A 57156-nucleotide genomic window follows, 5' to 3' on the forward strand; every position below is an offset into this window, starting at 1 on the left:
GCGGCTGGCCGGGTACCGTTGCGGTCGGCAGCGGCGCAACCGTATTGCGCAGATACCAGTTGTCCGTCGTGCCGCTGCTCACACCGCCCTTGGCCAGATAGTAGGAATACGCGCCGGCCTTCACCGGTGCAGCCAGCGTAAAGGCGCTCGAGGCGGTGGTGGCGCCATTGGTCGCCTGAATCACCTGAATGCCGTCCGCTACTGTTTGTGCGCCCTGGCCGCCGACGTTCGTGACTTGCAAGTGCGTCGAACCAGTGGCCGTTCCGCCGCTCAGCACGAGGCGATCGGACGCCGCGCCGTCGCCGGCGACGACGGTGTTCAGGCCGATGGTGCCGTCCTGTCCGGTGTAGTTGCCCGCCACATTCAAGCGGTTGCCCACGCCGCCGGCGGCAGGACCGCCGATCTGCACGAGTCCGGCATTGACCAGCGAGCCGTTGATCGAGAACGCGCCGTTGCCTTCGCTGGCAAACGACGGCACTGCATTCGCCACCGCGAGCGTGCCGTTGTTCGTGACCGCGCCCGTCACGCTGCCATAGCCGCCGAGCGTCGCACCTGAGGCCACCGTGGTGGCGCCGCCGCCCGTCAGCGCGGCGCTGGCATGGGTGGCGTCGCCGATCGCGAGGGTGCCCGCTGCGACCGTGGTTGCGCCGCTATAGGTGCTCACGCCGGTCATCAGCAAGCTGCCGCTGCCGGCTTTCGTCAACGCGCCGGTTCCGCTCACCGCCTGGGAGAGCGTGGTATCGAAGGATTGCGTATCGATCGTGCCGCCGCCCGCGGCCAACGTGATGGCACGTGTGGCGGCGAGGTCGAAACTTGTAGTCAATTGCAGCGTGCCGCTGTTGAACGTGAGGCCGCCCGTGTTCGCGCCGAGCGCGTTGTCCGCGCCGACGGCAATCGTGCCTTGATCGATCGTCGTGCCGCCCGAATAGGTGTTGCCGCTCGCCGCAGCCGGTGCAAGCGTCAACACGCCGGCACCGGTTTTATCCACTGCGCCGGTGCCGCTAATCGATCCCGTGTAGGTGCCCGCGCTATCCTGGGCAAACCGCACGAGTCCATTGTCGGTCACGGTGGAGGGCAGGTTCTGCGCAGTCGCCTGCAAGGTCGCGCCACTATCGACGAGCGCCGTTGCGCTCGCGCCTAACGTGCCGGTGAGATTCAGCGTGCCGGTTTGCACATGTGCGAGCGTGAAGGTCCCGCTACCGGTCCAGTTCCACAGCGTGCCTTGCATCAGCAAGGTCTGAAAGTTGGTGAACGCATTCGACGCCGTGCCCGAGCCTTGCAAGGTCACCGTATTCGATCCTGCGCCACCATCGGCTGCGCCGTTGATCACCGATCCGGTTTGCAGAATCAGCGAATCGTTGCCGTTGCCCATCGTGATGGCCGTGCCGATACCGCTTTGCACAAGCCCCGCATTGATGATGGTGCTGTTGCCGTTGAGCGTGCGGATGCCGGAGCCGTTCTGGCTGATGATGCTGCCGCCCGCGAGGTTCTGGATCGTCGCCACGAAGCTCGATCCCGCGGTGTTGGAAAACACCGCATCCGAACCGCTGCCGCTCGCGCTGATCGTGCCGCTGTTGATCAACTGGTCGTTATTGCCTTGCAGATAAGCGGTTGGACTGGCCGAGCCCGTGGTAGTCAACGTGCCGCTGTTGTTGATGGTGCCGCTGCCGCCCAGAATAGATGCCGCGCGCGCGTTGCTGCCCGAGATTGTCACGCTGCCGCTGTTGATCAACGTGTTGTTCAACTGGCCGACGTTCGTTTGTCCCCACGCGGCCGTCATGCCGTAAGCGTTGGGACCGCTGGTGGTGATCGATCCGCGATTGGTCAGCGTGTTGCCGCTGCCGTTGGCGGCCATGCCGTCGTTGAAGGCGCCGGTCGTGGTGATGACGGCGCCGCTCGCGTTGGTAATCTGATTGCCATTGCCCACGCCGAGCAATACCGCGCCGCGCACGGTGCCCGTGCCGCCGCCTCCCGTCAGTGTGAAGTTGCCGCTGCTGTTGATCGTGCTGTTGGTGTCGACGCTGAAGACAACCGGATTGGCGCTGCGCACGAAGCTGCCCGAGGCGGTGCTATCGGCATTGATCGTCACACCGGTGCTGCCGGTTTGCGCAATGACGGCGGCGATGCCGCTGCCCGTGCAGGTGACTGTGGTGTTGCTCGGCGGCGCGGTATTGCTGCACGCGGCCATGGCTGAGGGGGTGAATGCCTTTGTGAGCAGCACGACGCTGCCGAGGCCGATTCCAAACGTTTTCTTCTTCTTCATACGCACGGTCCTTGTTAAAGGCACTGCACCATACGAGCGGAATGGTCTGACTTATACACGCCTTACCAAAACTTTCCAAACGTCCCCGACATAACATTACGGATATGTTGCGAATCGCCGACGCTTGACCGAGACCCGCATGGCGCCTCGTTCTTCGCAGGAGAAGGCATTTTTTCCGGGCCGAAAAAGCGCTGCGGTAACTCCTGCGCGAACCGTAAGTGGTTTGAAACATTCGTTCGTCGGGCGGCGGATCAGGACGCGCGCCGGGTCCTGCCGAAATTTGCCGGGTGCAGTACTCTGTACGGCTCACCGTTCCACGAATCCACGATGGAGTCTCGACGATGCGATACAACCAGTTAGGCCGTACCGGTGTGTTTGTTTCGGAGCTGTGCCTGGGCACGATGACCTTCGGCGGTGGCGGGGGCATCTGGAAGCAGATCGGCGATCTGCAGCAGGGGGACGCGGAGCGGCTGGTCGGCCGGGCGCTCGATGCGGGCATCAATTTCATCGACACGGCCGACGTTTATGCTGATGGCCTATCCGAAGAGATCACCGGTCAGGCGTTGAAGAACCTGAAAGTGCCGCGCGACAAGGTTGTGGTCGCAACCAAAGTGTTCGGCCAGACGGCGGAGTTCCCGAATGCGCGTGGCGCCTCGCGTTATCACATCATCGACGGGATCAAGGCGAGCCTGAAACGCCTGCAACTCGATCACGTCGACCTGTATCAGATCCACGGTTTCGATCCAGCCACGCCGATCGAAGAAACCGTGCGCGCGCTCGATACGCTGGTCCAGCATGGCCATGTGCGCTATGTCGGGGTGTCGAATTGGGCCGCATGGCAGATCGTGAAGGCGCTGGGCATTGCGGAGCGCCTCGGCCTCGCGCGCTTTGAATCGCTACAGGCGTATTACACGCTGGCGGGCCGCGACCTCGAACGCGAACTCGTGCCGATGCTGCACAGCGAAGGGCTTGGACTGATGGTGTGGAGTCCGCTCGCGGGCGGCTTGCTGAGCGGCAAATATGGGCGCGAACAGCAGGGCGAGGCGGGCAGCCGTCGCACGACATTCGATTTCCCGCCGGTCAATCGCGAGCGCGCTTATGACTGTATCGACGTGATGCGCGATATCGCGGAGACGAAGAAAGTGTCGGTGGCGCAGATCGCGCTTGCGTGGCTGCTGCATCAACGCGTGGTGAGCTCGGTGATCGTCGGGGCGAAGAAAATCGAGCAACTCGACGACAACATCGCTGCCACGGAGGTCACGCTGACCGCCGATGACCTTGCGAAACTCGATAAGGTCAGCACGCTGCCCGCTGAGTACCCGGGCTGGATGCTGGAACGTCAAGGCGAGGTGCGCCGCAAGCAGCTTGAAGAGGCGCGTCATCCGGCGTAGCGCCAGCTGCAAGCCGCGGCGTGCGCGGCTCGCGTTGCACGCCGGATAGCTCGTGGGTGAGCGGTGCAGCGGCGTGCCATCACGTCGCTACACCGCGTGCCTCACGCTGCCGGCTTGCTATCCGCCTGATAAGCGGCGACGGCGTCCATCGTGCGTGCCGAGTACACCATGGTGGCGCCCGCGTTCACCGCGACCGCCACGCCGAGCGCTTCGGCGATCTCTTCACGTGTCGCGCCGTGTTTCAGCGCTTCCGCCGTATGCACGGTGATACAGCCGTCGCATCGCAAGCTGACGGCCACCGCGAGCGAAATCAGCTCGCGCGTCTTCGCGCCGAGAAGATCGGCCTTCTGGCCCGCGCTCGACATCGTTTGATAGGCCTTCACCGTATCCGGCGACAGTTTGGCGATCTCGCCGATGCGGCCGAACAGTTCCTTGCGGTAATCGATCCAGTTCAACATGACAGTGCTCCTTTGTTTGCCAGGCTCCGGCGGGTGCCGGTGTCGTTAGGCAAAGTATTGCGCTGTGCCGCGATATCCTGAATACTCGATTCGCTCAACTTTTAGCGCGACCGTCTCATGGATACGCTCAGCCGACTGATCGACCTCGCCCGGCCGCAAGCCAGCCTCGATCTGCGTTGCCTGCTCACGGGGGGCTTCGACATCGATCACACGCCAATGGAGGCGGGCATTGCACCGTTTCATCTGGTGCTGGACGGCGAATGCGTCGTCGAGACTGCGGGTGACGCGCAGGTTGTGCTGCAGGCGGGCGATTTCATGCTGTTCCCGCGTGGCGCCGCGCATCGGGTGCGTGATATCGGGCGGACAGTTGCCACCGCGCCGCTGACGTTGAGTCATGACGGCATGCTGCCGTTGCGCCGCAATGACGAGCACGAGGGCGGCGCCGATCTCGATCTGCTATGCGGCCGGTTCGTCTACGCGCCCGGTTCCTCGGCGTTGCTGCTCAACGCGTTGCCCGACCCATTTCATGTGTCGCTCGGCAGCGTGCAAACGCTCGGCGCGTTGCAGACGGTGATTGCATTGATGCGAACCGAAGCGGAGCAACGTCAGCCCGGCGCGCTCGCGATCGTCACCGCATTGAGCCACGCGCTATTCGCAATGGCCTTGCGCGTGCACGGCGAACAGAATGCATCGACTGCAGGCGTGTTGGCACTGTTGGCCGATGCGCGTCTGGGCGCGTCCGTACAGAGCATGTTGAGCGCCCCCGAACGGGCCTGGACGATTGCCGAACTGGGCGAACGCGCGGCGATGTCCCGCGCGACTTACGCACGCCATTTCAACGAGCGTGCGGGTATGACGGTGATGGATTTCCTCACGCAGATTCGTATGACGATCGCGTGCGATCTGCTGCTGCGCACGCAGCGCAGCGCCGCGGAGATCGGTGAGGCCGTGGGGTATCAATCGGAAGCCGCCTTCGGCAAGGCGTTTCAGCAGAGCGTCGGCGCGACGCCGGGACGTTACCGGCGTCAGCCGCAAGAGAACGATCAGAAGTCCGGCTAGGCTTTGTCGGGTCGGCCGAACCAGTGCTTCTCTATCCTTGACATGATCAAGGTCACGAGCAGTGCGCAGACGGTGCCTAACGTGACCTCGCCGAGGCGCAGCAAGGCCCTGTCCCACGGCGAACCGACGCCCGGCACCAGCAGCATGATCGTCGCCGTAATGCCACCCAGACGCGCGGCGCTGCCCACGTTCACGACCCAGCAAATCAGAATCGCCGCGCCAACGGTGGCCGCGTAAGCGGCGAGATAGCCGCCGCCGAGGGTTGCGCCGATGAGCCCGCAGACGGCCCCGACCATCGCGCCGATGAACTGATCGCGCGACAGATTGCGCGTGTCGATATAACTGTGCTGGCTGACCGCAATCGCCGTAATCGCGGCCCAGAAGGCTTGCTCTGTGTGCAGCCAACGGCCGATTACGAAGGCGAGGCTGCCGCCGGCCACCGCCTGCGTGGCCATCACACTGCCTTCGGCCAGCCGGTCGCCCAGCGGCAGCGCCTTGAGAAAAGCGAACAGCGAATTGGCGGCGTTCGTCCGCGCTTCACGTCTTGATTCGTCGGGAGCGGTCATCGAATGGGGAGGAGCTTGTTGCAGCACGAGGGACTCGTATTCTAGCGAGGTCCACGGCGGACATCGTGGTTTTCGCTGCTGCGCAGGCTGTGGTACCAGCTCATCAGAGGCGTAGCCGAGACGCCGTGAATCACGACCGAAGCCGCAACGACCGCCAGCGTGAGCGGCACCAGCGGCACGACGTCGGATGCCGCGCCGTGTTCAAGTGCATACGCCAGGTAGTAAAACGAACCGATTCCGCGGATGCCGAACCAGCTCATCAAACGCCGCTGCGCTGGCGTCGCGCTCGACCCCAGCAGCGACAATTCCACCGACGCCGGCCGCACGAGCACGAACAGCGCAACCGTGAGCGCGACCGTCTGCCAGGTGAGAAGCGGTGCTTGCAGCGTGGCGAGCACATTGCCCACCATCGCCATCACCGCCACCTCCGCGATGCGTTCTAGTTCGATCGTGAAGCCCATCACCGACTCCGTCATATACGCATGGGCTTTGCTCGGATTTGCCGCGGTTGCTTCGACGTCTTCAGAATCGACCGTACCGATCGCCTCGCGAGGTGACGCGCCGCCGCTCGCGCGATGCTCGGCGCGGCGCATCGCGACGCCCGCGGCAAACACCGCCAGAAAGCCATACGTATGCGCGAGTTGCGCGGCGCCAAACGAGAGTTCGATCAGGCCCAACGCGAAGAAGCCCTCGAGACCGAGGGCCTGCGCATGGCGCGTACGCAGCCAGGTGACCGCATGTGTTGTCACCCAGCCGAGCAGGCCGCCGATCGCGATTGCGCCGGCCACGCCCCAAACGATGCTGCCGGCGAGCCGGAAACTCAGCACGTCGGTGACTGGAGCGGCAGGCGCCGCGCATATCGCGAGGCCGAGCATGACGAAGGGGAGCGCGACGCCGTCGTTCAGGCCGCCTTCGCCGGAGAGCGCGAAGCGCAGCAGGTCGTGGTCGCCGGGATTGTGCACCTGGACGTCATGAGCGAGTACCGGATCGGTCGGGGCGAGGATCGCCGCGAGCAGCAGGGACGGGCCCCAGCCAAGATGCAATACGTAGACGCCGAACAGCGTGAGTAGCGGAATGGTCGCCAGCATGGCGAGGAAGCCGAGGCGCAGCGGTACGGTCCAGAGCTTCTCGAATACGCCGAGCCGCAAACGCAGCCCGATGGCGAACAGCGACACCAGCAGCGCGACTTCGGTGACGGCTCGCAGCAAATGTGCATCGGCGACGATATCGAGGCGCAACAGGTCGATGCCGGACGGCCCGAGGGCGTAGCCGATCGCGAGGTAGAACATGGCGGCGCTAACGGGAAGGCGCCGCAGCGTCGTCGCTGCCACGCCCATAAACACGAGCACGGCGCCGACGATGAGAAACACACAGTGTTTCGTGCATGAGGATCCGGTTGGGGCCGGCATGCAGGTGACGCATGCGCGGCCGGCACATCAAGGCAGGTGCGGCTCGAAGCAACGAGCCGCACCTGCCCGCAACCTGTGTGCGAACGACAGGATTTACAACGGGATCTACAGTTTCAACCCGCCGGCCTCCGGTGCATCAGACGACCCCGCCGGAATGTCACCGGCACCCAGATCGTCGCGCCGGTCATACGGATCGCGTCCCCAGTAGGGCTCGCTGCCGTAGTACTGATGTACCGACGTGGCCCATGTCTGGTCCGCCATGGCCGGCCAGTGGTCCTTGTCGAACCCCGGTGCGTTTTTCACGCGCTCGGCGGTCATGTCGAGGACGAAGCACTTCTCTTGTGTATCGAGCGTGAGGGCGCGCCACGGAATCGCCAGCAGTTTGTCGCCGATGCCGAGAAAGCCGCCGCTTGATAGCACCGCATAGGCGATACGACCCGAGCCGACGTCGAGCATGATGTCCTTGACCTTGCCGATGTCTTCGCCATCGCTGCTAATCACCTTGTTGCCATCCAGGGTGGCTGCGGCCATGACTTCCGGGCCGGGACCGTCTGCAGTCGCGCTGCCTTTGCCGACGATACGTGCGCCTTGGCCCTGCCGCGTGCCGCCTTGGGTCTGTGTCTGGTTGAGCATGATGTTTCTCCTTACCGGTTCGATGTGTGGAGAGAACTGAGCAATCGGCGTTCCTTCGATTCGCAGCAGCGCGGCATAGCCCTTGCTGCGGCTTTGGCCAACAGCATGAGTGCCAGTGCCCAGCTCGAGCGGCAGAAGCACGGATTGGACAAGCTCGCGCTGCAAGCGGCAAACGCGGTCCATTCACTTAGGGAGACTTCGATGAACTATTCAAAAGCATTGCTGGTGTCGGCATTGGTCGCGATGTCGAGCGTCGCTTTCGCGCAAGCGGGCGGCAACGGTAACGGCGGCGCGGGCGGAGGCGGATCCGCTGGCTCGAGCAACAACGCCGCACATGATGCGGCATCCGCAGGGTCGACTTCGGGGGCAATGAGTGCCAGTGGCTCGAAAACGCATCACATGTCGAAGTCGAAGGCGAAGACCAAGAAGCCGATGAGCGATTCGACCAATACGCCGGGTGCGGACGCGGGCAGCGGCACGAACGGCCAATAACGCAGGCGATGAACATCAATGATGGCGGTGAATCCGCGCTCGCGTCATGCAGTCGCGGATTCACCGGACCGATGACGGAGGAGAAAGATGAAACAGCTATCCAGACAAAGCGCGGGCAAGCAGGTGCTGATCGTGGCAGCGGTGGTGTTATTGACCGCGGCCGCAGGCTGCAAACGGTCCGATAACGGCAGCGCGGATACGTCCACTGCCGCCAGTTCCGCGCTGGCCAGCAGCGGCGTGATGAACGGCAACGCGGCCACCGGCAGTACTGCAGATACGAGCAGCGGCGCGGCGGCCGCTGCCGCCACCGAAGCGGCGAGTAGGTCGGGCACAGCCTCAGCGGCCTCCGGCGCCAGTCAATAAGAGGTTGGTCGGAGATCCGAACCTCAGTTTTGCTCAGCGAGCCGCCTGCTTGGCGTCACGCGATGCCGCGATCTCCTCTCGTGACGCAGCCGACCGCCGCGCGGTTTGCGTGCCGGTCTTCGCCTCGGCGTTTTTACGCGCCACCACGCGAGATTTTTTCAACAGACTGGTCAAGGAGCCGTTGATGCTGTCCGTCATCGCCGTCTCCCGCATCTTGCGGCCCTTGGCGCCGGCCGTGCGTGCCAGCTTTGCCGCACGTTTCTCCGCATGGGCAAGCAGCGTGGCAAATGCCACTTCGTCCACTCTCAATCCACGGCGTGCCTGGCCAGGTGGCAAGCTCTGCAATTCGGCCGCCTCGAACGCGCTGATCACCACAGGGTGGATGTAGCAGCGCCGGCAAACCGCGGGCGTATTGCGCAATAGCGCCGCCACATCCTTGACCGTCGCAACGATATGGCGGCGCGCCTCCGTAGCGCTGCTGCACACCAGCCGCCGTAGCGCGGCCAAGGCATAGACGCTGCCGGCCCACGTTCGATAGTCCTTCGCGGTGAAGTCGGCATCGCTCGCGCGGCGCAGGTAGTCGTTGATGTCGGCCGACCCTATCGTGCGGCGCGTGCCGTCTTCGTCGAGGTACTGAAACAGGTCGTGGCCCGGCAGTTCGGCGCAGCGGCGCACGATGCGTTTGATGCGCGGATTGTCCACCGTCACGTCATGCTCGATGCCGCTTTTGCCACGAAATTTGAAGCGCAATTGGCCCGCTTCGATCTTCACATGCTTCTTGCGCAGCGTCGTCAAACCGTACGACTGATTCTCGCGCGCGTATTCCACACTGCCGATGCGGATCAGCGTCGTGTCGAGCAACTGCACGATCGCCGCGATGACTTTGTCGCACGGCATGCCCGGCAGCTTCAGGTCGCGAGCGACGCGTGCGCGGATTTTCGGTAACGCGCGGCCGAACTCGGCCATGCGTTCGTACTTGTCGGCGTCGCGTGTCTCGCGCCAGCGTGGGTGATAGCGGTATTGCTTGCGGCCGCGTGCATCGCGGCCCGTCGCCTGGATATGGCCGCGCGCGTCGGGGCAGATCCAGACGTCTTCGTAAGCGGGCGGAATGGCGAGGGCATTGATGCGTTTGATTTCCTCTTCGTCGTCGATGCGCTTGCCGCTCAGGTCGATGTAGATGAAGCCGTCTTTTTCACGCTTGCGTGTGTAGCCGGGCTTGCTGTCGTCGGCATGGCGCAGGCCCGGCGGCAGGTCGGCGGGAGCGGCTCGTTGCGCGGCGGTTTCGTCCGCGCGTCCGGCGCGTTCCGTGCGGCGTTGCATCGGTTGGGTCGTGGCAGCCATGGTTGCAGGTAGAAGTTTCAAGCATGAAGCGCGTATGCGCCGATGACTGGCCGCGAGCAAAAGCGATGCCCGCCGCGCGCTTTGCGCATGGTGGCGTGCGTGGGCGGAACAGTCCTTACGCACCTTGCTACCGGTGCTGACGGCGGCGGTCAGGCATGGGCACGTCTTTTGCTGACTAGGGGACGTAACGAACGGACAGAGACAAGGGACGCAGAAGCGGTTCTGAAATACCGCGATCTCATCGCTCAGCCCGCTTCGGTAGACAGGTCGACCAGGGAGAAAACGTATGAAATTCCGATATTCCGTACAAGTGATGGCTTTTGCGCTGGGGCTTGGCGCAGCGTCGATCGGGCCTGCATACGCACAAGCCAGTGACGCCCCCGCTAGCGCTGCGCCGGTGAGCGGCACAAAGCTCTCGCCTGCAGACCAGCAGTTCGTGCAGGATGCCTCACAGGCCGACGCCACCGAAATCGCGGCAAGCAGAATCGCACTCAAGAATTCGAGCGATCCGCACGTCAAGAAATTCGCGCAGCAAATGATCGCCGACCATACGAAACTCTCGCACGGCATGGCCGCAATCGTCGCGAAGAAGGGGCTTGCCACGACGCCGTCCGCCGATTCGGCGCTGGTCGGAAAACTGCAGACGCTCAAGGGCAACGAATTCGATCAGGCCTACGTCGAGCAGATCGGTGTGGAAGCGCATCAGCGAGCGGTCGACCTGTTCCAGCAGGAGAGCCAGAGCGGCACCGACTCACAACTGAAGGCCGCCGCCGCGCACGCGCTGCCGACGATCAAACATCACCTCGCGATGGCGCAGCAACTGGCCGGTTCAATGAAGGGTTCGTCATGAACGCGATCCTGCCCCGGCCGGCCTATGAGGACTCCCTTATGCAGATCACTTTTCCCGACGACAAGCCGCTCTTCGACGGAGCGAATCTGACTGTGCGCTTCATGGCGCGCGTCGACGGCGAAGCGGTTGTGTGTGCGATTACGGCCGAGGCGCTGGAAGATCATTTCGGCGCCGATTCCGCGCTCGAATCCGCCCTGATGGCCGCTTTCGACAAGGGGCGCAATCGTATCCGCTCGGTTTGCGCAGAAGCACTCGACCAGAACGCCGGTGAAGGCGTAGTGTTGCATAGTGGACTGTTCAGAGTGGAAGGCATGGAGCCCGATCGCGGCACCGCCGCGTAGTCCGGGCACACGCCTACCTCCCGCGTGTATTTTTGCAGCGCAGCGCGATGCCGTGTGGCGGCAGGGTCCGCAAAACGCGTTTCAACGATGTAAGGAGGCCTTATGTCACTCATCGTCGCAGCACGGTTTACGACTTTCCCCGCCGCCGAAGATGCGGCGCAAAAGCTCTTCAACGCAGGTTTCGTCGAAGAAGACGTCACGCTGTTTTTTGTCAATCCGCGTGGCCAGCACGCGCGTTATCCGATCGGCGGCGATACCGGCACCGATCCGGGCGCGAGAGAAGCCCCGAAGGGCGCCGGCATGGGCGTGACGATCGGCGCGGTAGTGGGCGCTGTGGTCGGCGTCGGGATCTTCGCGGCGTTTTCGGCGCCGATTCTCGTCTCGCTGATCGCGGCCGGCGTCGGCGCATACATAGGCTCCCTCGCCGGGGCGATGGCGCGCACGCGCGAAGGCGGCGAGGCCGGCCACCACCATTTGCGCTTCCATCAGGAAATGCGCGACTCCGGCGTACTGGTTGCCGTGCATGTATCGCCCGACAATCAGTTCGACGCGGCTAAGGTATTGCGCGAAGCAGGGGGCCTCGCGATCGAACGCGCGAGCGGGCGCTGGCAGCAAGGGCGCTGGGCCGACTTCGATCCGCTCAAAACGCCCGAACCACTCAACGAGTTCGGCGAATTCAGCGAACGGCATGCCTGAGTGAAGCAATAAATGAGGCAATAAATGAGGCAATGAGTAAGGCGATCGCTTTCGTTTGAGTGGAGACGCTGCAAACAACAGAACGGCCCGGCAAATGTCGGGCCGTTTTGCATTCATGCCGGGGTATTCGCGAGCCGGGCACGCCTCATGCGCATAGACATGCGAACCCCGCGGCTACATGGAAGTGCGTAGCGGCGGATTCCTCGATTAACGAAACCCCTGGAGGTATTGAATGGCTACGAACGTTGTTTCCGTGTTGAACGATCTGGTCGAAACGTCGAAGGACGGCGAGAAGGGCTTTCGCAAGGCGGCAGAAGACGCGCATGACGCGCAGCTGAAATCGCTGTTTCTGTCGCGCGCCGAAGACTGCACGCGTGGTGCGCGTGAATTGCAGGATGCGGTTCAGGCGCTGGGCGGCAAGCCCGAAACAGGCGGCAGTATGAGCGGTGCGCTGCATCGCGGCTGGGTCGACGTGAAGTCGGCTGTGTCGGATCGCAGTGATCACGAGATCCTCGCCGAATGCGAAAAGGGCGAAGACGTTGCGAAAAAGCGCTATCACGACGCGCTTGAAAAGGAGTTGCCGCTGGACGTCCGGGCGCTGGTTGAGCGTCAGTACCAGGGCGTACTGCAAAACCATGATCGCGTGCGTGACTTACGCGATCAGTACGCTGCGGCCAGGCCGTAATTGCAGATAGAAAACTGCAGGTAGAAAAGGAAACCGGCGCTCACAAGAACGCCGGTTTTTTGAAGCTGGACAACAACAGCAGCGAAGACGCTGCTGTTGTTCCGCGCAGTTATTCCGCTACGACCTTCAGATGGTTCCTCACGCTCGAGACGCCATCTACGCCCTTCACGACTTCCCCTGCTGCGGCCTTGTCGTCAGACGAAGGCACTGAACCCGTGAGCCACACCACGCCCTTGCGGGTCTTCACGTGGATGTGAGTCGATTTGACGTTCTTCGCGCTGAGCAGTTCGGCCTTGGCCTTGGTGGTGATGGTGCCGTCGTCGACGTGCTGACCGATAGTTTCGGATGCTGCCGACGGGGCCGAGCCGCTGGTTTGCGCCGTAGCGTTCAGAGCGAATGCGACACAAGCGATGCTGCCTGCGGTCTTCAGAAGTTGGATGGTCTTCATGGTTTCTCCTTCGGGTGTTGATAAAAAATGCGGTCTTGTTACCTGCGGTCGATCGCGGCCGAAACCGTTGATGACTCGCGTGGGGTCGTTGCCGCTACGGTTCCGTCAGGGCCCGTTATCGACACCGGACGATGGTCTATGCATGTGTTTCGTTTGCGTGGCTACGTTGCTGCTTGCGCTACCTCGCGATCGACTCGCGTGCAAAGACCCACGTCCGTCCACACCGTGTTGATTCGCAAGCTGTGTGCCCGGTACACCGCACGAATGCCCGATGCCGGGACAAGCCGTTGCTGCACCTGCGTTTAGGCTGAGGAATAGAGGGGCGGCCACGTGCGGCGGGCTGTTCGACGGTCCGTAAGGCCGGCGACCGGAAATTGCCGGGTCCTTGTAAAAAGGGCGCGCGCCCACTGCGCAATTGGCGGGCCTGAAAAGGCAAAACTTAGAAAAAACAGTGTGTTGGGCGAGCTGGTATGACAGTTGCTCTACTGAGGCCAGATACCTTTTCCAAGCTATTAACGGGACCTCACTACAATGCCGTCAATCGAACTACGCGCAAGGCAGTCCCTCGCACTCACGCCGCGTCTGCAGCAATCGGTGCGTCTGTTGCAGTTGTCGTCTCTCGAGTTCCAGCAGGAGTTGCGCACCGCGCTCGACACCAATCCGTTCCTCGAGTACGACTCGACCGACACGGAAGACGTCGCGCTCGCCACTGCAACGCCAGGCGATGACGTCGGTGGGACGCCCGCCACGGACACGGTCGCCGCGGCCGAACCTGAATCGTCACCGGTCGACAACAGCGCTGGCGACACAATGGAAAGCGCAGGGCAGGACGACATACCCGGCGACTTTTCGGGCGACTACAGCACCCGTAGTTCGACGCGCCAGAACGGCGACTCCGACAGTAGCGATCCCGCTGAATGGGCGCGTTCCCAACCGACCTTGCGCGAGCAGTTGCACGACTCGCTGCGTCTCTATCGACTCGACGACCGTGACCGCGCGGTGGCCCGTTTTATCATCGAGGCGCTCGATGACGACGGCTATCTGCGTCAGGAACTCTCCGAGCTCGCCGACAGCGTCGACCTCGAACCCGAACTGACTGAAGAAGAATTGCTGGTGGCGCTGCGCCTCGTGCAATCGCTCGATCGTCCCGGTCTTGGCGCCCGCTCGTTATCCGAATGTCTGTCGCTGCAGGTCAACGCGTTGCCCGCTGACACGCCTGGACGCGATGTGGCGCGGCAAATCGTCGACCATCACCTGGAGCGCCTCGCGCGTCGCGAACAGGCTGAACTGCAAAAGCAGATCGGCTGCAGCGCCGAGGAACTGCGGGTGGCCTGCGCGCTGGTGCGCAAGCTCGATCCGAAGCCGGGCAACAACTACGGCCGTACCGAAGACAACTACGTGGTGCCGGACGTGATCGTGCGTCAGGTGCGCAACAAATGGGCGGTGACGATCAACCCGGCCGTGCAGCCGCGCGCCCGCATCCATCGCATGTATGCCGAGCTGTTCGCGCAGTCGGCCGGTGCCAGCCGCTCGCCGCTCGCGCAGCAATTGCAGGAAGCGCGCTGGCTGATCCGCAATGCGCAGCAGCGCTTCGATACGATTCAACGCGTGGCCGAGTGCATCGTCGCGCATCAACGAGCCTTCTTCCAGTACGGTGAAATCGCGCTCAAGCCGATGGTGCTGCGCGATGTGGCCGAGGAACTCGGTTTGCACGAATCCACCATCTCGCGTGCGACCGGCAACAAATATATGGCCACGCCGCGCGGTATTTTCGAGTTCAAGCACTTCTTCCCGCGTGAACTCGGCACAGAAAGCGGCGGTACCTGTTCGGCCGCGGCCGTGCGCGCGTTGCTCAAGGAAATGATCGCCGCGGAGAACACGCACGATCCGCTGTCGGACGTGACGCTTGCGAAGATGCTCGCGGATCAGGGTGTACTGGTGGCGCGGCGTACCGTGGCGAAATATCGCCACTTGATGAAAGTGCCGCCGGCGGAATTGCGCCGCCAGGTTTAAACGCGTTGCCCTTCGGGGCCAGGGCTTCAGCGAAGCGCCACGCGAGTCTCAGTGCTCGCGTGGCGCTTTTTCGTATCTGGACGTTTCGCACGCGCCCCATTACATTGGCGGCTCAAGTCGAAACGGGGTGAGTTCCATGAAGTATTCGAATCTGGTTGAGCGTTTGCAGGGCAGGCGTACCTCGGCGTGGGAAATCCATCGTGTCGCTCAGCAGGCGCTCGCCAATGGCGAAGATGTGATCGTGCTGAGCGTCGGCGACCCCGATTTCGCGACGCCCGCGCCGATCGTCGAGCGCGCCATCGAAGCGTTGCGTAGCGGCGATACGCATTACAGCGCCGTGTCCGGGCGTGAGCCGGCGCGCGCGGCGATTGCCGAAGACCATGCGCGCACCACGGGTTGCGCCGTAAGCGCGGCCAACGTGATCCTGACTGCGGGGGCGCAGAACGGCGTGTTCGCCACCTCGTTGTGCCTGCTGGAAGCGGGCGACGAAGTGATCGTCCCCGAGCCGATGTACCTCACATACGAAGCCTGCGTGCGCGCCGCGGGCGCCACGCTTGTGCCGGTGCCGGTCGATCCGGCGCGGGCGTTTCACCTCGACTGCGACGCGCTCGAAGCGGCCATCACACCGCGCACCCAAGCCATTTTCTTCGCGACACCGTGTAATCCGACCGGCGTGGTGATGCCACGCGCCGATCTGGAACGCATCGCGCGGATCGCGTGCGAGCACGATCTGTGGGTGCTCTCCGACGAGGTCTATGCCGATCTCACGTTCGAGCGTGAGCACGTGAGCATCGCGGCGTTGCCAGGTATGGCGGAGCGCACGGTGACGCTCGGCAGTCTGTCGAAATCGCATGCCATGGCGGGCTGGCGCGTGGGTTGGGCGATCGGGCCCGCCACGCTGATCGAGCATATGGGGCGGCTCGCCTTGGCGATGCTGTATGGCTTGCCAGGTTTCATCCAGCAGGCTGCATTGACCGCGCTGCAGAACAAGGCGCCGATCGTCGCCGAGATGCGCGAGATTTACCGGCGCCGCCGCGATGTCGTGTTCGAGCGCCTGCACCGCGTGCCGGGCTTGCGTTGCCTGTTGCCGGAAGCCGGCATGTTCATGATGGTCGACGTCAGCGGCACGGGCCTCGATACAGTCGATTTCACCTGGCAACTGTTTCGCGCGCAAGGTGTGTCGTTGCTCGACGCTAGCGCCTTCGGCGAGACCGCGAATGGTTTCGTGCGGTTGGGTTTTGTGGTCGACGAGGCAAGCCTGATGGATGCTTGCGAACGGATTGCTGCGTTCGTCGGTGGATTGCCGGTGCGCACGAACGTGTAGGCTGTGAATAGGAAAGCCGCTGCTGTATGCGGCGGGCGCGGGCTAGCCTGGCAGGCAGCGGCAAGTCGTTGAACGGTATAATTCCTGCACTTTGACGCACCCGTTCGAAGGTGCGCTCATGCCGTCGTCCACGGCTTCGCCAACCAGGCTTCATCAATCAGGCTCCATTAACCAGGCTTCAACCCGCGCCGCCCATGCCATTTCTCCCGATCCAGTCCTTCACGCGCAAACGACTTTCCGACGTGGTGTCCGACCAGATCAAGCAACTGATCTCGGACGGCGCGCTAATGCCCGGTGACCGCTTGCCGGCCGAACGCGATCTGGCCACGCAGCTCGGGGTGTCGCGGCCGTCGTTGCGGGAAGCGTTGATCAGGCTGGAAGCGGACGGGTATATTGAAACGTCGGGGCGGGGCGGCTTCACGGTCGTCGACGTCACCGCGCCGATCATCTCCAAGCCGCTCGCCGAACTGTTGCTGCAAAATCCGCGCACCAGTGCCGATATTCTCGAACTGCGCCAGGGTCTCGAATCGATTTCGACGGTGTATGCCGCCGAGCGCGCCACGCCAGCCGATCTGCAGAAGATCACCGAGGCGTTCGAAGCATTGAAGGCCGGTTCGCAGTCGCAAGACCGTGTGAATCTCGCGGAACTGGATGCCGCGTTTCATCTCGCCATCGCGGACTCCACACATAACATCGCGCTCGCGCATGTGATGCACGGCATCCATACGCTGATTCGCGAAGGCATGCGCCAGTACCATCGTCTGATCGACTACGACGACGCGATGGAAAAGCAGTTGATGAGCCAGCATCAGGCCATCTACGACGCAGTCATCGCCCGCGACGCACAAAAGGCGCGCAAGGCCGCCGAGCGTCATCTGACCTATGTGCGCGAGATGTACAAGGACGACGCGGCGAGACCGTCGCCGAGCGTGATTTCCTGAGTTGCCGGCCTCTGGCCGACGCCTCATTTCCTGATTTGCTGACCTCCTGACCACCGCTTTTGCCCACGCGCGGGCAGCGGGTTGCGTGCGCCCATAACCGCGCTGAGGCCTGTCCAGTCTGCTTCACCAACGTTCTCGCGGTTGACACCGCCCGGCGACTTCCTTATATTTATTGGTCAGACCAACAATACCAGTCTTACTGACCGGCCGCGAACACGCTGTCGGCAGGAAACGCGTGCGCCGCCATGATTCCGCACTAAAGTAAGTGAATCAGCGGCCGCCGCATTTCATTCAAATGAGCCTATGAAAGTCGCCCTGTTTATCCCGTGCTTCATCGACGCGTTCTATCCCGAAGTAGGGATCGCCACGCTCGAGCTGCTTGAACGCTTCGGCATCGAGGTCGACTATCCGCAGGAGCAAACCTGCTGCGGCCAGCCGATGGCCAACAGCGGCGCGCACACCGAGGCAGCCGGCGCCGAGCGCGTGTTTGCGCGCAACTTCGCCGGCTACGACTACATCGTCGGACCGTCGGCGAGTTGCATTCATCACGTGCGCGAGCATCTGACCGCGCTCGAGCAGACTGATGAAGTCAGAAAGGTTCGCGCCAACGCCTACGAACTCGTCGAGTTTCTGCACGACGTGGTCGGTGCGCGTGAGTTTCCGTGGGCCGAGTTTCCGCATCGCGTGGGTCTGCATAACAGTTGCAGCGCGCTACGGCATCTGAAGGAAGCGTCGGTCTCGGAGATCTCCGCGCTGCCGTTTTCGAAACCGCGCACCTTGCTTGAAGGCGTGAAAGGCATCGAATTCGTCAAACCGTCGCGGCCCGACGAATGCTGCGGTTTCGGCGGCACGTTTTCGGTGACCGAAGAGCCGGTGTCGGTGCGCATGGGGCAGGACAAGGTTCGCGATCATCTCAACGCGGGCGCGGAGTACATCGTGTCGGGCGACATGTCGTGCCTGATGCACCAGCAAGGTTGCGCGGAACGCATGAAAACCGACGCACGCTTCATCCATATCGCGCAGGTTCTCAACGGAGCACGCGCATGAGCCGCATCGATCACGCGAAAGCCGCGGGCGCTTTCATCAGGAAGACGGAGCACGTCGCGTTTCACGACAAACGTCTATGGGATTTGCGTGAGAAGCGCGATGCGCAGGCGCACGGCATCCCGGAGTGGGAGACGCTGCGCGAACTGGCATCGGGCATCAAGGAACACACGCTGTCGCATCTGTCCGACTATCTCGAACAGTTCGCCGCTGCGGCCGAAGCAAATGGTGTCGTGGTGCATTGGGCCGCGACCGCCGAAGAGCACAATGCGCTGGTCCACCAGATCATGTCCGAGCGCGGCATGACCACGCTCGTCAAAAGCAAGTCGATGCTCACCGACGAATGCAAGATGCGCGAGTATCTCGAACCGCGCGGCATCACGGTGATGGAGACCGATCTCGGCGAGCGCATCCAGCAGCTCGATCATCAGGACCCGAGCCATATGGTGGTGCCCGCGGTCCATAAACTACGCGCCGATGTGGCTGAACTGTTCGGTCGAACCATCGGCACCGATCCGCAAAACAGCGATATTCACTACCTCGCTGAAAGCCAGCGGATGAATACGCGGCCGTATTTCGTGCGCGAGAAAACGGCGGGCATGACGGGCTGCAATTTCGCGGTGGCGGAGACGGGCACGGTGGTCGTGTGTACGAACGAGGGCAATGCCGACCTGTCGGCGAATGTGCCGCCGTTGCATATCGCGTCGATCGGTATCGAGAAGCTGATTCCAAAGGTGTCGGACCTCGGCGTATTTATCCGCATGCTGTCGCGCAGCGCGCTCGGTTCGCCGATTACCCAGTACACCTCGCATTTCCGTGCTCCGCGTCCGGGCGCCGAAATGCACTTCATCCTCGTCGATCATGGCCGCTCGGAGCGGCTTGCGATGGAGGATTTCTGGTATTCGCTCAAATGCATTCGCTGCGGCGCGTGTATGAACACGTGCCCGGTGTATCGGCGCAGTGGCGGCTTGTCGTATGGCGGCACGTATTCGGGGCCGATCGGCGCAATCATCAACCCGACCTTCGACCTGAAGCGTTATAGCGCGTTGCCGTTCGCGTCGACGCTGAACGGCAGTTGCACGAATGTGTGTCCGGTGAAGATCAATATTCACGAGCAGATCTACAAATGGCGAACGGTGATCGCAGAACGTCATGAGGTGCCATTCGTGAAGCAGGAAGTGCTGAAGATGGCGGGGCGCCTGCTTGCGAGTCCGACGCTGTATCGGGCGACAGTGTCGTCGATGGGCGGCGCGCTGCGGCGTTTGCCGAATTTCGTGCTGTATAACCCGCTCAACATCTGGGGCCGGCAGCGTGAGTTGCCGGAGGCGCCGAAGCTGACCTTCCACGCCTGGTACAAGAAGAATCGTGGAGGTGGCGATGGCAACGCGTGAGGCTTTTCTGGCGAAGGTGCGTGACGCGCAGCCGCCGGCGCGTCCACGGCCCGATGCGCCGCTGTTCGCTTCGGCGGGCGGGGACTTGCGGGCGCGCTTCACGGCAGCATTGCAGGCGATGGGCGGCACGTGCGTCGAAGCGCGGGCTGCGGGTGACGTGCTTGCGCTGATCCGTGAGCGGTTCGGCGATGCGGCGTCGGTGGCGTCGGCGACGCCCGAAGTGCCCGGCACGCGCGCGATCACGGCCGAAACCGAACCGGCGTCGTTGCAGGATATCGAGGTGGGCGTGGTGCGGGGTCGCTTCGGCGTGGCTGAAACCGGCTCGGTGTGGTTCAGCGAGCGCGAGTATGTGGTCAACTCGCTGGGGTACATCGTGCAGCATCTGGTGGTGCTGCTCGATCCGGCGCAACTGCTCGACGGTTTGCAGGACGTGTACCGTCGCGACGACTTCCGCGATGCGCGCTATGCGGCGCTGGTCACCGGCCCTTCGGCCACCGCGGATATCGAAGGCGTACTGATTCGCGGTGCGCAGGGGGTGCGATCGTTGACAGTGGTGTGGGTGGCGGCCCCGCAGGCACAGCGAGGAATCTAGCGCGTGAGCGGGCTCCCGCTCACGCCGCTTTGGCTTTGGCCGATCGCAGCAGAACTTCGGCGGCAGCCCAAGCCTGCGAAGCCGGCCCGGGATCATTTGCCGCGCGTGCGTTGACGGTTGCCCCGTCGAGCAACATCATGAAGACATCCCCAAGGCGTTTTGCCTCAGACGCCGGCATGAGACCCTGCAGCAGTTCCGCTATCCAGGTGGTCATCTTTGTCCGATATTGGATGGCCACGCCCGAGATCTTGGGGTACTCGGTGCCAAACTCCGCCAGTGCGCGTTCAAACAGGCAACCCGCGAATTCTGGCGTCGCGAACCAGTCGCCATACCAGTCGAAAATTGCCTTGACCCGTTCTTCCGGGACCTCAAGGGTCTGCAAACGGGCCTCGATACTGCCGACGATCAGCGCATAGCGTTGCAGCAGCACCTCGCGGATCAATTCGTCCTTGCCTGAAAAGTGGCGGTATAGCGTCATTCGCGCAACGCCGGAGTCGTCGATGATCCAGTCCACGCCGACGGCCTGGAAACCGTGCATCGAAAACAGTTGGGTGGCTTTATCGACGACAAGTTGTCGTTTGCTTGCACGCATGCAGATCACGCTCTCACTAGGGCTTGTTTCAAAAAATCTTAACACCAGACGTAACTCAGCTTCGTTGCCGTCTTTGTAGAACGATCTATATCATATGCGTGACATTCTGCCCACATATAGGAAAACGCGCTTTCGGGATTGGGCGGGGCCGGCCCAGGCGATTTCGGGCGACGACGACCAGTGAGCGGATTCTCCATGCGCATACGAAGCGGGTATCGACGCGTACTTATATTTTGATATCATCACTGTATAAACATACAGGTTTCGTAAACGCTCCGTGGCGACAGATGCTCCGTCGGACCCCCGTTCTGGTGTCCCTTATTACCTGCTGAACTTCGAGCGTGCGCTGGCGTGGCTCGCCGAGCGTTACGACGATCTGCTGGACGCGCGCGAACACGGTTTCCTGCGCGATTTCGCCGCTTTGCCGCAGCCGTCGCGCGCGTTGCTGGTTCGCATGCTGATGCGCAAGGGCACGCTGTTCCGCGCCAGCCGCCTGTCTTATGACGAGATCGGTTGCCCTTTGCAGGCGGCGGCGCCCCTGGCCGCGCTCGGTTGGGTCGACACGGAACCCGTTCTGACGCTCGACGATCTGTTCGCGCTCACCACGCGCCCCGAATTGCTGCTGATCTTGGCGGACGCCATCGCGTTGATTCCCGGCGCGAGAGGCTTGCGCAAACCCGATCTGCTGGAAACGCTGCGGCCGTTTTACGAAAGCGAAGGAGCGGGTGAGGGCGAATGCGACGAACGAGGCGCCACCGCGCATCCGTTGTCCGCGTGGCACGCCCAGACCACCGACCGCGTCTTCCACGTCGCCATCGCGCCCCTTTGCGAGCGTCTGCGCCTCATGTTCTTCGGCAATCTGCAGCAGGACTGGTCGGAGTTCGTGCTTGCCGATCTCGGCGTGTTCCAGTACGAGAAGGTCGCGTTCGCGCCGTCGTCGCGCGCATTCCAGCAACGCGCGGACGTCGACGTCTACCTCGCGTTGCATGCATGCCGCGAAGCGCTCGAATGGCTCCCCACGGGTGACGCGGAGTCAGAGGCAATCGACGAGCTCGTCGCCGCAATTGCAGCGATCGAAACCTCGAACCCCTGGCTCGAAACGCGTCGCGCGAAACTGCTGTTTCGTATCGGCCAGCATTGTGAGCGTCAACAGAACTGGCGCGCCGCGCTCGCTGTCTATGAGCGCTGCGCGTGGCCCGGCGCGCGCCATCGGCGCTTGCGAGTGCTGGAACGCAGTGAGCGATTTGACGAAGCCTTCGCCCTCGCTTTGCAAGCCGCTGCGAAACCTGAAAGCGAAGAGGAAGCGCAGCGCATCGAGCGCATGTTGCCGCGTTTGCAGCGCAAGCGCGGCGAGCGTGTGGCGCGTGTGGCTGCAGCTCGCCCGGTTGAGCGCAGCACACTGGTTCTGCCGAGGCCAGACGCGCCACAACCGGTCGAATACGTCGCCCGCGATCATTTGACTTGCGACGCGGCGCCGGTTCATTACGTCGAAAACGCGCTGATCAACTCGCTGTTCGGCTTGCTGTGCTGGGAGCCGGTGTTCGCGGCGCTGCCCGGCGCGTTTTTTCACCCGTTCCAGCGCGGACCGGCCGATCTGCATGCGCCGGATTTTCACGTTCGCCGCGCGGAACAATTCGCCGCCTGTCTCGCTCAACTCGACAGCCACGCCTATCGCGAGACGATTCTGCGGCATCTGCAAAGCAAGGCGGGTCTGCAATCGCCGTTCGTATTCTGGGGCTTGCTGACACCGGAACTGGTCGAGTTGGCACTCGACTGCCTGCCTGCCGCGCATCTGAAGCTATGGTTCGAGCGTTTGCTGCGCGACATCCGCGGCAACCGTTCGGGCCTGCCGGACCTGATCCGGTTCTGGCCGGCCGAGCGCCGTTATGAGTTGATCGAAGTGAAAGGTCCCGGCGACCGCTTGCAGGACAACCAGATCCGCTGGCTCGCGTACTGCGCACAGCACGGCATGCCGGTGCGCGTGCTCGACGTGCGATGGGCGGATGAAGAGATCGTCGCGTCGGAAGTCGTGACGGAGATCACGCCGTGACCTACGTGGTCGCCGTCCGGGCGATGTGCGAATTCACTGCGCGGCGCGGCGATCTGGATCTGCGCTTCACGCCCGCGCCCACCTCGCTGGAAGGCATGGCCGGCCATGTGACAGTCGCTGGGCGGCGCGCGAGCGGCTATGAAGCGGAGGTCACGCTGACCGGCACGCATCGCGGTTTGACGGTGCGTGGCCGCGCCGACGGCTACGACCCGGTGTCGAACCGGCTGGAAGAGATCAAGACCCATCGTGGCGCGCTCGAACGGATGCCCGCCAATCACCGCACGCTGCATTGGGCGCAGGCGCTGGTGTACGGGCACCTGTTGTGCCAGACCCGTTCGCTCGCTGAATTGACGGTCGCACTGGTGTATTTCGATGTTGGCAGTCAGAAGGAAACCTTGCTGACCGAAACGCACACCGCGCGTGAGCTGGAGATTTTCTTCGTCGAGCAGTGCGAGCGCTTTCTCGATTGGGCCGTGCAGGAAGAGGCGCACCGCGCCGCGCGCAATGCCGCGCTCAGTGCGTTGCAGTTTCCGCATGGCCAGTTCCGCAGTGGTCAGCGCGAGCTGGCGGTGTCGGTGTACCGCGCGGCGCGTGACGGCAAACCCTTGATGGCGCAGGCGCCGACCGGCATCGGCAAGACGCTGGCGACGATTTTTCCGCTGCTCAAGGCGTGTGCGTCGGATCAGATCGACCGTGTGTTCTTCCTGACCGCGAAGACGCCGGGCCGCGCACTTGCCCTCGATGCGATCGAGACGCTCCATCGAAGCGCCGAGCCGACTTCCGCGCGCTTGCCGCTGAGAACCCTGGAACTGGTCGCGCGCGACAAGGCTTGCGAGCATCCCGACAAGGCCTGCAATGGCGAGTCCTGTCCGCTCGCCCGCGGTTTCTACGACCGGCTCGACGCGGCACGCAGCGCGGCGTTGGCCGGACCGCGGCTCGACCGGGCGTCGGTGCGCGAAGCGGCGCTCGGGCACGACGTCTGCCCGTACTATCTCGCGCAGGAACTGGCGCGCTGGTCCGACGTGGTGGTCGGCGATTACAACTACTACTACGACAGCAGCGCGATGCTGTACGCGCTCACGCAGATCAATCAATGGCGCGTCGGCGTGCTGGTCGACGAGGCGCACAACCTGCTCGAGCGGGCACGGCGCATGTACAGCGCGTCGCTCGACCAGGCGGCGTTCCGGCTCGCCCGTAAAACCGCGCCTGCGACGTTGAAGAAGCCGCTTGAACGGCTTCAGCGCGAGTGGAATGCCGTGAAGCGCGCCCAGACCGACACGTATCAGGTCTACGCTGATGTGCCAGGCAAACTGCTTTCGGCCGCACAGAATCTGATCGGCGCGGTGACGGATCAACTCGCCGAAGCCCCGCTTTCTATCGACGAAGCCTCGCTGCGATTTTTCTTCGACGCCATGCATTTCGTCGCGCTGGCGGAGCAATTCGGCGAGCATTCGATTTTCGACATCACCCACACCACGGATCGCAACGCGCCGCGCGACAAAAGCAGCAGCACGCTGTGTGTGCGCAACGTGATCCCGGCGCCGTTCCTCGCAGGGCGTTACGCTGCCGCGCGTACCACGGTGATGTTTTCAGGCACGCTCAACCCGCATCATTTCTATCGCGACACGCTGGGTCTGCCGGAGCAGACGAGCTGGCTGGACGTTGAAGGGCCGTTTCGCGCCGAGCAGTTGCAGGTTCGGGTGGCCGGCAACGTATCCACGCGCTGGCGTGATCGCGAACGTTCACTCGTGCCCATCGTCGATCTGATCGCCAAGCAGTACGCCGCGCAGCCGGGCAATTATCTCGGCTTCCTGAGCAGCTTCGAGTATCTGCAGCAGGTGATGGGCTTGATGCGCTCGCGTCATCCGGAATTGCCAATATGGGCACAGGAACAGGGAATGGACGAGGCCGCGCGCGACGCGTTCCTCGCGCGCTTTCGCACCATGAACCAGGGCGTTGGCTTCGCGGTGCTAGGGGGCGCGTTCTCCGAGGGTATCGATCTGGTCGGGCAGCAGCTGATTGGCGCTTTCATCGCGACGCTCGGCCTGCCGCAGATGAACGACGTCAACGAGCAGATGCGCCGCACGATGGACGCGAAGTTCGGCAACGGCTACGACTACATGTATCTGTATCCGGGCTTGCAGAAGGTCGTGCAGGCCGCCGGCCGCGTGATTCGCACGGAACAGGATCAGGGGGTGGTGCATCTGATCGATGACCGGTATCGGCGGCCGGAAGTGCGGCGGCTGTTGCCGCGCTGGTGGCAGGTGCAATAAGCAAGCGCAATGAGCCGCTCATCGCTGGCTCGCAAGCCCATCTCTTTACCTCCCAGGTAATCGACCTGCCTACACCCGCCAGGCAAAGTGGCGGCACGGCACAACGATTCCGACCCAAGGTAAGGAGACTTCCATGAACGCGACCGCACCGTATCTCACCGACGAGCCCAACACGATCCGCACCGCCGATCACACGCGCCTTTTCTACCGCGATTGGGGGCAAGGCGCGCCGCTCGTGTTCTTGTCCGGCTGGACGCTGAATTCCGACATGTGGTCGTATCAGATGGAGCCGCTATCGCGCCTCGGCTGCCGCTGCATCGCTTATGACCGCCGCGGCCACGGCCGTTCGAGCGATCCCGGGCGTGGCTACGACTTCGACACGCTCGCCGACGATCTCGACAGCGTGCTCAGCACACTCGATCTGAACAATGTGACACTGGTCGCGCATTCGATCGCGAGCGGCGAAGCGGTGCGTTACCTGACGCGGCACGGTTCGGAACGCGTGGCCCGGATTGCATTCATCGCGCCGGCAGCCACGCCGTATCTGCTGAAAACCGAAGACAACCCGAACGGGATCGACGCCGTACTATTCGAGCAAGGCCGCCTCGCGCTGAGCCGTTCCTTCCCCGACTGGATCGAGGCGAATGCCGCGCCGTACTTCGGCCCGGGTGTGTCGCGCGCGCCGCTCGACTGGACGATCCGCATGATGCTGCAAACCTCGCATCAGGCCATGCTCGAACTCGCCCGCGTCCAAACCATCACCGATTTCCGCGCGGAACTGGCCCGCGTCGGGGTGCCGTCGCTCGTCGTGCACGGTGATCGGGACGCCTCTGCGCCGCTCGAGCTGACCGGACGGCCGACCGCGGCGCTGATCGAAGGCGCTTCATTGAACGTCTACGAAGGCGCCGGCCACGGCCTGTACTTCACTCATGCGGAGAAGCTGAACCAGGATTTGCTGGCGTTTCTGGGCCACCGGCCGGTTTAGGGTCGACCGGCACTTGATCTTCAACCGGCGCGTCGGCCTTGCCGGCCGCCGCTTTCAGCGAGGCGTCGGCAGGTGCCGTTGAAGCCGGTTCGCTCTTCGCAGCAGCGTTGGGGCCTACGTCCGGCGCGCCGTTCGATTCGACTTTGGCCGGTACGCTCTCAGGGTCCCACGTCAGCAAATGCCGCTGCGGGTTCGCGATTTCGATGCCGCGCGCGCTGAACTGGTCGAGAATGCGCCGGTTGAATTCGCGCTGCACGCCCCAGCGCGCGGTGTCGCGGCATTGGATCTGGCCGGCCAGCGTGACCGCTGAACCGTCCACGGCATCCACGCCCCAGAAGCTGAAGTCGGACAGGATGCCGTCCTTGAACTTCTCGTCTTCGCGCAGCGCGGCGCCGATTTCCTTCAGCGTGGCGATTGCCAGATCGACGTCCTCGCCGAACACGATATTCACTTTCACCGCGGCATTGCCGAGTCCGCGATTGGTGTTGTTCACCGTCGTGACCGAACTGAATGGCACGGTGAAGAGCGAACCGTCGCTGCCGCGCAAGCGAACGGTGCGGATCGACAGATATTCAACCGTACCCGATACGCCCGCGAGCGTGACCCAGTCGCCGACCTGCATGGCGTTTTCCATCAACAGGAACATGCCGGTGATGAAATCCTGCACCAGCTTTTGCGAGCCGAAGCCGAGCGCCACGCCGAAAATACTCGCGCCCGCCAGCAGCGGCCCGATGTTCACACCGAGTTCGCTCAGGCCGGTGAGCACCACGACCAGCGCGATCACGCAAAAGAGCGCGCTGCGCAGCATCGGCAGCAGGGTACGCAGACGTGCGGCGCGCACGAGGTCGCCGCTGGTGGTCCAACGGTCCAGCCGCCGTTCGATCGACACGTTGGCGCCTTCCCACACCACCAGCGCGATCACCGCGGCGACCCCGATCGTGACCAGCGCCGAAGCCAGCCGATGGCCGATCGACCCGGCCCGGAACAGTTCGCCCACGTCGACGCCCCAAACCTGCAGCAGCGCGAGCGCGGTGACAATGCCGATGAGCCACGCGACGACCCGCCGCAGCAGCGGGTAATAGCGGTAGGCATGCTGTTGCACGAGCGACTTCTCCGCGTCGCCCTGTACGTTGAAGAGCCGCGCCATGGCGCCGAAAATTACGATCGCGACGACTCGCGCGCCCACCAGAATCGCCAGCGTAATACCGCCGAGATGCAGCAGGGTGCGATAGCCGTTCTGCACGTCGAGCGCCCAGATGAACCACAGCGCCATCACCACGAACGCCGCGAATCCGGCCCACGCATCGGCGAGCGCGTTGCCGAACATTTCCAGCGATTCGCTCGCGGCAAAGCGCCTGCGGATCAATTCGCCGACCGGCTTCCTGCATTTCAGAATCAGAATCGAGATCATGATGTGGCCGGCGAGCGCGACCACTTTCATCAGCGCGAGATGCGCCGCGTCGTTCAAGCCGAGCGACTGCGCGATCTCCGCGATCGCCGAACCGGCGCCGACCACGGCGACGATCCGTACGATCCAGCGCTGCACGAAAGCAGCCCACGCATCGCTCATGCGCAACAGGCGCAGGCGGGGCGCGCTCGGCTGCAGGAAGAAGCCGCTGACGATCACAATCAGGCGGCACAGCACGTAGATGTCGATCAGCGAATCGAGCGCGCGATCTTGCGGCGTGCCGTCCTCGGTGACGATCGACATCAGTGCGCTCGCCGCGCCGACGAACACCGCCAGCGGCAACAGGCGCAGCACCATCGTCAGGAGCGCGCGCGGCAGGCGCTGCAGCAGCGTCAGGTGATGCACGGCCTTCTGCTCGCCTTTGGCGTCGGCGGCTTTGCCGGCGGTGGGCGTAGGCGTTGTTATGGACGCGCCGGGCTTCGCCGCCTGTGCCGTTGCATCGGCCGAAGTCGGTGAAACGGGCAGCGGCGGCGCGGCATTCGGCGCATCGGCCGGTTGCGGCTGGACGTCGGCGGGCAGGTCGGCTTGCAATGCCCCGTCTTCATCGCCACGTTCGCGGCGCGCGGCAAGAGCCGCGTACGCGCGGCGCAACAGGCGGCGCGCGAGCCATTCGAGCGCGAGCGCCGGCAGCAGTGCCGCCAGCAGCGACCATGCGACCTGGCCGAGCACGCCGCGCGCTTGCGGGCTGGTCGATTGCCAATGCCACCAGGCACGCACCGAAGCGAGGTCGAGCAGCGCGGCGACCGAACTGCGCAATGACTTGCCGAGGTGTACAGCCCAATGCGCGCCCTGACGCGCCAGTTGCGAGGCGAGGCCATTGGACTTGAAGGCGGCTGGGACGAGCGCGCTGGCGCTGCTGGCCGCGGCGGGTGCCGACGCAGCCGCGGCCGCCGAGGCCGGTGGAGCGCTGAGTGCGCCCGCTGCGGCGATCGCCTGTAGCGTGTCGCTGACTTGCGCGCGGCGTGTGGGGTCATTGAGGACGCTGAGGGCCTGGCGGGCCTGTTCGGGCGTCAGGGTAGGCGCGACGCCGGATGCGGCTGAGGCGGCGGGTTGCGCCGCGGCAGCAAAGACCGGCGAGGCGCTCAGAAGGAGAAAAATGACAAGCCAGGCTTGGAGTTTTTTGCGCATAGGGTGTAAGGCGGGGTACCAGGTGCGGACGGCGGTGCCGGGACGCGCAGGTCGATTCGGCGGGGTGACCTTGGACCGACACGCGTTTAGTCGTACAAGTTCCATCCGCGGCGGGTATTGGTGTTCACACGGAGGTTCGGCCAGTTGGTCCGAATTGTAACGTCAGGCAGCAGAAAGCTTGCCCGACCGAGGCGCAGTCCGCGGCGTAGCGCGCAAGGTCGCGCGGCTTGAAACCTACTGAGGCGGCAGGCGCCGTGGGACAAGCGGCCATGCGCGGACGCAGCCCCGCGCGGGGCTGCGTCGTCAAAAGGGTTGGCGCGAAAGCACACGGGCTCCGCACTACAGGGTGCTCAGGCCCGGCAATGCCTATTCCGTTGCTTCCACCGAATCCGTCGCGGCCACGCCGAGCGTGCCTTCGACCACCTCGGTGAAGGTGCGCTCCTCGCGCAGAATGAAACGCTTCGTCTGCGCAAACAGGAAATTTTCCCGGGCTTCGGCGTCGGAGCGCAGCCGCGCCCGATACGTTTCGTACGCGGCGAGGCTGTCGAACGCGATCAATCCCCAGGCGACGTCGTTGGTCCCTTCGTACGGCAGAAAGTAGCCGATCAGATGGCCGCCGCAGCGCGGAATAATGCGGCCCCAGTTGCGAGCGTAGTCGTTGAAGGCTTCGCGTTGGAACGGGTCGATCTGATAGCGGATGAAGCAGGTAATCGTCATGTGCAGGCTCCCGATCGGGTGGGGGTGGTTTGAAGCAGGTGAGTAGCAGTATGAAGACTGCTCGACTGCGACGTTTCACTGCGTTCTGAACGGTCGTTGAGCGGGGGGCGGCATTTAATGGCCGTGCTCAATGGCGGTATGAAGGCCCGCTCGGATCGCAAGCGGCGCGGTGCCTCGGGGCCTACCTCTTAACTTGGTGCCGTCGTTTTTCCACTAGCCTTGCGGATCGTCAACACCGCGAGCGCCGCGCCGGCCAGCGCGCACATCGCCGATACCAGCGCCACCGCCCGCAGGGCCGCCCCGAGCGCTTCGGCTTGCGCGCGCGCCACTTCGGCTCGTGTGGCGGCGTCCGTTGCGCCTGGCGCAGCCGCGCTCGCATTCATCGTGTCCTGCGTCAACCGTGCCGACTCACGCGCCGCTTGCGGCACGTTCGACGCAGCGAGCCGCGCGTCGAGTGCCGCGTCGTGCGACCACACGAACACGATCCCGAGCACCGCGATCGCCAGCAGACTCGCCACCCGAGCGACGGCGTTATTGATGCCCGAGGCGACACCCGTGCGGGCGGCGGATACGGATGTCATTACCGTCGTCGTCAACGGTGCGACGGTAATCGTCATGCCGAGCCCGAGCACGACGAGCGCGGGGAAGAAACCGCGCCAATAGTCGCTGCGGACCCAGGGCAGCGCGAGCATCGCAAAGCCAATCGCCGCGATCACCGGCCCGATACCCAGCAAGGCCCGTGCGCCGTAACGGCTCGTCAGACCACCGGTGAAACGCGACAGCAGGCCGATCGTGACCGGCACCGGCAGCAGAGCGGCCCCCGCCTCGGTCGCGCTATAGCCATACGCGCGGATCAGCGTGAACGGCAGGAAGAACAGCGCACCGCCCAGCCCGAAATAGAGCAGCAGCGTGACGAGATTCGCGCCGACGAAGTCGCGCGAACGAAACACGTCGAGCGGCATCATCGGATTGCGGGCCTTCGCTTCGAGCATCACGAAGCCGGACAGCACGACGAGGCCACCGAGGATCAACGCCAGCACCCAGCGGTCGCCGAAGCCGCGCGCCGAGGCGATGGTCAGGCCGTAGGTCAGCGCGGCGAGCCCTGCGGCTGCCGTGATGGCGCCCGGCAAGTCAAGCCTCGGCAGCGCTTGCCCTTTGTGCGCGGGGTCCGGGTCCGATGGATCGTTCTCCTGCCGGCTGTCCGGCACGGCGACGATCGCCAGCCCGATGGTTGCGCACGCAATCGGTACGTTCAGAAAGAAAATCGCCCGCCACGAAAACGCATCGACGAGCCAGCCGCCCGCCACCGGCCCGACCGCCGACGTGATCGCGCCGACGCCGGCCCAGGTGCCGATCGCCTTGCCGCGCTCCTTGTCGTCGAATACCGAGCCGATGATGGAGAGACTGCTCGGCACCAGCATTGCCGCGCCGATGCCTTGCACGGCGCGCGCCGCGATCAGGGCGCCGACGCCTGGCGCCAGGCCGCAGCCGATCGAAGCCAGCGTGAACAAGCCGATTCCCGCGATGAACACGCTGCGCCGGCCGAGCTTGTCGCCGAGCGAGCCGCCCACCAGCACCAGCGCGCCGAGAAACAACAGATATGCGTTGACGACCCACTGGATCGCCGCGACGCTCGCGCCCAGTTCGGTCTGGATCGACGGCAGCGCGACGTTGACCACGGAGCCGTCGATGAACGCCATGCTCGAACCGAGGATGGTCGCGGCGAGCGCGAGCTTTTTGCGCCGGCACGGATGATCGAAGCTGAGGGGCTGAGCGTGGATGGCCAACGCGTCGCACGGGCTCGCCTGGGCGGGGAGCGTGGAGGAAGGGCGGCGCACGAGCGCCGGGGCGTGCTGATCGGCCACGTCCACTCCAGGGTGGATGAACGGCTTTCAGCATAGCAACGCCAAGGGAGAACCGATAGGCGGTTACGGCGCCAGGCCGGCCGAGCCGCGTGAGGCGGCGCGGTCGCGGCGCTATTTGCGGAGATTTGCCCGTTCCGGCGACCTTAGGTCAAACCTGCGAGGTTAAACCAGCGAAGGCGCCTGCCGCTCTGCCTCGTCATCGGCATCCGCACCGCCGCCGTCGACGTTCGACGCGCGTCCGGCCGCCGGGTCCTGATGCAGCCGGCTTGCGTGCATCAGGCGATACAGTGTGGCCCGCGAAATGCCGAGCTCGGCCGCGGCTTCGGACAATTTGTAGCCGTGCCGCTGCAAAGCATGCTCGATGGCGTCCTTTTCGGCCTTGCTGCGGATCTCCGCCAGCGTCACGGCCGGCCCGTTGTCGGTTTCCGGCAGGCCGAGGTCGCTTGCCGTGATAAAGCGGCCCTCGCTCATCACCACGGCCCGGCGCACGCAGTTGATCAGCTCGCGCACATTGCCCGGCCACGGATAGTTCGACATGGCGACGATCGCGTCGCTCGACAGCCCGCGCAATTTACGCGCGCCGTCCTGCCGGTACATGCTGAGCGCATAGTTGGCGAGCAGCTTGATGTCACCGCCGCGCTCGCGCAAGGGCGGCTCGACGAGCCGCAGCACGCACAGGCGGTGATACAGGTCGGAGCGGAAGCGGCCGTCTTCGACGGCTTTGTCCAGATCGACGTGGGTCGCCGAAATCACTCGTACGTCGACGTTGATCGGCCCATTGCCGCCCAGCCGTTCGATGGTGCCTTCCTGCAGGAAGCGCAGCAGCACCGCCTGGCATTCGTGCGGCATATCGCCGATTTCATCCAGAAACAGGGTGCCTTCGTTAGCGCTTTCGATCCGGCCGATCTTGCGCTGCAGCGCGCCGGTAAAGGCGCCGCGCTCGTGGCCGAACAATTCGGCTTGCAGCAGGCTCGGCGGAATGGCCGCGCAATTGATCGCGACGAAGGCCCGGCCGGCGCGCGGCGAGCGCTCATGAATCGCACGGGCGGTCAGTTCCTTGCCGGTGCCCGATTCGCCGGCGACGAACACCGGTGCGTCAGTCACGCCGCATTTGTCGATGCGCCGGTATAACTGCTGCATCGCCTCGCATTGCCCAACCATGCCGTGCCGGCCGAGCGAAGGCTCGGGGGCGGCCGGCGCGTGCCGCAGGCTCGACAGCCCGTGCGCGTGGCCAAGCGCGAAGACCAGCCGCTCGTTCAGCCAGGGCCGGGTGACGAAATCGAAGCAATAATCGAGGATGAAGCGGCTGACCAGTTCGTCGTCCGACTGGCCCGGTGCGATCTGCGCGACCCAATTGGTTTCGACGCGGCGCATGCAGGAGGCGAGAGCGGACAAATGCTGGGACGTGCAGTCACCGGGCAATTCGACGAGGCCGACCTTGATATTGTCGCGCTCGATCATGCGTTCGGCGATTGCCGTGCTTTTGGCGTGCACCGCTTGCCAGCCGGATGCGGCCAGGAAGCTGGCCAGATCCCGATCGGGCGAGTTCGACACGTACAGAACGGTGCGTTCGGTGTCGACAGGCGTGCAAGTCGTATTCATGTGACCCCCGGATTGTTGCTGCTCTCAGAACTGCTCTTCGACGAACTGGACAGACCGGCAATGACGAATTCACGGTAGCGGCAATGGCGGGGACGCAGAGCGGCGGCATAAACCGCGAGGCGCTACACGTCGGACAGATAGCAGGACAGCATTTAACGGTGAGGCCGCCTGACTATTTCATCCCCGAATCACAAAAGCCGTTTTCTACCTCTATGGTCTGGCAGACGCGCTCTACGTGGCGCATTGCTTAACGATAAGCGAAAGTGCTTTCGAGCGCCATACAAACAAATCTGGATTCAGAAACGTTTTTCCCGCTTTAACGCGCCTTTTTGCGGTTCAAGAATGGTTGGTCAACCTCGGTTATGTGCGAAATCCCACATAGCGTTGCAAATCGCACGGTGGTCGTCGTGCAACGGATGCCGCACCGTCGAATCACCGTGTCTCAAGCTTGCGACATTTTGGGCAAGGGCTGCGAGAGCTGTTTCGTGGCCCGAAGCATCGGCATATTTGACCGGGCTACGTCGCAAAACGTGGCCGGACAGGGGCCGGCCAGGCGCGCGTCCAGGCCCGCCGACAGGTAGATCCTTCTGCAGCGCGTTAGAGGATGAACGCGGCGCGTGTCAAATCCGAATCAACGTGTGCCGTGAGGCAGGGTCCAGCGGGGTGCGCGGCAGCGAAATTCACCGTGCATCAAGGGGTTGAGAGCGCATGGCACAGCCATTGCAATAGGAGCTTTACAAGCGAATGCATTGCCGCCCGCTCCGGTAGCTCGGGGAAAGCAGCCGGAGCCCGGCGGTGAACATCGTCTTCGTAAGCGCGGCCGGGGAAGCCAATGTGTCTTACGAGGGTGTGGCGGGGCCACTGAAAAACGGACGTCAAAAAAGTGGGCTGAATGGTCGATGCGGAGCATCGGTCATTCTTCACCGGACGACGTAAAACGCTGACCTCGCCATTTTTTCCGTCAGACTGGACGGACCTGGCGTTGATGGCCGAAATTAAATTGATCGCAATAGCGACAGGTACCGTGCTCGAGCACATTGCGGGCACGCGACGTACAGCACGAACAGGGGCGGGGCAGCGCACGGTCAGGACCAGCCGGCGCGACGATGCGGGGAGGGATGGCCTTAGTCTCCATAGAGGGGCACGCTTCACGAGGTGGACTGGGCGCCGTGCCGGCGCGATTGCGCGGGCACGGCCTACCTGGACGCGGGCTTGAAATGGCTCACCATTCGGGGGTTGTCATGAAAACGATCAGCAAGCTGGCCGCACTGCGGCTGGACCATCACACCATGGCGCACGGCGCCGTTCTCTCCTATCAGCGTCTTGTCGCACGGCCGCGTAGCTTGTTCGTCGCGCCGCCGGCCGATCTGTTCACGCTGGTGATCGCCGAGGCGATGAAACGCAAGGCTCAACCCGAGATTCAGCGCGATGCGCTGCGCGACGCGATCCATGAGATGCCGCCGTCGCCCGAACGAGGCTACGAGCGCGGTGCGGACGTCGACCCAGCCGGACCCGACGATTACATCTGAATCTCGACTGTTATCGGCGCGGCCTTGTCGGCCGGATGGCTTCAGGCCGCCGGTCGTCGCCGCCTTCGCAACTCAATTCCGCCGCGGAACCCACCCGATCACCGAAACTCGCCCGCCAGAATTGAATCCAGGCGGGCGTGGCATGATATGGACATTCGTCCGGTGTGACTGCTACGCTGCGACATTGACGGACCGGAAGCCTTCATGAAGCAGGCTTGAATAATAATTCGCATATCGAAACGAGTGTGCAATGACAAAGACCACACCTTCGCGGGAATTCGATGGTGAGGGCCGTCTCCAGGATGCCACGATCGTGGATCCGGCGGGCGCGGCGCCCGGCGCCGACGGTGGAGAGGGCGTGGCGCCGGCTGGCGGCATGCGCGAGGCGTTGGTCGAAATCCTCGCGCGCGTCGCCGCGGCGCTCATGTTGAGCATCTTCACTTACGCCGCGGTCAAGCAATGGCTCGCGGCGCCCACACGGATCACCTTGCTGCTGCTGGTGGTCAGTGCGTTCATGACCCTGGGGTTGTCGCTGTTTGCGCGGGTACCCATCCACCGTGACTGGACGCCTTTCGCTTTCATCTGCTCGGTGGGCGGCACGTTCTATTTTCTTGCGGTGCGGCTTTCGCCCGGCACCCAACTTATTCCGGAGGCAGCGGGTGCGTCGCTGCAGCTTCTGGGGATTTTGTGGCAACTGTTCGCGAAGGTGTCGCTGCGCAGGTCGTTCGGCATTTTGCCCGCCAATCGCGGGGTCGTTTCCCGCGGGGCTTACCGATTCGTGCGTCATCCCATGTACCTCGGGTATTTCGTGACGGACGTGGGGTTCTTGCTGGCGAACTTCGGGATTCAGAACGTGATTGTCTACGGATGCCAGTTTGCGCTGCAGGTTGGACGCATCGTGCGGGAGGAGCGGCTCCTGTCCGACGACGAGCGGTATCGGACGTACAGGGGTAAGGTGCGGTTCCGGGTAATTCCGGGCGTGTTTTGACGGTGTATCGTGTAGTTTTTCTTGCGGTGCAAGCCGCAATGAGCCGCAATGAGCGGCGCTAAACGGTAAACCCCCAATCCGCCTGACTACCTCTGATCGATCCACACGAGCGCCACATCATCCATGCAAAGCGATACAAACCCGTTCCACGACATGGCGTCGATTCTGTCCAATCCGATCCTCAACACGGATTCGTACAAGGCGTCGCACTACCTGCAGTATCCGCCGGAAGCGTCGGCGATGTTTTCATACATCGAGTCGCGCGGCGGGCGCTACGACCGCACGTTGTTCTTCGGCCTGCAGATGCTGATCAAGGAGTATCTGTGCCGGCCCATCACGCCGGCCATGATCGACCAGGCGAAGGCGTTCTTCACGGCGCATGGCGAACCGTTCAACGAAGCCGGCTGGCGCTACATCGTCGAACACCATAACGGTTATCTGCCCGTGCGGATTCGCGCGGTGCCGGAAGGCTCGGTCGTGCCCACGCACAACGTTCTGGTCACGGTCGAATGCGACGATCCCGAGGTATTCTGGCTGGCCTCGTATCTGGAAACGATGTTGCTGCGCGTGTGGTATCCGATTACGGTCGCGACGCAAAGCTGGCATCTGCGCAACACGATCCGCGCGTATCTGGAGAAGAGCAGCGACGACCTCACGCAATTGCCGTTCAAGCTGCACGATTTCGGCGCGCGCGGCGTGTCGAGTGCGGAGTCGGCGGCGATTGGCGGCTCGGCGCATCTGGTCAGTTTCATGGGCTCGGATACGGTGCTCGGTGTGGTCGCGGCAAACCACTACTACAACGAACCGATGGCGGCGTTTTCCGTACCGGCCGCGGAGCACAGCACGATCACATCATGGGGGCGCGAGCGTGAGACCGACGCATTCCGCAACATGATCGCGAAGTTCGGCAAGCCTGGCGCGATCGTTTCGGTGGTGTCCGATTCCTACGACCTGTTCGCCGCGCTCGAGGTTTGGGGCACGACGTTGAAGCAGGCCGTGCTCGACTCCGGCGGCACGCTGGTGATCCGGCCTGATTCCGGCGATCCGCTGACGATTGTCCTGCAGACCATGCGGGCGCTCGAGGCGTCGTTCGGTTCGACGGTGAACGGCAAGGGGCGGCGTGTGCTCAACAACGTGCGCGTGATTCAGGGTGATGGCGTGAATCCGGAATCGATCGAAGCGATCCTTGCGGCCATGGATGAGGCCGGCTTTGCGGCAGACAACATCGTCTTCGGCATGGGTGGCGCGTTGTTGCAGCAGATCAATCGCGACACACAGCGTTTCGCCATGAAGTGTTCGGCCATCCGGCTTGGCGATGAATGGCATGACGTACGCAAGGACCCGGTCACGGATGCCGGCAAGCGGTCGATGAAAGGGCGGCTTACGTTGCTGGTGAATCGTCACACAAGCGAGTATCGGACAGTGACGCTGCCGGTGGCGTGGGATGACCGTACCGTTGAAGGGGATTGGGACGAGGCGCTCGTCACGGTTTTCGATTCTGGAAAATTGCTCGTCGACGCGGCGTTTTCTGAAATCAGGAAGAGGGCTCACGCGGCTGAAGGTTAGCCGGCTGTTTGGCCCAACATGTCAGCTCACATACCAGACCGATAAGCCTCTGGCATCAACGTCAATCCGACAAGGGCTGCCTTCCCGCAAGCGGGCATCTTCGTTCGCGATGTCGAAGCGCACCCCCGCGATATTCAGACGGACATACCGCTCGCCGCGCCGTAATTCGACTGCGTCCACCTTGCCGGAATAGGCGCCGCCGGGTGAAATAAGCACGGCGTGGGACGAGATGCGCCACATCACCCGTTGCCCGGCGGGAATCGCAAAACCGCTATCGCCGGTCGCGATCGTCAACCCATTGCCAATCTCGACTCGCCCGGGCGCAGTCATCAAACCTTCGCCGACGTTGTGCAAGCCGAGCAGTTCGGCGACGCGCATCGATGCCGGCCGTTCGAACACCTCATCGATGGGACCCGCCTGCAGCACGCGGCCCTGTTCGACAACCAGCACTTCGTCGGCAAGCAGAGCCGCTTCGTCGGGATCGTGTGTGACGATGATCGTCACCGCCGCGATCTCGCGCTGCAACGCGCGCAGGGACTGCTGCAAACGACGCCGCCGGGGCGTATCGAGCGCCGCGAACGGCTCATCGAACAGCAGCAATTCGCTGTGACGCGTGAGTGCTCGTGCCAGCGCCACGCGTTGCCGCTGACCGAACGACAATTGATGCGGCAAGCGCGCAACCAGTTGCGCGAGGCCGAGATGATCGAGCCAGTAACGCGCGCTGGCTGCGTCGGCGTCGACGGGAAACGCGAGTTGCTGCGCCACCGTCATGTGCGGGAACAGGCCGTAGTCTTGCGGCATGTAGCCGATCTGGCGGCGCTCGGGCGGCAGTGTGCTCAAGTCGGTTGTGCCGAGCCGGACGGAACAGGCTGCGTTGGATTCAAGCCCTGCAATCAGACGCAATGCGAGGGATTTGCCGGAGCCCGAAGGGCCGATGATCGCAAGCCGTCGCGTGGCAGGCGCCCATGCGATGTCGAGTTCGAACGCGCCTAATCGGCGCTGCAAATGAAAGGCGAGGCGAAGGTCGGATGTTTCGCTCCGGCTCGCCGTCAGATCCGTGCCGGGTTCCAGCGCGTCGTCGCCGTTTTCGGTTTGTTCGAGCGAGGCTTTCTGCCGAAGGCTATATATCGACAATGCCGCGCAGACAATCGCAATCGCGAGCGTCGGCAGCAATAACGGCATCATCGCCGGCAGGCCCTGGCCACCGAATACGACGTACGTGTACACCGGCAGCGAATACGGGTGATAGGCCACCATCACCGTCGCGCCGAATTCGCCGAAGGCACGCAACCACGCCAGCGCGAGTCCCGCGCGAATCGCCGGCCACGCAACCGGCAACATCACGCGGAAGAATCGGCTGCCTGCATGATGGCCGAGCGTCGCGGCCACGTCGTCGAGCACGGGGTCCACGGCGGCGAACGCCGATTTCGCGGCGATGATCAGGAAGGGCGCGGCCACGAAGATTTCCGCGAGCACGATGCCGGCAAACGAATCCGTCAGCGCTCCGTTGGTGAAGCGGCCGACCCAGCTATAGGGCCCAAGCAGAAACAGCAGCAGCACGCCGCTCGTGAGCGGCGGCAACGCAAGTGGTAACTGAACGACGAAGCCGAGCAGCGCCATCTTGCGCGAGTTCGAGCGCGCCAGCAGATAGCCGAGCGGCACGCCGCCGAGCAGAATCACGAACGAGGCCACGCTGGCGCTCGCCGCCGAGATGCCGACCGCCGACCACACCGCGCGCCAATCGACATTCGGCCAATCGGCCGCGCCGAGTTGCGGCACGCTCGCGATAAACGGCGCGCACAAATAGACGGCAAGCAGCGCGGCCAGCCATAGCAACGGCCGCGCGGCGGACCGCTTCACCGCCTGTTCCACTGCTTGTTCCACCGCCTTATTGCGCGGCGTCGATCACGGCTTGCACCGAAGGCGGCATGGCTTGCACATTGCCGGAAATGGTCGGTTTGATCACGTCCACGCCGTGTTGCTTGAGCAACGCGCGGCCTTGCGCGCTCAGCAGGAAGTCGACGAAGCTGCTGGCACCCGCATGGTTCGGTGCGTCGCTGAGAATCGTCAGCGTGTAGCTCGCTTTGGCCTGCAATTCGGGCGCCGGACGGAGCGCCGGAATTTTCAGGTCGGACGTTTCGGTCGAATAGAAGAAGCCGGCATCGAGCTGGCCAGATTGCAAACGGCCCACCAGCGTTTCTTCAGGCAAAACCTGCGCGGGATTTTCCGCGTCGCCCAGCGTCTTCTCGACGAGGTCCGGCTGATGGTAGAGCTCCGCGGCCTTCGTCATCATCTCGACGGTGAATGCGCCCTTCGGATCGAGCTTCGGATCGGTGCGACCGATGCGGATGCCCGGCTCCTGCAACACCTGGTCCCAGCGCTTGCTCTTGAAGTCCGCTGCGAATTTGCTTTGCGGGTTATAGCCGATCATCAACGGCGATTCGGCAAAGTTCACGTACCACGTGACGTGATCGCCGTTCGCCTGACCCATGAGGCTGGTGTTCACCTTCGGGCTTGCGCTAATGAACACGTCGCCGCGGCGCAGCTTGCCCTTGATCTCGTTGGCGATCTTGTTCGATCCCGCCGCGTAGCCGCGGAAGTGCTGGCCGGTGGCCTTTTCGAAGGCCGGCCCGACGCTGCGCTCCATCAGGTTGACGAGCGAACCGGCGTACAGCACGTTGACCGTGTCGTCCTGCGCGAAGGCGGGCACGGCCGTCACCACGCCGGCGACGACCACGAAAGATGCAAGCAGCTTGCGAACCATGCGATTAACCCCGATGCGTTATTAAGAGCGCTATATTACGACGCCATCGCGTTGCGTTGTGGGATGCTGCGCGCTCTGTGTGGTCTATGGATGTGGACACCGCCGGCGGAGTGGCCGATATGCTTGGCGATATATTGCGTATCGATGCGCTTTTGCACCGAGGCGGCCATCGCAGCGTAATATACACACGGAAATAACGGGTGGACAACCTGGTCAGGCTTCAATGCTGGAGATAACTGCGTATGGATAGTGTGAATGTGATTGCCGCGCCTGCCGTCGAAAGCGCGCTTGTCCTGAGTGGACGGTTCCAGCGGACGCTGTCTTTCGACCTCGAGCGGCTCAAGCGTTACGAAAGCGTGCTAGCCGGGCCATTCGATCTGCGTTGTTACACGACGAATCGTTTCATTCGTAGCGTTGAGCCTTACCGCGGTGTGCGTCTGACGACCCTGATCTCGGAAGCAGGTTTGCCGAACGAGGTGCCGGGCGAGTTCAAGCGGACGGTGTTCGTGGCGGTGGGGCACGATGGCTACGTTGTGACATTCTCATGGCACGAACTGTTCAACACGCCGATCGGCGAGAACGTGCTCGTTGCGTATGAATGCGACGGCCGCGCGCTCGATGCCGAAGACGGTGCGCCGATTCTGTTTTCCGGTTCGGACATTCTGCCCGCGCCACGCCACGTCAAACGGCTCGCGCGTATCGAAGCGCATGTTTTAAAACCCTTGGCGTAGGTGATTCGAATGACGGGCGTAATATGGTTCGATGTTCTTCATCGTGCCGCCGCCATGTCTGACGAACCGCTTTCGCCTGTTGCGGAACCTGCCGCGCCCAGCCCCGAACCGCTGTTCGCGTCGCTCGATGCGCGGGTTGCCGAGCGCACGGCGAAGTGGCTGGTTGCAGCCACGGACCCCACGTCACCCGATACGCGATTGTTCGCCAAGCTGATTGCCGCGCGCGACGTGCGCGACGAACTTGTGTTGCTTGGGTTGTCGCAGCCAGCGTGGCGCGCGCTGCTGGAGCGGCACTTTGTGCGTGCCTCTGCGCCCGTGTTTGCCTCCTTGCCCGCATTGCCACCTGTCGACACCAGCGAACACGCGGCATTCGTCTCCACGCTGCACGCACTCCTGCTCACGTACGCCAGTACCGCCGTCGACACGAACGACGCTCGCTGCCTCGCCTCAATCATCGCTCACGCATGCTTGCGGCCGGATCACCTATGGCGTGACCTCGGTCTTGCGGGCCGGGAAGAAGTCACATGGATGCTGACGCGCTATTTCCCCACGCTCGTGTTGCTGAATGTCGAGAATCTGCGCTGGAAGAAATTCCTCGCTCAGCAACGCGCGTTTTCCTTAGGGCTTCAGCCCGGCCCGGCACCCGGTTGTCCGGGCTGCGAAGACTATGGGCATTGCTTTCCCGACCGCCGATGAAGGCCATTCAGCCAGGATGGCAGCGCGAGACGGTTCGTGTATGCTTTCGCGCATGGCTGATACCGCGAAAACCAAACCAAGCCCCGCGACAAAATCCGCGAAACCACGCCCCGAAGTGCGCTTCAGAATGCGCATCCGCAGCGGCGACGCTGTCGCGCTCGGACCGGGCAAAGTCGAACTGCTGGAAGCCGTGCGCGAATACGGCTCGATCTCGGCTGCGGCGCGCAGCCTCGGCATGTCGTACCGGCGCGCCTGGCTGCTGATCGACGAACTGAATCGCTCGCTCAAAACGCCGGCCACGCACTCGGAGCAGGGCGGTCAAAGCGGCGGCGGTTGCACGCTGACGCCGGTCGGCGAACGCATCATTCATCTGTACCGCGATGTCGAAGACGAGGCCCAGCGAAGCTGCGCGAAACAGATCGCCGAGTTGACGCGGCTGATTCGTTCCTGAGCTTGAGAGCGCGGCCTCTCGCATTCGGCGCTCAGCCGTGGCGTAGGCAAAACGCCGAGGGCGGCGGATTGCCCAACTGCGCAAGATGCTCGGGCCGCAGCCGGTCCACCAATTCCACAAAGCTCGCCACGCTCGCCGTACGCAACGGGTGATAGTCGATCTGATGGCGCTCGCACACGCGCTTGAGCGTATTCATCGAATCATGATCGACGCAGTCGACCGGAAACACGACGATATCCGCACCCGGCAACGCGGCAGCAAGCAGACCTTTGCGATCTTCCACACCGCCGTCGTGCACCACGAAATCGCCGCCGGCGGCCTCCACCAGCCGCTTGAGCGCGGCATTCGAACTTGGGCGGCCGCCCACGTAGACAATCCGTTTGCCGCGCACGCTGTCGAGGCTGGCTTGCCGCATCTGCGCGCCATGGTTGCCGTCCGTTGAATTCATTGTCGCGCGTTCCAGCGCGTCGCATTCGTTCTGCACCAACAGGAGCTGCGCCAACGCTTCATCACGGCTCTTGCGTAACGCGAGTGCGGCGCCTTGTTCTTGCAGCACGCGCTGTTCAGCGGCCTCACGGCGGCTCGTATGCAACGCCACCCGCTGGTCGCTGTCGGCGAGCTTGTCGCGCAGCCTTGATATCTCCACTTCGAGATCGGAAGGATCCGTCGGCGTCTGGCGTGTGGCGAGGGCGGTGAGTTGCGCGATCTGCTCGTTGAGCGCGGCGATCGCTGCGTCGCGCTGCGTGCTGAGTTCCTGCAAGCGGCTTTGTTGCCGCTCGACTTTCTCTTTCAACTCGGCGTTTTCCGCTTCGAGCGCAACCAGCCTGCGGATGTCCGCGCGATTCGCCGCACCGACCAGATGCGACAGCATGTGCAATTCACCGAACGCTTTCTGGCGCACATGCAGAGTCGCGCACGGATGCGTCATCAGGGCCCAGTAAGCCGGCGGGATCTCACCGCTTTTCAGCGCTTCGTCCCAGAGCTTCAGCAACTCGACATCGTCGGCGGCTTTGTCGAAACGGCGGATCGCCACCGCATAGTGCTCGTCGAGCAACTTGTGCAGAGCTTTGGCGCCCGCGCCGCCATCGATCGCGAGTTCGACGGCCGAGTGATGAATCTCCAGATCGCTCGCGTCCCGGCGATCGAGGCCGGTGAATTTAGGCACCAGCTTGCGCAGTTCATGCGTGCTGAGACAGGTACCGATGATCGAGCAATGCAACTGGCCATCGAGCTCGGCGAGGCGCGCGCGCCGTTTGGTGTTCGAGAACGACTCCTTGGCGGGCGTGCAGCACGGATCGGCCGCGCGCAAGCCGGTGCCGGCAAGCTCGTCGCCGGACAGTTTGAGACGCGAAGGCTGGGCGAGACGAAACGGCGGCGTATGCATGAGGACCTCGAATCCGGATCTGGCGTCAGGCTGACTGAACGTGCTTGCTGGACATCCGCGCCATGCAGGCGCAGCTGGCGATATCGGCGATATATTCAAAAAGATATAGCGATCGGCGAAAGAAAACGTTCATACGCGGCAATGACGAATTAGTCGTTCGGGTGGACGAGCGTCCGCTCTGCGCGTGATTTGCGCTGCGTGATCGTGGCTGAAGCGGTGACAGAAGCAGTGGTGGCACCGGCGGCGGGAACTGCCGCGGTGGTGCGGCCAGCGGCGCGACGGGTGACGGCCGGCGTTGTACCGCCGGCTGCCCGTGCATGCTGATCCAGAACATGCCCAACGCACAGACCGATAAACGCGGTATCGAGCCGTTCGAGTTCCGCCACCACCTTGCGTAACGCGGCCAGGTCATTGCTGAACGCATCCGAGAAGATCGCGTCGCGAAGTTGCTCGGCTGAGCGCGCTTCCTCGATCGATGCTTTCAGATCGCGCAGACGGGCAAAAGCCGTCGCCTTGGCCTGTTCGCCCAGGATCGACAGCAACTGGTTCAGTGAGTGCGAACCCGACGTGCCCACCGACGCGAAGTTCAACTGGTCGCCCGTCAGCATCAGCACGAAGCGCTGCACGCTGCCGTAAAGGCGCCGGTAAGCATCGACGACATCCCGAATCAGTTCGGCGCGGCCACGTTCGGACGCCGATTTCACCGCGACGATGGTCGACGGAAGTCCTTTCGGGCGGCGTCCCGCCGGGTCGGGCGACGGGGATCGCAATGTGGGTCGCGATGTGGATCGACTAGGCACTGCTGCTGGCTCCTGCTTGCTTGTTTCGCTTGGTCGTACGCGATTGGCGGGCGGGTCGCTGCGCTGCACAAAAGCATACCGTGATATTCGACAGGATATAACGAAAGGCGGCGTGAGGGTAGCCGCGGCGGTTTTACCGGGTGGGCGTCGCCGACCCGGCGGCCCCATTTTCCGATATCGTGTGCAGCGTGCGCGCTCAGGCGCGCGCTCCTTTCCGGGCCGTTTCCACGACCGGCTGCCCGGGTAACGCATAAACACAAGAAAATGAGCCATCCCAACACCGAACTGATCGAGCGGTTTTACACCGCGTTCCAGCAACGCGACGCGGAAACGATGGCTGGCTGCTATGCCGACGATGTGGTCTTCAGCGATCCGGCCTTTGGCGAGCTGCGTGGCGAAGAGGCTCGCGACATGTGGCGCATGCTGGTGTCGCGCGCGCAGGACTTCTCGCTGACGTTCGACGGCGTCGAAGCGGACGAGCTCAACGGCCGCGCCCACTGGGTGGCCCGTTACACGTTCAGTCAGACGGGCCGCACGGTGGTGAACAGCATCGACGCCCGCTTCGTGTTCCGCGACGGCCGCATCGTCGAACATCGCGATACCTTCGACCTTTGGCGTTGGGCCCGTCAGGCTTTAGGATTCAAGGGCCTGCTGCTCGGCTGGACACCGTTCGTACAGGGCGCGATCAGGGCGCAGGCGAGAAAAGGCCTCGACCTCTATCGACGCCGGCAGCGCAGCGCTTAACGGGTGAGCCCCGGGGCCGACCAGGGGTCATCCCGGCGCATACCCCAGTCTTGCTATGAACCGGCCAGTTGATGCAGTATTTCGTGATATCGACAAGCGGGGAGTTCTATGCCGGTAGTGGATGCGTCATGGGAAGCGTGGCTGAGCAGCAACGTAGCGCGCGGTTGCAGCATCGACTCGATGATCGACGCGATGGTGCAAGCCGGCTTCGCCACGGAAGCCGCGCGCGCGGAAGTGCGCAAAGCGTTCGGCATGAGCCCGGCCGACGCAGGAGCCGCCCCGGCGGCCGTAGCGACCGAGGCTGCTCTCGTCAAAACCTCGCCGCAAACCTACCAATACGACGAGTCGCCCGTTGCACGCGGCAATGTGATCCGTGCGCACGATCGCGACGTCCGCGTGTTGATGCGCTGCGAGCGGCCCCAGGTGATCGTGTTCGGGGATGTGCTTTCGCCCGACGAATGCGACGAGATGATCGAGCGTTCGCGCCATCGATTGAAACGCTCGACCACGGTCAATCCCGCCACCGGCAAGGAAGACGTGATCCGCAACCGCACCAGCGAAGGCATCTGGTATCAGCGCGGGGAAGACGCATTCATCGAAAAGATGGACCGCCGCATCTCGAGCCTGATGAACTGGCCGGTTGAAAACGGCGAGGGGCTGCAGATTCTGCATTACGGCACGACCGGCGAATATCGCCCGCACTTCGATTATTTCCCGCCCGATCAGCCCGGCAGCGCGGTGCACACCGCCCAGGGCGGTCAGCGCGTGTCGACTCTGGTGATCTATTTGAACGACGTGCCCGACGGTGGCGAAACGATCTTCCCGGAAGCGGGCATGTCAGTCGCGGCGGTCAAGGGTGGGGCGGTGTATTTCCGCTATATGAACGGCCAGCGTCAACTCGATCCCCTGACCTTGCACGGCGGCGCGCCGGTGCTCGGCGGCGACAAATGGATCATGACGAAGTGGATGCGCGAGCGCGCGTACGGCTGAGACGCGCGCTATTCGGCGGCGTGCGGTGCGGCGGTTTTTCCCGGAGCACCGGCTGACAGTTGCTTCAATGCGCTGCGCGCGCCGACGCAGCCCATGCGCATGATCATCAGGCCGATCGCCGCGCCTGCCACGTGGTCGAGCATCGGCATGCCCGCGATGCTGCCGGCCACTCCCAATGTCGCAACCAGCGCCGACACCGCATCCATTCGCGCGTGCCATGCACTTGCCAGCAGAATTGCCGAGCCCGTGCGTTGGCCTTCGGCGCGCAGGTAGCGGAACAGCATTTCCTTGGCGATCGTGACGAAGCCGCTGACGGCGAGCGCGCCGACTTGCATCGTCGTGTTGCCGTTCAACGTGGCGGTTTGGCCGATGCTGTGCCAGAGCATTTGGGCTGCCGTAACAATCAGCAGGACGGCGATGAAGAGGGATGCCAAGGCTTGAGTGGTGCTGCCGTCCCCTTCACGCGGCGTTGCGTTCAGGTGTTTCGAACTGAGGTACAGCACGATCAGCACGACGCCGTCTGCGGCCAGGTCGCTCAAGGTGTGGACACCGTCCGCGACCAGCCCGTCCGAATGCGCAGTCAGGCCGATGGCAATCTGCAGCGCCATGAGAAAGGCGTTGAGCAGCGCACTGGTGGAGGCGGCTTTAAGCAAGGCGGCCGCCTTGTGTGGTGCGGCTGTGGCTGTCGCGCACGGTAGGCTGTGGCATCGGGTCGGGACGGGTTATGTTGTCGCCGAAAAGTACCCGTCGAACGTGGCGCGCAGATGACAGTGCCGCAACGGCTGCCGGCGATCAGGAGCAGTTCGTCCGCCCGGACGTAGGCGAACAGGGCGCCCGGCCTGCGCGCGTGCTATGTCAATAGGCGGTCCCGTCAGCAGCCGCCCGCGCTCCGCTTAAGCCGTCTTGTAAACGTCCGGGTTGTGCACTTCCATATAACGCTCCGGCGTTGCCAATCCCTTAAAGCCGTGCGGTTCGTAGACGTGATGAGCGTCTGTCGTCACCAGCACAATTCTGCGCAAACCGGTCAGCGACGGGCTGCCGAATACATGCTTCATCAACGCCGACGCGTATCCCTTGCCACGGTACGCCGGCAGCACGAATACATCGCACAGGTAGGCGAATGTCGCCTGGTCCGTGATCAGGCGGGCAAACGCGATCTGCCTGCCTTCGATATACGCGCCGAAACATAGCGACCCCGCTATCGCCCGGTCGAACGTCTCGCGCGGCATGCCCTTCGCCCACGCCGTTTCCTGCGACAGAAACGCGTAGACCGTCTCTATGTCGAGGTCGGCCTTGCTGCTCGAAATCGTCAGGTCATCTGCTCGCACTGCGCGTCTCCGCTTGTTCTGGACAAGCAATCAAAGGATGCGGCGCTGGTCGGGCACTGCGCCGCTGCCTCAACTCCGCATCAAACCTTTCCATCCTTCCAGCCCGCTGCGGGCTCAACCCTTCGCCGGATCTTCAGTGCTGCGCGAGCCGCCGCCAATGCTCTGTCCGGCGTCGCGTGCGAGACCCAGGTAGCCAGTCACGGACACCAGTGTCAGCACACCAGCAAACAGGAACGAGAGACGGAAATCGTCCAGCGTGAATACACGGCCGGTCGTCTCGCCGTTGAAGAACGCCGCCGCGCGCAGCGAGACGGCGCCGAAGGCGATGCCCAAGCCGATCGTCATCTGCGCGGCGGCGCTCCATAGCGTGCTGGCCGCGCTCATCTGCGGCTGTGCGACGTCGGCGTAGGCGAGGGTGGCAAGCGTCGAGAATTGCATCGAGCGCGCTACGCCGTAGATGAACACGACGAACAGCACCAGCGCGAGCGGGACGTTCGGGGTTAACAGCCCGCACGCAATGATGAAAACGCCGGCCACCGCCACGTCGATAATTGACACCATGCGGAAACCGTAGCGTTGCAGGATGCGCGTGGTCAGCGCCTTCATGCCGAGATTGCCGAGCGCGCTCGCGAGCAGCAACAGGCCCGACTTGAACGCCGACAACCCGAAACCGACCTGGAACAGCAGCGGCATCAGATACGGCACCGCGCCAATGCCGATCCGCGTGAACGAGCCGGTTACCACCGTCACGGAGAAGGTCGGGATTTTCAGCGTGGAGACGTCGATCAGCGGATGCGGATGACGCTTCGCATGCTGGAACGCCACCACGCCCATCAGCAATCCGCCCAGGATAAACGCGCCGGCCACCCAGGGATTCTCGCCGGGCTGGCTCGCCAGTTCAGCGCCATACAGAATTGCCGTCAGCGTCGTGGCGCTCAGCAGGAGGCCGACGACGTCGAGCGGCTTGCGTTCGGTGCCACGCAGGTTCGGCACCAGCGCGAGCGCAACGGCCATCGCTGCCAGGCCGAACGGCACGTTCAGCAGGAAGATCCAGCGCCAGGATGCATAGGTGGTTATGAAGCCGCCGACCGGCGGTCCGACGACGGGAGCTGCAATGGCCGGCCAGGTGATGGTCGAGATCGCTTGCATCATCCGGCTCTTTTCGGTGCTGCGGACCACGATCAAACGGCCCACCGGCACCATCATCGCGCCACCCATGCCTTGCAGCAGCCGCGCGGCCGTAAATTCGGTCACGTTCTGCGACAAGCCGCACAATACCGAAGCCACCGTGAAGACGCCGATCGCGCTGAAGAACACCGTGCGCGAGCCGCAGCGGTCGGCAACCCAACCGCTTACCGGAATGAAAATCGCCAGCGCCAGCATGTAGGCCGTCATGCCGAGGCTCAGGCTGTTCGGCCCGACACCGAACGAGTGCGCCATCTGCGGCAAGGCAGTGGCGATCACCGTGGTGTCGAGATACTCCATGAAGAAGGTGGCCGCGACGATGTACGGCAGCCAGCCAACGTGTGAATTACGTGTGTCGCCGGTCATGGCGCCGTCCTCGACACCTTGCCGTTACGTGTGGATTCGATGACGCGTTTGGCGTCTTTAGCGTGCCGGCGTGTCCCGCGCGATTGAGTTGACTTCATGTTCTTGCGACAACCTTTTGAAAACGTGTTCCCGGCATTCCTCGATGGACGGCCAACGAGGTCGCGGCCTGTCTGGCGTCGGCCAGCTCTGCATCGTAACGCAACAAGCCGCTGCAGACAGCGGCGCGCCGCGCCAGCGTGGCGGGGCCGCGCCGGAAACGCGGGTCTCTTGCAGCTCAGTCCTTCGCTGCGTATTCGCGATCGAGCTTGTCGTACAGCGGCTTGTTGACAAGGCGCTGGCGTTCGCTGAACGGCGCGACCAGCGTCGCGTCTTCATCGAGGCGGCCATTGCTTTTCAACGTGCCGAGTGCGCGCTGCATGCCGAGCACCGCGCCCTGCAGCGCCGCGTTCGCATACAGCACGATGCCGTAGCCGAGCTTGCCGAGCGCTTCTCGCGATTGCACCGGCGTCTTGCCGCCGATCACGATGTTGATCAATTGCGGCTTGTCGAACAGGGCCGGCAGACGCTCGATGTCGGCAAGCGATTCAGTCGCTTCGATAAACAGAATGTCCGCGCCGGCCTCGATGAAACGATGACCGCGCTCGATCGCGTCTTCGATGCCGTGGACGGCGGCCGCGTCAGTACGCGCCATGATCTGCAGGTTGCCGTCTTCGCGGGCGTCGACGGCGGCGCGGATCTTGCCGACCATCTCGCTCGTGCTGACGACTTCCTTGCCGGAGAAGTGGCCGCATTTCTTCGGCATGATCTGGTCTTCAAACTGGATCACGTCGGCGCCGCTGCGCTCGAGCACGCGCACGGTCTGGCGCACGTTCAGTGCGTTGCCGAAGCCGGTGTCGGCGTCGACGATCAGCGGCAGCGCGACCGCGTCGCGAATCCGCGCGCAATGCTCGGCGACTTCGGCGAGACCGATGAAGCCAAGATCGGGCAGCCCGAGCGACATATTCGTGACGCCCGCGCCCGTGATGTAGATCGCCTCAAAGCCGGCGTCTTCAATCACGCGCGCACTCATCGCATTGAAGGCGCCCGGCACGAGCAGGCCCTGGCGTTGATTGACTTTGGCGCGGAACGCGGCGCGGCGATTAGCGGAAGTGCTCATGACGGTGTCTCTCCAGATGGGAAGTGGGTGATAGAACGCTGAGCTCAATTTGCAGGAAGCATGCCATTTGCCGCGTTTCACGATTTGTGCCGGACAATCAAAAGCTTAGGCGGAAAGGGGCCGTGCCGCTGTTCGTGGCAGAATAGCCAATATGTTCCATGAAACGTTTCATGGAACGTTTCAGCTACGAGCGGAGTGTTGCAGTGTCCACGTTCACGTCGTCCCTTGCCAGTTCCAATTCCGGCCGACCAGGCGTCGCCCTAGTCAGTATCAGCCGGTTGCAATCGCTTTGCGAGACGGTCGCGCCGCGCTATACCGGGCGGGCCAGATTTTTTTCGGTCCGGGAAGGTTATGGCGCCGCCGTCACGGCCCTGCAAGCCTATGTGGACGCGGGTTCGGTCGATGTGGTGCTGGCAGCAGGATCGAACGGCGCCTACCTGCGCGACAACCTGAGCGTGCCGGTGGTGATGGTCAAGGTGAACGGCTTCGACGTACTGAGCGCGATCACCCGCGCCACGACGACCTGGCCCGGCGCAAAGATCGGCCTTGTCCTGCACGAAACCATCTCGCACGAACTCGCGGACCTGAGCGCGTGGCTGAATGTCGGCCTGAAACAGCGCGCCTACCGGTCAATCGATGAAGTGCGGCTCGCGGTTGCGGGCCTCGCAGCAGAGGGCTGCAGCGTCATCATCGGCCCCGGCATGGCCTGCGATTTTGCCCAGCAAGCCGGCTTGGAGAGCGTCTTCCTGTACTCGCTGGGCGCAGTCGAAGAAGCGTTCGAGCGCTCGGTCGAACTGGCGCGCGTGAGCCGTCAGAAGGAATCGAAACGGGTACGCCTGAACACGATCGTCGCCCATCTGCGCGACGGCGTGGCCGCCTTCGACGACGCCGGTCAACTCGAAGCCGTCAATCCGGCGATGCTCAATCTGCTCGGCCTCGACCGCGAACAGGACGTTCCGGCGCAATTGACGCGCGTTGTCGGCCCGTTACTGCGCGAGACGCTCGAGCATGACATGCCGGTCGAGGAGCGTATCGAACAGATCGGCGGCCGCGCGTTGATCGTCAACTGTGTGCCGATCCTCGAGCAGGGCGTGCGTTCGGGCTCGGTGGTCACGGTGCAGGACGCGCTGGTCGCGCAACGGATCGACCGCTCGTTGCGTACCAGCCAGCGGCCGAAACATCTGGTCGCGCGGCACCATCTCGACGATCTGATCGGCAGTTCGGTGGCGCTGGAGCGGGTGCGGCGGTTGGCCCGCGCAGGCGCGGCTCACGACGCCACCGTGCTGCTGAGCGGCGAAAGCGGCACCGGCAAGGAGCTGGTCGCGCAGGGCATCCACAATGCCAGCCGGCGGCGCGGCAATCCATTTGTCGCCTTCAATTGCGCGGCGCTTCCTGATGGGCTGATCGAGAGCGAACTGTTCGGTCACGAGGAAGGCGCGTTCACCGGCGCGCGCCGGGGCGGCAAGCCGGGTCTTTTCGAAATCGCCCACACCGGGACGATCTTCCTCGACGAAATCGGCGAGATGCCGGCGGCGCTGCAAAGCCGGCTGCTGCGGGTGTTGCAGGAGCGCGAAGTCATGAAGCTTGGCTCCGGGCGCGCGACCCCCGTCGACGTGCGGGTGATTGCCGCCACCCATCGCGATCTGCACGAGCTGGTCGAGCAGGGTGCGTTCCGCGCGGACCTGTATTTTCGGCTGAATCTGCTTCAGATAGAATTGCCGCCGCTGCGCGCAAGACGCGGCGATGTCGCGCAACTGGCGCGGCATCTGTTGAACCGCAGCGCGCTCCAATATGGGCTGTCGGGTGCCGCGCTCGAGCGGGTGCTGGCGTTCCTCACGCCCTTGTTCGAGCACTATGCGTGGCCCGGCAATGTACGGGAACTGGAAAATCTGCTGGCCCGCGCCGCGATTTATCTGAGCGATTCGGCCGGCGAGGAGTGGCAGGATCTGCAGGCCGTGTTTCCGGAATTTGGGCGCATGCGGCAGACAGCCGCGGACGTGCTTGGAGCCGTGGCTCCTGCCCACGCCGCCGGCGACCTCTCGGCCCGTCGCTCACCCACCCGCGAGGATGTCGTTCGGGCCCTCGAACAGGCTGGCGGCAATCGCGCTGCAGCAAGCCGGGCGCTGGGAATCGGCCGCACGACCCTCTGGCGGCTCATGAGAGACTGATCCCAGGATTGGTGCAACGCAATAGTCACCGGTAGCCAGTCAAATAGTAATAAACTATTGAAATAATTTAAACACACCGCTTTACCTATTAAGCGACGTCTGACATACTGACTCCACTTTCCAACCACTCCGAAAGAGGACTCAGTAAATGCCGATCATCAACAGTCAAGTCAAACCGTTCAAGGCACAGGCTTATCACAATGGCGACTTCCAGACCGTCACTGAAGAGAGCCTGAAGGGCAAGTGGTCGGTTTTCGTTTTCTACCCGGCTGACTTCACGTTTGTTTGCCCGACCGAACTGGGCGACCTGGCAGATCGTTACGCCGAATTCCAAAAGCTCGGCGTCGAAATCTACAGCGTTTCGACCGATACGCACTTCACGCACAAGGCATGGCACGACACGTCGGACACGATCCAGAAGATCAAGTACCCGATGATCGCTGACCCGACCCTGGCAATCTCGCGCAACTTCGACGTGCTGATCGAAGAAGAAGGCCTGGCACTGCGTGGCACGTTCGTGATCAACCCGGAAGGCGAAATCAAGCTGGCCGAAATTCACGACAACGGCATTGGCCGTGACGCTGGCGAACTGCTGCGCAAGGTGCAAGCTGCGCAATACATCGCGGCTCACCCGGGTGAAGTTTGCCCCGCCAAGTGGACGCCGGGCGCAGAAACGCTGACGCCGTCGCTCGACCTGATCGGCAAGATCTAAGGTTTAAAAGCCTTTCGCAGTACGCGCTTCACGGCGCATCGCCGTGCGGACCGCTTGATACAGCGGTTCGCACGTCCCCGGACTGCACGCCTCCTACCCGGATGCGTGCCGCGCCCGGGATCCAACACCCCTCGTCACGGAATCGAATAGCCATGCTGGACGCCAATCTCAAGACTCAGTTGAAATCCTACCTCGAAAAGGTTAGCAGGCCTATCGAGATCGTCGCCTCGCTCGACGACAGCGCGAAATCGCAAGAGCTGCTGGCATTGCTGAGCGATATCGCGACGTTGTCGGAGCGCGTCACCGTGGTCGAACGTCGCGGCGACAGCGAACGCAAGCCGTCGTTTTCGATCGGCGAGCCGGGCAAGGAAACCGGTATCCGTTTCGCTGGCATTCCGATGGGGCATGAATTCACGTCGCTCGTCCTCGCACTTTTGCAGGTCGGCGGCCATCCGGTCAAACTCGAAGACGCGGTGATCGAACAGATCCGCAGTCTCGACGGCGACTATCAATTCGAAACGTATTTTTCGCTGTCATGCCAGAACTGCCCGGAAGTCGTCCAGGCACTGAACGTGATGGCGCTGATCAACCCGCGCATCCGCCACGTGGCGATCGACGGCGCATTGTTCCAGAACGAAGTCGAAGCGCGCCAGATCATGGCGGTACCGACCATGTTCATGAACGGCGAAGTGTTCGGCCAGGGCCGCAGCGGTGTGAAGGAAATCCTCGCGAAGCTCGACACCAATGCCGGTGCGCGTGCGGCGAAGGAACTGGAAAAGAAGCCAGTGTTCGATACGCTGATCGTCGGCGGTGGCCCGGCGGGTGCGGCTGCGGCGATTTACTCGGCGCGCAAGGGTATTGCGACGGGTGTCGTGGCGGAACGCTTCGGCGGTCAGGTGCTCGATACGCTGGCGATCGAGAACTTCGTCTCCGTAACGGAAACCGAAGGACCGAAGTTCGCTACGGCGCTCGAACAGCACGTGAAGAGCTACGAAGTCGACATCATGGACGTGCAGCGCGCTGAAGCGCTGATCCCGGGCCGCATCAACGAGGTGCGTCTGGCGAACGGCGCGGTGTTGAAGGCGAAGACGATCATTCTGGCAACAGGTGCCCGTTGGCGCGAAATCAACGTGCCAGGCGAGCGCGAGTACCGTAACCATGGCGTGGCTTACTGCCCGCACTGCGATGGTCCGCTGTTCAAGGGCAAGCGCGTTGCGGTGATCGGCGGTGGTAATTCGGGCGTCGAAGCGGCGATCGATCTCGCGGGTATCGTGCGTGAAGTAACGTTGTTCGAGTTTGGCGCGCAATTGCGTGCCGACGAAGTGCTGCAACGCAAGCTGCGCAGCCTCGCCAACGTGACGATCGTCACGCAGGCACAGACCACGGAAATCACCGGCGACGGCAAGAAGGTCAACGGTCTGGTCTACAAGGACCTGCGTTCGGGCGAAACGAAGAGCATCGAACTCGAAGGCGTCTTCGTGCAGATCGGTCTCGTGCCGAATACCGAATGGCTGAAGGGCACGGTCGAATTGTCGAAGCACGGCGAGATCGTCGTCGATGCACGTGGCGCGACTTCGGTGCCGGGCGTGTTCGCCGCCGGCGACGTAACCACCGTTCCGTTCAAGCAGATCGTGATTGCTGTGGGCGAGGGTGCGAAGGCATCGCTCTCCGCGTTCGATCACCTGATCCGCAGCAGCGATGTGGACGAAGTGGTGAGCGAAGTGGAAACTGAAGCGACAGCTTGATGGTGTTGTTTGAGTAATGGACGGCGGCCTGCGGGCCGCCGTTTTTGTTTGCGGTGAGATCAGGACCGCTTTTGAGCGGGATTTGTTTTTGGCTGAGCGAAGGATGGGACGGCAGTCTGTCAGGACAATCTGACCACCGCCCTGCTGAGGAATCGCTTTTCTCAGAGCTCTTGAGTGTGCTTTGAAAAAAGCTCAGATTCCTATGCCATTTGACAGTGTTATTTCGGAAAACGAACGACTTCGACAGACGTAGAATATTGACCGATCCAAAGCCGTCGATTATCTATGCCGAAGTTTGAAGTACAAGTGTTTGAATCGCCCGAATATGCCACTCACTGCTTTCAACCCGTTGTTCACCTTGGGACGACGTGGGACCTGAGTCACCTCGATTCTTTTGCCTTTAAATGCGACCTTGGTCTGGGTTGCGCGATAACCGTGCTCGTGATGTTCTCGTGTCATTGCTTTTCCCGCAGCTTTGCTCGGGATGGACGAGTGCGCGCTGAAATTCCGAGCGTCGAGATCTATAAAGACGGTCGTGAGCAGCGAGTTCTTGATCCGGTCCGCTATGAGTTGTCGAAGAACCTGCTGCGGGATTTGGTTGTGACGATGGGTGAGCGCCCAATTGTCGTCGCCGACGAAAAGCAGCCGAACTTCATGACGCTGCAGCAAACGAATGCCGATGGCACATCGTCGCTATACGCCGTGTTCTTTGAAGTGGAGAAGGATAGGGCAAGAAAGCAGCGTCTGATTCTACGAGTTCAGTCTGCCTATCTTCTTGAGAAAGAACTGACGAAGCGTCAGCGGCAAGCGAAAAAGGTTGCGTTCAGAACCCTGCTGCGGGCAACGTATGAGGGGCGCAAGATACGCCCCTAGCCGCGATGGCAAGCCACAAAAACCAGCGGCTGCCTTTCGGCAGCCGTCGCATGCGGGACTCTCTATTCACCTTGCGGTGAAATTTCCACTCCAGGTGGAACCCGGTGACCCGGGCGGCGCTACGTTTTTCACACCCGCTCGTACGTAGTTTTGAGGTTTGATTATATGAATTTGACCAGCCGCGGTCAAGCGGCCGAGGGCGCGACGCACTGCAGCAGGTGGAGGCCCACGCTGGGCTGCAACTCGCAGGCAGCGTTTGCCGCACCGAAACACCCGTTTCATTCACCCGCTCAACGCCCACCCCGAACGCCCCATCAACAGCCCCTTCGTTTGGAGCCTCCCACCTAGGCTAATTCCTTGGCTATCCCACCCGTCAGGCCATATAAATCTGGGAGTCGGGCACGGTCCCGCCGACATGCGTACTGGCTCGCAAGCGCGCAGCTTGCCGATGCCAGGCGACATAAAACAAGGAGGGAGACAATGGCAACATCGCAGGCGGCCCCCGCTCGGTGGGTCGACAGCAAGCGCTATCTGTGGCTGCTGGGCGCACTCACCATCACCTTGCCGCTGCATGCGGCCAATCTGGCGTTGCAGACTGGCTGGCATATTTTCTGGTGGTTCGGGCCGATTTTCGTGTTCGGCATAATCCCGGTGCTCGACTATCTGATCGGTGACGATCCGAGCAATCCGCCCGAGGAAGTCGTTTCCACGCTCGAACGGGAGCGCTATTACCGTCGCGTGGTCTATCTGGCCACCTTCATCGAATACGTGTCGTTCTTCGGCGCGCTGTGGATCGTCGGCACGCACGCTCTGACGTGGTACGACTATCTGGGCTTTGCGCTCTCACTGGGCGCGGCGACTGGCGTATCGATCAATACCGCGCACGAGCTCGGTCACAAGACGGATGGTTTCGAACGATGGCTCGCCAAGATCACGCTGGCGCCGGTCGCCTATGGCCATTTCTTCGTTGAACATAATCGTGGACACCACGTGCGCGTCGCTACGCCGCCCGATCCGGCGAGCGCGCGCTATGGCGAATCATTCTGGCGGTTTCTGCCGCGCACGGTATTCGGCAGCATCGCGTCGGCGTGGCGTCTCGAGAAGCATCGGCTCGAACGCCTCGGCAAATCGCCCTGGACATGGCGCAATGAAGTCCTGCACTCGTGGGCCATGACGGTAGTGCTATGGGGTGCGATGATCGCGCTGTTCGGCAAAACGGTGATTCCGTTTCTGCTGATTCAGGCAGCGTACGGGGCTTCGCTGCTCGAAGTCGTCAACTATCTGGAGCACTACGGGCTCGGCCGCAAGCAACTCGCGAGCGGCCGTTACGAGCGCTGCCAGCCGCAGCACTCATGGAACAGTAATCGCATCGTGACGAATCTGTTTCTCTATCAGCTGCAGCGTCATGCCGATCATCATGCGAATCCGACGCGCTCGTACCAGGCGCTGCGTCATTTCGATGGCGCACCGCAATTGCCTTCCGGTTACGCGACGATGATCATGCTCGCGTACGTGCCGCCACTGTGGTTCCGCGTGATGAACCCGCGTGTGGTCGCGCATTATCAAGGCAACATGGCGCAGTCGAATATCCGGCCGGCCATTCGTGAGCGCGTGCTGGCGCAGTTTGCCGGTTAACGTGGATTGCTTCATGCAAAGAAAAAGCCGCCCGGGCAGTGTCGGGCGGCTTTTTTTATCGAGTTTATCGAACTGCGGCAGCGTGGCTTTAACGCCGGTCGATCGAGTACTTGCCGGCGCCGGTCACACACAACAACAGCAGTCCACCCATGATGCTGATGTTCTTGTAGAAGTGGATCATGTTGTCGTATTGCACCGCGCCCGTCATGTTCCAGTAGTGGTGGCCGATGATCGCGGTGCCGAGCGTATAGAGCGCCAACAGCAGCGCAAGCGGCCGCGTATAGAAGCCCACCAGCAGCGCGATGCCCACCACTAGTTCCATCACGACGGCGATGGCCGCCGACAACTCAGGCGCAGGCGCGCCG

Annotated in this window: 50 protein-coding genes and 1 pseudogene (2 of these 51 cut by a window edge); 30 read left to right on the plus strand and 21 right to left on the minus strand. The window is 63.1% G+C overall.

Annotated features, from left to right (window positions below; genetic code table 11):
* A protein-coding gene (locus KHO30_RS10195) for an autotransporter family protein (RefSeq protein WP_211700759.1) crosses the window boundary here: on the minus strand, positions 1-2263 show its 5' portion. The gene continues 1073 nt to the left of window position 1, outside the view; 2263 of the gene's 3336 nt are visible here — the first part of the coding sequence; its start codon is at positions 2261-2263; the stop codon falls past the left edge of the window.
* 341 nt (positions 2264-2604) lie between these two features.
* On the opposite strand from KHO30_RS10195, the gene KHO30_RS10200 reads away from it, so the two are divergent.
* Positions 2605-3654 (plus strand): aldo/keto reductase, encoded by a 1050-nt coding sequence (locus KHO30_RS10200; RefSeq protein WP_200620534.1) that lies wholly within the window; start codon positions 2605-2607, stop codon positions 3652-3654.
* Between the two features lie 101 nt (positions 3655-3755).
* Here the strand turns inward: KHO30_RS10200 and KHO30_RS10205 are convergent, their stop codons facing one another.
* Positions 3756-4112, minus strand: coding sequence for a carboxymuconolactone decarboxylase family protein (locus tag KHO30_RS10205; RefSeq protein WP_200620535.1), 357 nt, complete (start codon positions 4110-4112; stop codon positions 3756-3758).
* A 117-nt stretch (positions 4113-4229) separates the two neighbouring features.
* Between KHO30_RS10205 and KHO30_RS10210 the strand changes: the two genes are divergently transcribed.
* Positions 4230-5171 (plus strand): cupin domain-containing protein, encoded by a 942-nt coding sequence (locus KHO30_RS10210; RefSeq protein WP_211700761.1) that lies wholly within the window; start codon positions 4230-4232, stop codon positions 5169-5171.
* Here KHO30_RS10210 and KHO30_RS10215 read toward each other — a convergent pair.
* The 3 genes and pseudogenes from KHO30_RS10215 to KHO30_RS10225 all read right to left on the minus strand — a co-directional run bounded on the left by KHO30_RS10215 (position 5168) and on the right by KHO30_RS10225 (position 7779).
* On the minus strand, positions 5168-5737 hold the full coding sequence (locus KHO30_RS10215; RefSeq protein ID WP_211701015.1) for an FUSC family protein: 570 nt from the start codon (positions 5735-5737) through the stop codon (positions 5168-5170). The two genes, KHO30_RS10210 and KHO30_RS10215, sit on opposite strands and share 4 nt — an antisense overlap.
* A 41-nt stretch (positions 5738-5778) precedes the next feature.
* A pseudogene (locus KHO30_RS10220) lies at positions 5779-7123 on the minus strand (cation:proton antiporter).
* 128 nt (positions 7124-7251) lie between these two features.
* Entirely contained in the window at positions 7252-7779 is a 528-nt protein-coding gene (locus KHO30_RS10225; RefSeq protein ID WP_200620537.1) for a PRC-barrel domain-containing protein, read from the minus strand.
* Positions 7780-7980: 201 nt separating this feature from the next.
* Between KHO30_RS10225 and KHO30_RS10230 the strand changes: the two genes are divergently transcribed.
* On the plus strand, positions 7981-8271 hold the full coding sequence (locus tag KHO30_RS10230; RefSeq protein WP_093635855.1) for a hypothetical protein: 291 nt from the start codon (positions 7981-7983) through the stop codon (positions 8269-8271).
* A gap of 87 nt (positions 8272-8358) precedes the next feature.
* Positions 8359-8634, plus strand: coding sequence for a hypothetical protein (locus KHO30_RS10235; RefSeq protein WP_211700763.1), 276 nt, complete (start codon positions 8359-8361; stop codon positions 8632-8634).
* 33 nt (positions 8635-8667) lie between these two features.
* On the opposite strand, the gene KHO30_RS10240 is transcribed toward KHO30_RS10235, so the two are convergent.
* Complete coding sequence (locus tag KHO30_RS10240) at positions 8668-9954, minus strand: DNA topoisomerase IB (RefSeq protein ID WP_234486885.1); 1287 nt, start codon at positions 9952-9954, stop codon at positions 8668-8670.
* Positions 9955-10261: 307 nt separating this feature from the next.
* On the opposite strand from KHO30_RS10240, the gene KHO30_RS10245 reads away from it, so the two are divergent.
* From KHO30_RS10245 to KHO30_RS10260, 4 genes are all read left to right on the plus strand, one after another.
* Entirely contained in the window at positions 10262-10825 is a 564-nt protein-coding gene (locus tag KHO30_RS10245) for a DUF4142 domain-containing protein (RefSeq protein WP_093635849.1), read from the plus strand.
* Positions 10822-11166: a DUF1488 family protein gene (locus KHO30_RS10250; protein ID WP_093635847.1), complete on the plus strand. Its 345-nt coding sequence runs from the start codon at positions 10822-10824 to the stop codon at positions 11164-11166. Before KHO30_RS10245 ends, KHO30_RS10250 begins: the two co-directional genes overlap by 4 nt.
* 102 nt (positions 11167-11268) lie before the next feature.
* A complete protein-coding gene (locus KHO30_RS10255) occupies positions 11269-11862 on the plus strand; it encodes a hypothetical protein (protein ID WP_093635845.1) in 594 nt (197 codons plus the stop codon).
* Between the two features lie 232 nt (positions 11863-12094).
* Positions 12095-12547 carry a ferritin-like domain-containing protein gene (locus KHO30_RS10260; protein ID WP_200620541.1) on the plus strand — a complete coding sequence of 151 codons (453 nt, stop codon included), beginning with the start codon at positions 12095-12097 and terminating at the stop codon, positions 12545-12547.
* Positions 12548-12656: 109 nt separating this feature from the next.
* Here the strand turns inward: KHO30_RS10260 and KHO30_RS10265 are convergent, their stop codons facing one another.
* The gene (locus KHO30_RS10265; RefSeq protein WP_054035360.1) at positions 12657-12995 is read right to left on the minus strand and encodes a BON domain-containing protein; all 339 of its coding nucleotides are present in this window, start codon (positions 12993-12995) and stop codon (positions 12657-12659) included.
* A 531-nt stretch (positions 12996-13526) separates the two neighbouring features.
* On the opposite strand from KHO30_RS10265, the gene KHO30_RS10270 reads away from it, so the two are divergent.
* From KHO30_RS10270 to KHO30_RS10295, 6 genes are all read left to right on the plus strand, one after another.
* Positions 13527-15008, plus strand: a complete 1482-nt coding sequence (locus KHO30_RS10270; RefSeq protein ID WP_093635841.1) for an RNA polymerase factor sigma-54 — start codon at positions 13527-13529, stop codon at positions 15006-15008.
* A gap of 136 nt (positions 15009-15144) precedes the next feature.
* On the plus strand, positions 15145-16332 hold the full coding sequence (locus tag KHO30_RS10275; protein WP_211700765.1) for a pyridoxal phosphate-dependent aminotransferase: 1188 nt from the start codon (positions 15145-15147) through the stop codon (positions 16330-16332).
* 194 nt (positions 16333-16526) lie between these two features.
* Positions 16527-17273 (plus strand): FadR/GntR family transcriptional regulator, encoded by a 747-nt coding sequence (locus KHO30_RS10280; protein WP_093635837.1) that lies wholly within the window; start codon positions 16527-16529, stop codon positions 17271-17273.
* Between the two features lie 303 nt (positions 17274-17576).
* Positions 17577-18320 (plus strand): (Fe-S)-binding protein, encoded by a 744-nt coding sequence (locus KHO30_RS10285; protein WP_211700767.1) that lies wholly within the window; start codon positions 17577-17579, stop codon positions 18318-18320.
* Entirely contained in the window at positions 18317-19708 is a 1392-nt protein-coding gene (locus KHO30_RS10290; RefSeq protein ID WP_200573161.1) for a lactate utilization protein B, read from the plus strand. The genes KHO30_RS10285 and KHO30_RS10290 overlap by 4 nt, the downstream gene beginning before the upstream one ends.
* Positions 19695-20300 (plus strand): LutC/YkgG family protein, encoded by a 606-nt coding sequence (locus tag KHO30_RS10295; protein ID WP_211700768.1) that lies wholly within the window; start codon positions 19695-19697, stop codon positions 20298-20300. The genes KHO30_RS10290 and KHO30_RS10295 overlap by 14 nt, the downstream gene beginning before the upstream one ends.
* A gap of 19 nt (positions 20301-20319) precedes the next feature.
* Here the strand turns inward: KHO30_RS10295 and KHO30_RS10300 are convergent, their stop codons facing one another.
* A complete protein-coding gene (locus tag KHO30_RS10300; RefSeq protein WP_211700770.1) occupies positions 20320-20892 on the minus strand; it encodes a TetR/AcrR family transcriptional regulator in 573 nt (190 codons plus the stop codon).
* A 277-nt stretch (positions 20893-21169) separates the two neighbouring features.
* Here KHO30_RS10300 and KHO30_RS10305 point away from each other — a divergent pair, with 277 nt between their 5' ends.
* The 3 genes from KHO30_RS10305 (at position 21170) to KHO30_RS10315 (ending at position 26200) form a co-directional block, all read left to right on the plus strand.
* A complete protein-coding gene (locus tag KHO30_RS10305; protein WP_211700772.1) occupies positions 21170-22942 on the plus strand; it encodes a VRR-NUC domain-containing protein in 1773 nt (590 codons plus the stop codon).
* Entirely contained in the window at positions 22939-25215 is a 2277-nt protein-coding gene (locus KHO30_RS10310) for an ATP-dependent DNA helicase (RefSeq protein ID WP_211700774.1), read from the plus strand. The genes KHO30_RS10305 and KHO30_RS10310 overlap by 4 nt, the downstream gene beginning before the upstream one ends.
* A gap of 133 nt (positions 25216-25348) precedes the next feature.
* Positions 25349-26200, plus strand: a complete 852-nt coding sequence (locus tag KHO30_RS10315) for an alpha/beta fold hydrolase (protein WP_211700775.1) — start codon at positions 25349-25351, stop codon at positions 26198-26200.
* On the opposite strand, the gene KHO30_RS10320 is transcribed toward KHO30_RS10315, so the two are convergent.
* From KHO30_RS10320 to KHO30_RS10335, 4 genes are all read right to left on the minus strand, one after another.
* Positions 26139-28796: a mechanosensitive ion channel family protein gene (locus KHO30_RS10320; RefSeq protein WP_211700777.1), complete on the minus strand. Its 2658-nt coding sequence runs from the start codon at positions 28794-28796 to the stop codon at positions 26139-26141. The two genes, KHO30_RS10315 and KHO30_RS10320, sit on opposite strands and share 62 nt — an antisense overlap.
* Positions 28797-29162: 366 nt before the next feature.
* Positions 29163-29513, minus strand: a complete 351-nt coding sequence (locus KHO30_RS10325) for an NIPSNAP family protein (protein ID WP_093635818.1) — start codon at positions 29511-29513, stop codon at positions 29163-29165.
* 188 nt (positions 29514-29701) lie between these two features.
* Positions 29702-31378 carry an MFS transporter gene (locus KHO30_RS10330; RefSeq protein WP_211700779.1) on the minus strand — a complete coding sequence of 559 codons (1677 nt, stop codon included), beginning with the start codon at positions 31376-31378 and terminating at the stop codon, positions 29702-29704.
* A 162-nt stretch (positions 31379-31540) separates the two neighbouring features.
* Positions 31541-32980 carry a sigma-54-dependent transcriptional regulator gene (locus KHO30_RS10335; protein WP_093635814.1) on the minus strand — a complete coding sequence of 480 codons (1440 nt, stop codon included), beginning with the start codon at positions 32978-32980 and terminating at the stop codon, positions 31541-31543.
* A gap of 1241 nt (positions 32981-34221) precedes the next feature.
* On the opposite strand from KHO30_RS10335, the gene KHO30_RS10340 reads away from it, so the two are divergent.
* The 3 genes from KHO30_RS10340 to KHO30_RS10350 all read left to right on the plus strand — a co-directional run bounded on the left by KHO30_RS10340 (position 34222) and on the right by KHO30_RS10350 (position 37063).
* Positions 34222-34509 (plus strand): hypothetical protein, encoded by a 288-nt coding sequence (locus KHO30_RS10340; protein ID WP_307850029.1) that lies wholly within the window; start codon positions 34222-34224, stop codon positions 34507-34509.
* Between the two features lie 376 nt (positions 34510-34885).
* Positions 34886-35497 carry a methyltransferase family protein gene (locus KHO30_RS10345; RefSeq protein ID WP_167378418.1) on the plus strand — a complete coding sequence of 204 codons (612 nt, stop codon included), beginning with the start codon at positions 34886-34888 and terminating at the stop codon, positions 35495-35497.
* Positions 35498-35620: 123 nt separating this feature from the next.
* Positions 35621-37063: a nicotinate phosphoribosyltransferase gene (locus KHO30_RS10350; RefSeq protein ID WP_200618806.1), complete on the plus strand. Its 1443-nt coding sequence runs from the start codon at positions 35621-35623 to the stop codon at positions 37061-37063.
* A 21-nt stretch (positions 37064-37084) separates the two neighbouring features.
* On the opposite strand, the gene KHO30_RS10355 is transcribed toward KHO30_RS10350, so the two are convergent.
* Together KHO30_RS10355 and KHO30_RS10360 are read right to left on the minus strand one after the other, a co-directional pair.
* Positions 37085-38923 (minus strand): ABC transporter ATP-binding protein/permease, encoded by a 1839-nt coding sequence (locus KHO30_RS10355; RefSeq protein WP_211701016.1) that lies wholly within the window; start codon positions 38921-38923, stop codon positions 37085-37087.
* A 28-nt stretch (positions 38924-38951) separates the two neighbouring features.
* The gene (locus KHO30_RS10360) at positions 38952-39827 is read right to left on the minus strand and encodes an extracellular solute-binding protein (RefSeq protein WP_211700781.1); all 876 of its coding nucleotides are present in this window, start codon (positions 39825-39827) and stop codon (positions 38952-38954) included.
* Between the two features lie 242 nt (positions 39828-40069).
* On the opposite strand from KHO30_RS10360, the gene KHO30_RS10365 reads away from it, so the two are divergent.
* The 3 genes from KHO30_RS10365 (at position 40070) to KHO30_RS10375 (ending at position 41705) form a co-directional block, all read left to right on the plus strand.
* Positions 40070-40558 (plus strand): molybdopterin-dependent oxidoreductase, encoded by a 489-nt coding sequence (locus tag KHO30_RS10365; protein WP_211700783.1) that lies wholly within the window; start codon positions 40070-40072, stop codon positions 40556-40558.
* A gap of 54 nt (positions 40559-40612) precedes the next feature.
* Positions 40613-41254, plus strand: coding sequence for a nitrogen fixation protein NifQ (locus tag KHO30_RS10370; RefSeq protein ID WP_211700785.1), 642 nt, complete (start codon positions 40613-40615; stop codon positions 41252-41254).
* 127 nt (positions 41255-41381) lie between these two features.
* On the plus strand, positions 41382-41705 hold the full coding sequence (locus KHO30_RS10375; RefSeq protein WP_093636141.1) for a winged helix-turn-helix domain-containing protein: 324 nt from the start codon (positions 41382-41384) through the stop codon (positions 41703-41705).
* A 31-nt stretch (positions 41706-41736) separates the two neighbouring features.
* Here KHO30_RS10375 and KHO30_RS10380 read toward each other — a convergent pair whose 3' ends face one another.
* Both KHO30_RS10380 and KHO30_RS10385 read right to left on the minus strand, forming a co-directional pair.
* The gene (locus tag KHO30_RS10380) at positions 41737-43089 is read right to left on the minus strand and encodes a DUF2325 domain-containing protein (protein ID WP_211700787.1); all 1353 of its coding nucleotides are present in this window, start codon (positions 43087-43089) and stop codon (positions 41737-41739) included.
* Positions 43090-43238: 149 nt separating this feature from the next.
* On the minus strand, positions 43239-43859 hold the full coding sequence (locus tag KHO30_RS10385; protein ID WP_244863977.1) for a hypothetical protein: 621 nt from the start codon (positions 43857-43859) through the stop codon (positions 43239-43241).
* A 294-nt stretch (positions 43860-44153) separates the two neighbouring features.
* Here KHO30_RS10385 and KHO30_RS10390 point away from each other — a divergent pair, with 294 nt between their 5' ends.
* Together KHO30_RS10390 and KHO30_RS10395 are read left to right on the plus strand one after the other, a co-directional pair.
* Positions 44154-44633 (plus strand): nuclear transport factor 2 family protein, encoded by a 480-nt coding sequence (locus KHO30_RS10390; RefSeq protein ID WP_200618810.1) that lies wholly within the window; start codon positions 44154-44156, stop codon positions 44631-44633.
* A 108-nt stretch (positions 44634-44741) separates the two neighbouring features.
* Positions 44742-45623, plus strand: coding sequence for a 2OG-Fe(II) oxygenase (locus KHO30_RS10395; protein WP_093635799.1), 882 nt, complete (start codon positions 44742-44744; stop codon positions 45621-45623).
* Positions 45624-45631: 8 nt separating this feature from the next.
* On the opposite strand, the gene KHO30_RS10400 is transcribed toward KHO30_RS10395, so the two are convergent.
* The 4 genes from KHO30_RS10400 to KHO30_RS10415 form a co-directional block, all read right to left on the minus strand.
* Positions 45632-46276, minus strand: coding sequence for a cation diffusion facilitator family transporter (locus KHO30_RS10400; protein ID WP_211700789.1), 645 nt, complete (start codon positions 46274-46276; stop codon positions 45632-45634).
* 240 nt (positions 46277-46516) lie between these two features.
* Positions 46517-46951 carry a GNAT family N-acetyltransferase gene (locus KHO30_RS10405; protein WP_211700791.1) on the minus strand — a complete coding sequence of 145 codons (435 nt, stop codon included), beginning with the start codon at positions 46949-46951 and terminating at the stop codon, positions 46517-46519.
* A gap of 114 nt (positions 46952-47065) precedes the next feature.
* On the minus strand, positions 47066-48502 hold the full coding sequence (locus KHO30_RS10410) for an MFS transporter (RefSeq protein ID WP_211700793.1): 1437 nt from the start codon (positions 48500-48502) through the stop codon (positions 47066-47068).
* 274 nt (positions 48503-48776) lie between these two features.
* Entirely contained in the window at positions 48777-49658 is an 882-nt protein-coding gene (locus KHO30_RS10415; protein ID WP_211700795.1) for an isocitrate lyase/PEP mutase family protein, read from the minus strand.
* A 170-nt stretch (positions 49659-49828) separates the two neighbouring features.
* Between KHO30_RS10415 and prpR the strand changes: the two genes are divergently transcribed.
* The 5 genes from prpR to KHO30_RS10440 all read left to right on the plus strand — a co-directional run bounded on the left by prpR (position 49829) and on the right by KHO30_RS10440 (position 56791).
* Positions 49829-51826 (plus strand): propionate catabolism operon regulatory protein PrpR, encoded by a 1998-nt coding sequence (gene prpR / locus KHO30_RS10420; protein ID WP_211700797.1) that lies wholly within the window; start codon positions 49829-49831, stop codon positions 51824-51826.
* A gap of 148 nt (positions 51827-51974) precedes the next feature.
* On the plus strand, positions 51975-52538 hold the full coding sequence (gene ahpC, locus KHO30_RS10425; RefSeq protein WP_093635787.1) for an alkyl hydroperoxide reductase subunit C: 564 nt from the start codon (positions 51975-51977) through the stop codon (positions 52536-52538).
* 152 nt (positions 52539-52690) lie between these two features.
* Positions 52691-54283 carry an alkyl hydroperoxide reductase subunit F gene (gene ahpF, locus KHO30_RS10430; protein WP_211700800.1) on the plus strand — a complete coding sequence of 531 codons (1593 nt, stop codon included), beginning with the start codon at positions 52691-52693 and terminating at the stop codon, positions 54281-54283.
* Between the two features lie 285 nt (positions 54284-54568).
* Entirely contained in the window at positions 54569-55156 is a 588-nt protein-coding gene (locus KHO30_RS10435) for a hypothetical protein (RefSeq protein WP_211700802.1), read from the plus strand.
* Positions 55157-55636: 480 nt separating this feature from the next.
* Positions 55637-56791: an alkane 1-monooxygenase gene (locus KHO30_RS10440; protein ID WP_211700804.1), complete on the plus strand. Its 1155-nt coding sequence runs from the start codon at positions 55637-55639 to the stop codon at positions 56789-56791.
* Between the two features lie 88 nt (positions 56792-56879).
* Here the strand turns inward: KHO30_RS10440 and KHO30_RS10445 are convergent, their stop codons facing one another.
* Positions 56880-57156, minus strand: partial view of a DoxX family protein gene (locus KHO30_RS10445; protein WP_200573122.1) — the 3' portion only. The gene runs 137 nt beyond the window's last position; only the last 277 of its 414 coding nucleotides appear in the window; the start codon falls outside the window, past its right edge; the stop codon is at positions 56880-56882.

This window comes from Paraburkholderia aspalathi, assembly GCF_905220735.1.
In the GTDB taxonomy this organism is placed as follows: Bacteria; Pseudomonadota; Gammaproteobacteria; order Burkholderiales; family Burkholderiaceae; genus Paraburkholderia; species Paraburkholderia aspalathi.

Bases quoted from the DNA above. Each gene is read 5' to 3' on its own strand.
- KHO30_RS10200 (WP_200620534.1), top strand. From the start codon at position 2,605: ATGCGATACAACCAGTTAGGCCGTACCGGTGTGTTTGTTTCGGAGCTG.
- KHO30_RS10205 (WP_200620535.1), bottom strand. From the start codon at position 4,112: ATGTTGAACTGGATCGATTACCGCAAGGAACTGTTCGGCCGCATCGGC.
- KHO30_RS10210 (WP_211700761.1), top strand. From the start codon at position 4,230: ATGGATACGCTCAGCCGACTGATCGACCTCGCCCGGCCGCAAGCCAGC.
- KHO30_RS10215 (WP_211701015.1), bottom strand. From the start codon at position 5,737: ATGACCGCTCCCGACGAATCAAGACGTGAAGCGCGGACGAACGCCGCC.
- KHO30_RS10225 (WP_200620537.1), bottom strand. From the start codon at position 7,779: ATGCTCAACCAGACACAGACCCAAGGCGGCACGCGGCAGGGCCAAGGC.
- KHO30_RS10230 (WP_093635855.1), top strand. From the start codon at position 7,981: ATGAACTATTCAAAAGCATTGCTGGTGTCGGCATTGGTCGCGATGTCG.
- KHO30_RS10235 (WP_211700763.1), top strand. From the start codon at position 8,359: ATGAAACAGCTATCCAGACAAAGCGCGGGCAAGCAGGTGCTGATCGTG.
- KHO30_RS10240 (WP_234486885.1), bottom strand. From the start codon at position 9,954: ATGCAACGCCGCACGGAACGCGCCGGACGCGCGGACGAAACCGCCGCG.
- KHO30_RS10245 (WP_093635849.1), top strand. From the start codon at position 10,262: ATGAAATTCCGATATTCCGTACAAGTGATGGCTTTTGCGCTGGGGCTT.
- KHO30_RS10250 (WP_093635847.1), top strand. From the start codon at position 10,822: ATGAACGCGATCCTGCCCCGGCCGGCCTATGAGGACTCCCTTATGCAG.
- KHO30_RS10255 (WP_093635845.1), top strand. From the start codon at position 11,269: ATGTCACTCATCGTCGCAGCACGGTTTACGACTTTCCCCGCCGCCGAA.
- KHO30_RS10260 (WP_200620541.1), top strand. From the start codon at position 12,095: ATGGCTACGAACGTTGTTTCCGTGTTGAACGATCTGGTCGAAACGTCG.
- KHO30_RS10265 (WP_054035360.1), bottom strand. From the start codon at position 12,995: ATGAAGACCATCCAACTTCTGAAGACCGCAGGCAGCATCGCTTGTGTC.
- KHO30_RS10270 (WP_093635841.1), top strand. From the start codon at position 13,527: ATGCCGTCAATCGAACTACGCGCAAGGCAGTCCCTCGCACTCACGCCG.
- KHO30_RS10275 (WP_211700765.1), top strand. From the start codon at position 15,145: ATGAAGTATTCGAATCTGGTTGAGCGTTTGCAGGGCAGGCGTACCTCG.
- KHO30_RS10280 (WP_093635837.1), top strand. From the start codon at position 16,527: ATGCCATTTCTCCCGATCCAGTCCTTCACGCGCAAACGACTTTCCGAC.
- KHO30_RS10285 (WP_211700767.1), top strand. From the start codon at position 17,577: ATGAAAGTCGCCCTGTTTATCCCGTGCTTCATCGACGCGTTCTATCCC.
- KHO30_RS10290 (WP_200573161.1), top strand. From the start codon at position 18,317: ATGAGCCGCATCGATCACGCGAAAGCCGCGGGCGCTTTCATCAGGAAG.
- KHO30_RS10295 (WP_211700768.1), top strand. From the start codon at position 19,695: ATGGCAACGCGTGAGGCTTTTCTGGCGAAGGTGCGTGACGCGCAGCCG.
- KHO30_RS10300 (WP_211700770.1), bottom strand. From the start codon at position 20,892: ATGCGTGCAAGCAAACGACAACTTGTCGTCGATAAAGCCACCCAACTG.
- KHO30_RS10315 (WP_211700775.1), top strand. From the start codon at position 25,349: ATGAACGCGACCGCACCGTATCTCACCGACGAGCCCAACACGATCCGC.
- KHO30_RS10320 (WP_211700777.1), bottom strand. From the start codon at position 28,796: ATGCGCAAAAAACTCCAAGCCTGGCTTGTCATTTTTCTCCTTCTGAGC.
- KHO30_RS10325 (WP_093635818.1), bottom strand. From the start codon at position 29,513: ATGACGATTACCTGCTTCATCCGCTATCAGATCGACCCGTTCCAACGC.
- KHO30_RS10335 (WP_093635814.1), bottom strand. From the start codon at position 32,980: ATGAATACGACTTGCACGCCTGTCGACACCGAACGCACCGTTCTGTAC.
- KHO30_RS10340 (WP_307850029.1), top strand. From the start codon at position 34,222: ATGAAAACGATCAGCAAGCTGGCCGCACTGCGGCTGGACCATCACACC.
- KHO30_RS10345 (WP_167378418.1), top strand. From the start codon at position 34,886: ATGCGCGAGGCGTTGGTCGAAATCCTCGCGCGCGTCGCCGCGGCGCTC.
- KHO30_RS10350 (WP_200618806.1), top strand. From the start codon at position 35,621: ATGCAAAGCGATACAAACCCGTTCCACGACATGGCGTCGATTCTGTCC.
- KHO30_RS10360 (WP_211700781.1), bottom strand. From the start codon at position 39,827: ATGGTTCGCAAGCTGCTTGCATCTTTCGTGGTCGTCGCCGGCGTGGTG.
- KHO30_RS10365 (WP_211700783.1), top strand. From the start codon at position 40,070: ATGGATAGTGTGAATGTGATTGCCGCGCCTGCCGTCGAAAGCGCGCTT.
- KHO30_RS10370 (WP_211700785.1), top strand. From the start codon at position 40,613: ATGTCTGACGAACCGCTTTCGCCTGTTGCGGAACCTGCCGCGCCCAGC.
- KHO30_RS10375 (WP_093636141.1), top strand. From the start codon at position 41,382: ATGCGCATCCGCAGCGGCGACGCTGTCGCGCTCGGACCGGGCAAAGTC.
- KHO30_RS10380 (WP_211700787.1), bottom strand. From the start codon at position 43,089: ATGCATACGCCGCCGTTTCGTCTCGCCCAGCCTTCGCGTCTCAAACTG.
- KHO30_RS10390 (WP_200618810.1), top strand. From the start codon at position 44,154: ATGAGCCATCCCAACACCGAACTGATCGAGCGGTTTTACACCGCGTTC.
- KHO30_RS10395 (WP_093635799.1), top strand. From the start codon at position 44,742: ATGCCGGTAGTGGATGCGTCATGGGAAGCGTGGCTGAGCAGCAACGTA.
- KHO30_RS10410 (WP_211700793.1), bottom strand. From the start codon at position 48,502: ATGACCGGCGACACACGTAATTCACACGTTGGCTGGCTGCCGTACATC.
- KHO30_RS10415 (WP_211700795.1), bottom strand. From the start codon at position 49,658: ATGAGCACTTCCGCTAATCGCCGCGCCGCGTTCCGCGCCAAAGTCAAT.
- prpR (WP_211700797.1), top strand. From the start codon at position 49,829: ATGGAACGTTTCAGCTACGAGCGGAGTGTTGCAGTGTCCACGTTCACG.
- ahpC (WP_093635787.1), top strand. From the start codon at position 51,975: ATGCCGATCATCAACAGTCAAGTCAAACCGTTCAAGGCACAGGCTTAT.
- ahpF (WP_211700800.1), top strand. From the start codon at position 52,691: ATGCTGGACGCCAATCTCAAGACTCAGTTGAAATCCTACCTCGAAAAG.
- KHO30_RS10435 (WP_211700802.1), top strand. From the start codon at position 54,569: ATGCCGAAGTTTGAAGTACAAGTGTTTGAATCGCCCGAATATGCCACT.
- KHO30_RS10440 (WP_211700804.1), top strand. From the start codon at position 55,637: ATGGCAACATCGCAGGCGGCCCCCGCTCGGTGGGTCGACAGCAAGCGC.